Below are 55800 nucleotides of genomic sequence, written 5' to 3'. Positions count from 1 at the left end.
GGTCCAGCCTGACTGCGCTTTCGGAAATTACTCCGGCAGCCCAGACACGTTGCTTATGGCCGGGAGCGTCGGAGTACCTCAAAACCCGAGCAGGCAGGCTATCGACTGGCTGATCGCTATCGCCTCTCAAACGCGGCGCTACGGCTCCGTCTGCACAGGAGCATTCGTGCTCGGCAGTGCTGGTCTACTCAAAGGCCGCCGCGTTACTACGCATTGGCAGTTCGCGTCACTGCTTTCCGAGCGATTCCCCGACGCGCATGTGGAAGGCGACCGGGTTTTTCTCCGTGACGGTGCGATGATCACGTCGGCGGGATCTAGCGCGGCGATTGACCTCGGTCTTTCCCTCGTCGAGGAAGACCTCGGCCGGGAAGTGGCACTTTACGTCGCTCGCCGGCTCGTCGTGTTCCTTAAGCGACCCGGTGACCAATCACAGTTCAGCGTTCATCTGGCAGCGCAGGCGATCGACCGCAACCGTCTCCACGACGTCCAGCAATATGTCCTGAACCACCCAGCGGAGGACCTATCCGTTGCGGCCTTGGCCAAACTCGCGGCGATGAGCAGACGGAACTTTACCCGTGTTTTTTCTCTGGAGGTGGGGATATCTCCATCGGACTATGTCGACCTGACGCGTATCGACGTTGCGCGCTTCCTTTTGGAGGGGAGCCGGCTGCCGATCGCGTCGATCGCAGAAAGAAGTGGCTTTGGATCGGCGCGCGCGATGCGGCGCGCTTTCGTTTCGCATGTGGGCGTGACGCCGTCCGACTACCGGGACCGCTTCCGTACCTCCGGTGATGGAGCCAGACGCAGTTTGTCCGAAAACGGCTGACCGTTGTCCCGAAACCGCCTCGGCTGCGGGTTGCTCCGTCTGAGGTCGGCGTCCATGGTTCCTGCCATGCAAGACTTCGAAAATCCAAATCAACCAGGCCTCATGACGCGTATATCCGGCGAGGCTGACGAGCGGCATTCTAGCTCTGACGCAGTCCGGAAAATCCTACCGACGCTTGTTGAGGGATTGACGGAGGGTGTTGCAATCGGAAAACGTTCAGGGGCCAGTACGCCCTTATTTTACGTAAACAGGGCTTTCGAGGAATTGACGGGGTATACATGCGATGAACTGGTCGGAAAGGATTGCCGCTACCTGCAGGGTAACGAACGGGATCAGCTAGAGATCGTCCGTATCCGTGCAGCGATAGAGGCGGCGGAGCCAGTGGACGCCACGCTGCGCAACTATCGAAAGGACGGATCGCCGTTCTGGAATAGTCTCAGTCTACGTCCTGTCTGGGTGGACGAGGAGCTTTTCTACGTCGGCATACTTCGCGACGTCTCAGCGCTCGAACAGGCCAACAGTGCCCTGGATCGTATCGCCAACCTCGACGGCACGACGGGTTGCCTGAACCGTCAATCGTTTCTTCATGCAGCCGAGGCGCGTTTCTCGGCGCAATTTAGCGCGACGCTCCTGGTTGTGAAGCTTGACGTGATTGATTTCCACGACCTCAATACAGGATACGGTTTCGAAGTTGGGGATGCCCTCCTTTGTGAGACCGGACGCCGCCTGAGGGAATTGGGTGCTGCCCTTGTGGCCCGGATGGGTGCAAATGAATTCGCTTTAGTATTCGATCTTCCGGATGAAACGGGCGCGGACTCGACCGTGGCGTTGGTATCCGCCTCGCTTGCTGCAGACTTCGTGCTGACGGGAGCCAATGTCTCCCTGCGGTTCGCAATCGGCTATGCAATTGGCAAGACTGAGGGCAGCGCCATTTCGCTGATCCGGAACGCCGGGACCGCGCTGTGGGCAGCCAAGTCCGACCCTCTGGCTGGTCCTCGCCGGTTCGAGGACGCGGACGATGAGCGGGCGCGCCGCCGGTTGCGGATGACGCGCGAATTGAAAGTCGCGGTGGCAAACGATGAGTTCGTGTTTCACTTCCAGCCCCAGGTTGATCTCCTCACCGGTGAGTGGCTTGGCGCGGAAGCGCTGATCCGTTGGAACCATCCCCTGTTCGGCACTCAGCTTCCCGGCAGTTTCATCGAAACCGCGGAGCGGTCGGGCCTGCTGCTCGAACTGACCGAGCGAAGCCTTACGACTGTCTCTGCATTCGCCCATCAGATAAACGCGAACCGCCGCAAGGCACTGCGTTTTGCGGTGAACGTGTCGGCCGCCGAATTTCTGCGTCATGACATGGCGGAAATGCTGGAACGTGTCTTGCGTAACACCGGTGCCAACCCGGGGTGGCTGACCCTTGAGATCACCGAAAGCATGTTCCTCGGCGACACGCCCGGCGTGATGGACGCATTCCAACGTTTGCGACAGAGCGGCGTTGGGCTGTCAGTCGATGACTTCGGCACTGGCTATTCCAACCTGCGCTCTCTCGAAACCTTCCCGGTAACCGAGATCAAGATAGATCGCACCTTCGTCAGCGAACTCGCCACAAGACCTTCCAGAAGAGTAGTCGTCCAAGCCATCATAGACTTGGGACGAGCCCTCGGCTTGACGGTCGTCGCGGAAGGCGTAGAAACCGAGGCCCAACGCGCAATGCTTGCCGAGATGGGCTGTCCGGTTGGACAAGGCTATCTGTTCGGGCGCTCCGTCGATGCATCAACCTTTGCAGCCACCCTGGCATAATTGCGACTGGTGGTAATGCAGCTTCAGGGCGAGGAATGTGTAAGACTATGTCTTGCCAAAAAAGCTTGCGGGCGGAGCGACATTCCCCTCATCCCCTACGATCGCCGCGATGTAGGCAAGAGCGTTCTTCGTGCCGTTCGCCATATACGGCATTTCGATTGCGCCGAGGGCACCCGCGAAGTCCACAGGAATCTTCTTGATGTTCCTACTGACGAATACATAGGGAATGCCTTGCGATAGCAGATCTCGACCGACGTCAATACCCCTCGGACCGTCCTCAAGATGAATATCGACAAACGCAAAATCCGTGCGGTGTGCTTCTGTTAGACTGCGGGCTTGCTCGCGGCTCTGATCTAGCGGTTCAAGGCGGCCTAAACGCATCGCGTTCTCAGCCGATCAGTGCATTGACGGTAGGGCAACTTGGGGTCGGTAGAAAAATTTGCGGCCGATCTTGAATCGGAAAATCGTCAAAACCAAATCGTTTGCCGCCAGCCGCTGAGACAGGGTGGCTTCGGCGGGAGTGCTGCTTTTGGCATTCCCCTACCCATGTTGCTTCAAGGAGGATATGGCTATGGCAACATCTTACGACTATGCACCTCTCTACCGCTCGAGCGTTGGGTTCGACCGGATCTTCAATCTCCTGGAAAATGCGCAGCGCGCCCGTTCGACGAATGACTGGCCGCCCTATGATATCGTCAAGACAGGCGACGACTCATACCGCGTCTCTATCGCGGTGGCGGGCTTTGCCCAGGACGATCTCGACATCAGTTTCCAGTCCAATTTGCTGACCGTCACCGGCAAGAAGCAGGAAGCGCCAACAGATGGCTACCTGCATCGCGGCATCGCTAGTCGCCCGTTCGAGCACCGCTTCGAACTTGCCGACCATGTCCGGGTGAACGGAGCGGATCTCAGCAACGGTCTCCTGTCGATCGAGCTCGTCCGTGAGATCCCCGAGGCACTGAAGCCTCGAAAAATTTCGATCCAGAGCACGCCTGCGTTGACGTCGGCCGCTCCGGCGCAGATCGAAGCGCAGAAGGCGGCTTGATCTCTAAGTTCGTCCATCATCAGTCCAAGGGCGCCATCGCGATGGCGCCCGTCAACATTCCGGGTTGGGAAGGAGAGAGCGATGAAACCCGATATGTTCAGAAAACCTGTCACTATTCTTGTTGGCCTGGGCTTCCGCGCAGAAGTTTGTAACGTGATGGATGCCTACCGGCATCTTGTCGAGTGGCCGGTGTCGTTCAGGGACGCAACACATTCGGTTGCCCTGAAAGCATGCCAGGCGGCGATGCGCGGCGAGATTGAAGCGGAGACGGCGCGCGGCTTGTTTGCGGCCTTTGCCGACAAGCATAATCTGCTCGCCCCAGATGCCGATTCTATCTTCGCGTCTCACCGTCGCCAGGACAGAGGCCCACACATCCGGTGAGGCTGCGATGATACCCGACATGTTGCGCGAGATCGCCGGCAACGCGACGGCGATCGGACCATTGGCGCTGCTTCCGGGCCTTCGACTAGAGCGTCCAGGAGACGTATTGCGAGCGCGGGCATTGTCTATTGATGACAAGCGAACGATCCTGGCGGCATGGGCTTCGGATTTCCATGGAGCTGATTCGAACCCGTCATTCCTTCACATTCCAGGCACGCCGGAGCCGTTGACGACTGATGAGATCAGTGCCGCTCTCCGAGACCTAGATTGCACAAGCTGACCGGGCTGTTGCCTGACGCGAAAATGCCTCCGTTGCGGGTCCATGAGGTTTCGAATAGATGGACTAGTAAGATTATCGCCGTCGTCGAAGGTGCATTATGTCAGATATGGATTCGGCCCATTTGGAATGGACTGCGGAGGAGCTGAGACGCGCGGTCCGATCTGCGGGTGTCGCCTTGTGGACGTGGACATTCGACAAAGATACTTTTTTAATGGACGCGATGGCGTACCAGATGTGGGATGTCCCTCGCACAGACGTTTTGACCTTTGAAGACCTCTCCGCGAAGATTCATCCGGCGGACCGTGATCGGGTTCGGACCGCCTTTGCCGCCATGCGCGCCACCGACGGACCGTTCGAGATCGATTTTCGTATTTTGACGGAGGCCGAACATGTCCGTTGGGTTTCTGCTCGAGGGCAGGGGAACGGCGGCGACACTGAGGCCACCAAGATGACCGGGATCTTCCTCGATGTCACCGGTCGCAAGCAGGCCGAGGAAGGTCATGAACTTCTGGCCGGCGAAATGAGCCATCGCGTCAAGAACCTCCTGGCCCTCGCGTCAGGCCTGACGGCAATGACGTCGCGATCGACCGAAACGAAAGAGGAGATGGCTCGCCAACTGACCGAGCGACTGACCGCGCTTGGCCGTGCTCATGACCTTGTGCGACCTCTACCCAATGGCGAGGGGCGGGCAGCGCTCCTTGGAGACATATTTTCAGTCCTGTTGGCGCCGTATGATGATGCTGGCGCTTTTGCCGGAAGGATCCGTGTTGCTGTTCCCCGCATGGGCCTTGGAGAGAAATCAGCCACCGGTCTCGCGTTGGTCATTCATGAACTGGCGACGAATTCCCTGAAGTACGGTGCGCTCTCGACCGATGCGGGCCTTCTGGATGTCTCCGGTACCGCAGGTGATGGTGTAATTGACATTGTCTGGGCCGAACACGGCGGACCAGTCGATGATCCGGGTCAGCGTTCGGACGGTTTCGGGAGCAAACTTGTTCAGCGCACGATCGCTGGTCAACTGGGTGGTAACATCGCCTATGATTGGACCGACGGCGGCGTTGTTATCAAAATCCGGATGAGCGAAGAGGCACTGGCATCCTAAATCGGGGTCGTCTCAAGTCTGCGATGTCCACGGAAACGAACCGACTGACGGGACAAGCTTGCCCAATGTCGAGAAATCAGACCGCGGACGCTCGTCGTCGGCGACTAGCTTATCTCCGCCAGAGCAATCCTCGTTCAAACTCGCAGTCGCTCAAAGAGACATCAGGCTGCGGATCGTTCCCACCACAGTCGCATGGTCGTATGGCTTCGCGAGAAATGGTATGTCGTCGGCCAAACCCCCTTGAGGATTTACTCGCCCCGAAGTGACGATGATCTTGATCGGCGGCCAGCGATCGCGCACGAAAGCCGCAAGCTTCATGCCATCCATGGTTCCCGGCATCTCGATGTCGGTGAAAACGACCGCGATTTCGGGATGATGTTCGATCAACTTGATGGCTTCGTCGGCATCGCTGGCAGAGAACACGACGAAACCCTGATCCTCGAGTTCGTCAGCAATCGCTAAGCGTATGAGCGCCTCGTCTTCGACAACCAATACAGGCACAGGGAATGATCGCACGATGCCAAATCTCCAAAAGAGGATAGCAGCTCTGCTTCAAGCCCTCGAACTGAGCGTCCGATCTTGTACAATTGGTGTCGTTCCGAACATGTTCCACTACGGCTCTGAAATTGTCCCTGACAGGTGGGTCTTTCGCCATTGAAAGCAGCTCCTGTTGGAAAACATCGTTCGAAAGGGCCTTTGCGGACGATCTTCAGCTCGGTGTGGGGCTGAGGATGGTCGTGGGCCGGCCGAGATAAGCTAGAGAAGTCTGTCTTTGAACTTGGACGATATTCGGTATTGGCCTGTTCATTCAACGAGTTCCACCTCTCACCCCCATCGTATTATTCTCGGGGCGGATCTCGGTTTCGGTTGATATAGACGCCGTTTGACGCTTGAGCGCAGAGCGTTGCGGAGATCCTTGTCCACCATCGACAGGTCGAACCACTCGGGATCAAAATAGCCGCCGCACCAGCGGATGGTTTCGGCATATTCGGGGTCTTCCTTGTCGGCGATGATCTCCAGGAACTGCTCATAACCGGAGACGCCACCAACATCTTCAGGCGGTCGCGACCTTGCGGCGGCGAAGCAGCTTCCCTGTTTGGGCGTCGCAGCGAGCGTCTGGAACTCCTCGACTACGATGGTATGCCGCCAGCCGTCTCTGAAATTATATTGGTAGCTGAAGATGGAGCCCTGTTCGAAGTCCAGCAAACGAACCTCTTCCTGATTGGAGACACGAGGATCGTGGTCGGTTGCTTCCTCTGTCAGGATCTCGACATCGCCATAGCGCAGACCACCAATTCGGAATTCATAGAGATGATAGTTCCACCAGTTGAAAGCGGCCTGAATTCCGAGATGCAGGTGCTGAAGGTTCCAACGGATGGGCAGGACTAACCGACGCCAGACTTCCGGCTGGATCTCGTCGATAGAAACTCTGATCTGCACGGCGTTTGCGGGCTTGAACATGGCAGGAATGAACACGGTTGGAAAAAGACGGGATTCCCCATTCGCGAAAACCTTTGTCTGTTCCCGAAATGAAAAAGGGTCAAAACCTGCTGAAACTCAATACGCCGGTCCCTTCGTCTTTCAAGTATGAGCAGCGCCCGACCTACACCGTCAGAAAATCGGACAGCATGCTATAGGAGGGCAATGTCTTGTTGGTGAGAATCCCCTTGCGGAGAATGATGCGATCGGCGTGTGGGCGGGCGATGACCTGATCGAGACTCCAGGCCTCTAGGATCATCAGGTCCGCCGGGCGCCCCACGCTGATCGTGCCGGCGTCAATGCCCATGATGCGGGCCGGTGCGGGGCCGGCAAGCGCGGCTGCATCCGCGTAAGGGTGGTCGAGATGAAGGATACGTAGCGCCTGCCGCCAGGTATCCAGCATGTCATGGTCGCCATAGGCAAAGAAGGGATCACGACAATTATCTCCGGCCGCAGCCACCGGAATGCTCGCCGCCCGCAGTTCCTGTACCGGCGTGACCCCGCGCCAGCGCGGGGTGCGACCGTCTTTGCGGTCCTGAAGATACATGTTGACGGTTGGCAGCGTGATGATCGAAATGCCGGCATCCGCGATCAGCGCGATCGTATCGCGTAGTTCCTGCTCGCCCAGAAGCGCAAGCGAGCAGCAGTGGCCGCAGGTTACGCGCCCCTCGTAGTCATGGCGGATGGCGGCTCGCGCCACATGCGGCAAAGCATCGGCTTGCGCGGCCTCATCGACATGCAGGTCGACATTCAGTTCCCGCTCCTTCGCCAGCAAGAACAGCCGATCAAGCAGCAGGTCGATATCGTCGAGGCCTGCCCCGTGCGTTCCGCCGGAGGCACGGGTGACGCCACCCAGCAGTCCGCCGTGGTCGGCAACGATATCGGCAAGACGCGCGCCATAATCGTCGCTGTAGGCATCAAGTGGCACGAGGCCGGCGGCTTGCAGGGTGATGCGGCCTTTCCAGCGCTCGCGCACCTCTGCAAAAGCGTTCCAGGTGATTTCCGCCTGTCCCTCGTGGCTGTCGAGATGGGTGCGGATGGCTGCAACGCCGTGGGCGTCAGCCGTGGCAAGGCCGAATTCCATCCGCCGCAGAAGGTCATCGGTGTCCCAGTGGGCGAGACGGTCCGCCGTGGTTGCCGCGCGCGCGCCAGGATGCGTTCCTCCGGAATCGGGCGCTCGGCCCAAGGTGTGGCCCTTGTCGAGATGGGCATGCGCGTCAATCAGCAGCGGCCAGACGTGGCGGCCGTCGAGTGCGACTGTATCTTCATCACTGTCGACAAAGGTGGGCATTATGGCCGCAATCCTGCCGTTCTCGATCAGCATGTCGACGAGTGCCGAGCCGTCCCGGTCCACCTCGGCAAAATCAGGCACGTCATCGGCAAGCAGGGCGACCGGCACGCGCGCTTTTGCCAGACGAAGGCGCTCGGGTCTCGCCAAACGGGCGGCAAGGCTGGGAAACAGGGAAATATCGTTCATGGCGGGTCTCTATCGGGTGGGTGCTGGGCAGTCAGCTCTCGTCGAACGAGGCAAGCAGACGCTCCTGCGCAAATTGCATGAAATGGCTGCCGGCAGGCGAGAGCGAGCCGCGGGCGCGGTGGAGGATATTGAGCCGTTGCAACGAGCCGGTTCCGGTCAGCGGGATGAAAACCAGTTCGCCGGTCGCAGTCTCGCGATCCACATCGAGTCTGTTGAGGAACGTGATGTGAGGCGCTGTCCGGGCAAGGCGTTTCATCAGTTCCATCGAATTGGTCTCTACAACGGGAACGAGGGTGGCCCGCGCCGGGGCTGTCGCCTCGACGACCTCGCGTAGCGACAATGATCGATCCGCCAGAACCAGCGGATAGAGCAGGCAATCGGACATGCGCACGGTGCTGCGGATTGCGAGCGGATGGGTGGGAGCGACGACCGCGCCCAGCGCGTGACGGAATTCCGCGGCGCGTTGCAGCCGGGTATCGTCGGGCAGGTTGTAGGCGATGGCGAGATCGGCCTGGCCGAGCGCCACCATCTCTGCGACAGTCGTCCGGTCGCCCACCATGATCCGCAGGCTGACCTGCGGATGTTTTTCACGATAGGCCGCAACGATCTCGGCGATCCGGCCGGCAGCAAGTGTCGCCATCGTCGCAATCACCACCTCGCCGCGATTCAATCCCTTGAGCGACTGGATTTGCGCACGCATTCGCTGATGAGCCTGCAGGGTTTCGCGAATATGCTGGATGAGGATTTCACCGGAGCTGGTCAGTTTCAATCCGCGTGGCAGACGCTCGAAAATCGGCGCTTGCAGCTCTTCTTCAAGTTCCAGGATATAGCGGTTCACCGCAGAGGCGGCGACATGTAATGTCTTCGCCGCCTTGCGGATGGAGCCCTGTCGGGCAACCTCGTCGATATAGCGCAGCGCGCGTCCATGAAGCATGATGGGTCCGTTGCCTGACGGGAATCGGATTGACTGTTCCACGAAGTCACCGCAACGGACCATCTTCAACGTCACTTCTTGGCGAAATTGGCGTTGATGCGGCGGGTCAGGTACTCGCCGGCGGTGATCGGCTCGTATTTACCGAGCGGACCCTGCATGACCGCATCGCGGTTTGCCTGGCAGAAGAAAGGCAGCGACAGGCGCCGCCCCATGTATTCGCCCTCGCGCGGCATGCGTACCCGATGCAACGTCGATTGCAGCTGATCGTCCGACCAGCGCATCAGCATGTCGCCGATGTTGCAGGTGATGTAACCCTTGCGCGGCGGAACGTCGGTCCATTGCTTCAGTTCCGCATCCTTGCCCGGGCATACCTGCAGCCCGCCTTCGCCTTCCTTCTGGTGAAGGATCGTCAGGCAATCGAAGTCCGAATGCGCACCGGCTCGCCAGGACTGGAAATCTTCCGGTTTGGCGTCTTCCATCGACATGTAGTGGATCAGCCGCAATGTCGACTGGTATTCTTCCGATGACGGATCATGTGCCTTGGTGAAGAAATCCTCGGCAAAGTCCATCTTCAGCGCAAAGCAGGAGAGGATGCGCATACCCAGCTCCCAGTTCTGTCTCTCGAAACGGAGCATCTTTTCTCGAAAGCCTGGAAGATCTTCTTCGCTCGGCCAGAGATTGAGGCGGATCATATCTGGACGGGTGAGCTGGAAGCTCTCCTTGTTGTCCGGTGTGCCGGTTGAGGGACGAACCTGCGCCTTGAATTCCCAGCCGGCATTGATGCCCTTCGGCATCGGGGTTTTTGCCTTCACCTCCGCCGGCAGTTCAAAGAACGTCCATGCCGTGTCGAAGGCCGCGTCGATGTCTTCCTGAGCGATGCCGTGGTTGTATACCTGGAAGAAGCCGATATCGATCGAGGCCTGCCAGAGTGCATCGGCGATCTCATGCTTGCGGTTATCGAAGTCGGAAAGGTCGATGACGGGGATTTCCCGATCAACGGTCGTGCCCATGCCGCCGATGGTTGCTTCCTTGGCGAGTTCTGCAAGTGTGTCGGTCTGGATATTCATACCATTCTCCTTAGGTGAATGCCGGCGAGCCGGCGGTTGAGGAGCAATGTCCGGGCAGGGCCCGACTGCTTCTACTCCGGATGGGTTCAGCTGCTCTTCGGCAGGCTCCAGGGAAAGAAAAGCTTCTGCGTCAGCACTACGGCCTGAAACAGCAGCAGCGACATGGTGGCCAGCACCAACAGACCGGCCCAGGCCTGCGGCAGCTTGAACAGCGAGGTCGAAAGCTGGATGAAGTAACCGACGCCCACTTCCGAGGCGCAGAATTCCGCGACGACGGCACCTATGACGGCGAGCGTGATCGAGATTTTCAAGGCCGAGAAGATGTAAGGCACCGCAAAGGGCAGGCGAATCTGGGTGATTTCGCGAAAGCCCGAGGCGCGCAGGCTTCGCGATAGTTCAATCAGCTCCGGCGGCGTCGCCGCAAGGCCCGTTGCGGTTGAGACGACAAGCGGAAAGAAGGTGATGAGACAGGTGATGACGATGCGTGGTGCATCGCCGGCCCCGAGCACCACGATGATGATCGGCGCGATCGCCACCACTGGCGTCGATTGCACGACGACGAGCAGCGGATAGAGCGTTCGCGACAGGAACGGCGAGCGCATCATGACGACCGCGAGCGGAATGGCGATGACGATGGACATCGCGTAGCCGATCAGCGCCACCCGCAGCGTTGCGACGATGTGGCCCATCCAGCGTTCGAGGCCAATAGAAGAGAACGAGCCGAGGATCGCACTCGGTGGTGGAAGTAGATAGGTGGGGATCGACAGGAGCCGCGCCGCCGCTTCCCACAGAAGCACGGCGCCGATCAGAGTCGCAGCGGTCATGATGCCCGGCCACGCGAGCACCTGCTTGAGTAAAGCAAATGGTGATGTGCGGGTCTGCATGACCTCAAGCCGCGTGGCGGGTGAGGAGGAGATCGCGGAGGTGGTTGGAGAGGTCATGGATCGCCTTGTCCTTTGTAGTTTCAGGGCCACGCGGCCGGCCCACGGGAACGGTAACTTCGGTCAGGATCGAACCCGGTCTGCCGGTCATCACCAATACCCGGTCGGACAGTAGGGCAGCCTCGCTGACCGAATGCGTGATGAAGACCACGGTCTTCGGGCGCTCGGAAAAGATACGCAGAAGGTCGAAGCCCATCACCTCGCGCGTCAGCGCATCCAGGGCTGAGAAGGGTTCGTCCATGAGCAGGATATCTGGATCCATCAGCAGTGCGCGGGCGATACCGACGCGCTGCTGCATGCCGCCAGACAACTCGTCCGGCAGGCGTTTCTCGAAGCCGGAGAGCCCGACCATCTTCAGGAGTTCACCCGCGCGCTCGCGCTCCTGTGCGGTGACCCGGCCGGTCTTGTGGCGGGCGGGAAACACGACATTGTCTTCGACGGTGGCCCAGGGAAGCAGCGTCGGTTTCTGAAAAACGATGCCGATATCGTCACGCGGAGCCTCTACCGGCAGCCCGAAAACCTCCACCGAGCCAGATGTCGGCTTCAGCAGGCCGGCGATCATGCGCAGCAAGGTCGATTTCCCACACCCTGAAGGACCGAGGATCGAGACGAACTCATGCCGTGCCACATCGAAACTGACGTCGCGCAGAGCTTCAGTGCGTCCGGATCGGGTCTCGAAAACCTGTCCCAGCCTCTCGAAGCGAATAGCGGGCATCGCCATGAAGGTTACTCCGATACCATGAAGGTGCGGTTGATCATGGTTTCCGGATCGAGCTTGGCCGGGTCAATGTTCTGCGCTTGGGAAACACGGCGCCAGGTTTCGGCGAGGCGAGCGGTTTCGAAGACACCAAGGCCGTCCTTGTTCGTCACTTCGTTGAAGATCAGCGGCAGCATATCCTTGAGAGAACCCTGGACATCTTCCGAACCGAGTTCCGGCACGAGGGCGGTAACGGCCGCCGCAGCCTTCTCCGGGTTGCTTCTGGCAAACTCGACGGATTTCCTGTAGGCCGCGACGAAGCGCGCGGCGACCTGCGGGCGCTTGGCCAGGAAATCGTCGCTGGCGATCAGCGAGGCGGAATAGAGCTCAAGTCCGGCTGCGGACCAAGGCAGGGCGACGATCTCCTTGCCGGCTTCCTTGCCCTGATTGTTGTAGCGTGTCAGGTCCGTCATCCAGGCGATGATGCCGTCGGCATTGCCCGCCATCAACATCGGGCCGAGTGCGCCGGGATCGGCCTGGATGAGCTTGATGTCCGCCATGTCGATACCGGCATCCTTGAGGACCAGCGGCAGATAGACGTTAGACGAAGTAAAGGGTGAAGTCGCGATCGTCTTGCCCTTGACGTCGGCGACGCTTGCGATCGAACCATCCTTGGCGACGTAGAAGGCATGCGGACCCTTGTTGAATAACGACATGACGGCGGTCACCTTCACGCCCTCATTGGCGCGGGCGGCCATCAGGGCGCCGATATCCGAAACGCCGATGTCGGAGGACGCTGCGGCAAGGCGCGAGATGGCGTCGGTCGAGCCGCGACCGGAAGCGATCTCGACTTCAAGGCCGGCATCCGAGCAGAAGCCTTCTTGGAGACAGACATAGATCGGCGCCTTGTCGCCGCCCGGCAACCAGTCAAGCTGAAAGATCACCTTGTCAGCGGCGGATGCCGCGCCGGCGGCAAGGGTGGCGGCAAGTGCATATGAGGCAAGCTTGGTGCGGCACATAGGTCGACCTTTCACAACTAGTGTTCGGTTTTTAAGGACGGATAGGGAGCGGTGATGCGGTCCGGATGGAATCCATCCGCAAGGAGTCTGGCAATGGCGCAATTGCGTTTGTCAGAACGCTCGCTGCTCAGGCATGCAAAACACCGATGCGCATGAAGATGATAAGCTCCATCGTCGATCTCTGCAGAATTTGGGATAAGGTTACTGACTTTACACGGCATTTAGACATCTCCCCGACAGATTTACCCGTCGAGCAATGTCCAGAACCGAGGCTCAGACCGCTTCTACTCGCAGGTCATTTGTCTCACGAGGAAGCCGACTTTAGCAAGAGCTTCGATGAAATCTTATGCTTGCAAAAAATTTAGGCAAAGCATGTTTTTGCCTGACGGAACATTGATCGACGATTTCGTAAGATTTTGAATTCAAGAAGAAATTCTTATTGAGAGGAGTTCCGCAGTTGCCCAAGAAATTCGCGTCCTAATAATTAGAACGAATAGAGCGGAAATCTCTTCTTGGCGGTTGTCGAAATTGGCCGCTCCTTGCGGTGACATAATGCCGGGTTGGTCAGTTGGCCCAAGAGCATGGATTTAGGGTTATAAATTGGTGTTTGAAGGTCCGGGTTGGTTCGAGAGCTGGCCCCGTACATGCCTCTTTCGAATCCATAGCTCGCAGTGCAATCAGTGGCAAAGCAGTTCTCGCTGGATCAGTGGATCTAATCACTGAAACTCTGGCGATGTTTGCAGCATCGCCAGCCTAATTGTCTTCAAGCTGCTTCCCACACCTGGTTCAGTATTTTTGCCGCAAGTGCTGCCTTGTCTTGTGGAAGGAAACGCCCGTAATGCTGCTGAACCATCTCCGGCGTATCCTGAATGGCGTAGCTCGCCTGCTCATATGAGCCGGTGAGTTTCAGAATATGCGTCGCCAACACGTCCCGAACATTGTGCGGGCCGTGTGGCAGCAAGCCACTGATTGCTCCGCGACCGGTGTACTGGTTATAGATGCCGTAGCGTTGGATGATGAGACGCCAAGCTTCATAGAATGTTGTCTGATTATAGGCCGCGTCAGCGCTCGATAACTTGACTGTCTTGACGAAGAACGTGCCCGGATCAGCTGCATGGCCGAGCAGAACCTTTCGATGACGTTCGATGTAGGCATTGATGTAGTAATAGAGGTCCAGCAGGTCAGGCAGGATCAGCCTGAATGGCTTCGATCCGAAGAACGACGAGTTAGCATTTTTAAATGCGACCGATGGGATCAGCACCTCCCAGCCATTCTCTCTGTCGCTCCACCGAATTTCTCCTCGCCGCATTTCTTCCAGACGCCTTTCAGAAGTTGGGAAGTGGCCGTGTGGGCAAAACAGCAGTTGCCGCAGGTTCTTTTGCCGCAGGCCGAGATGAAGCCCTAGCCGTAGCATGAGAAACGAGCGTACAGATTCTGCAGCAGCTCTTGGGTAGCGGTCTTTATCGGGCATACGGAGAAGGATTTCATCTGTGATCTTGCGATATTCGGCAAGAGGGCTCGGTGCCTCCAGCACGCACATGATCGGCTCGAACGGGTCTCTGTGAACCCGCATTACTCGCTGGATTTCCCTGATGCGGTTTCGTGCGTGGGAATGAAATGCATCGCAGCAAGCGTGCCAATCACGCCGGGCGAAGGTAATCTCCTCTTTCGTAACCAGGCCATTCACCGGTACTACGCGCTCAATTAGTTCGGGATGCTGCCTGATCCAACCTGTTTCCTCCCGGGTAAGCGATAGTGAGATGCTGAGCATGTCCGCTTCCCAAGCTGTGTAGAAGCCGCGTCGCCGCTCACGCCATTGTAGATACCAATCCCATACGCCTGGAAAAACCAGAAGGCCGAAGGTCAATGCGCTGAGCGGCACACCTCTGCCCGCGACTTCGCCTTCCGGTGATGCAGCGAGAGCGCCAAACATCAACCCAAGATGTTCGAGCTTCTGAGATGCCGTCTCTTCACCCCATACTCCATTGCGTTTGAAGCCGACGGCAGTCAGGGTCGCGGTCTTGAACGACATCAGATTGGCCATTTCGAGCGCGAGTTGGGCAGGTGCGTCGATTACCCCTGAAAGCATATCGGGATCTTCGATCTCATCTTTACACTCTTCGACCACCTTACGGGGCGAAGTCATTGGCCTGGGAGAACCTCCATACGTCACGCCAGGAAAGCGGATCGCATAACGTTGCTTGGTCGCCAGCGCCTGATAACGACGATAGTCCGTCGCCCCGGTTAAGATAACCCGCCTTACCCATTCAAGAATTTCGGCACGCTTTTCCTCCGGCAATGAATTGAAATCATCCGGCAGATGCCACGCCAGACGTCGACGCTCTGCAGGAGATACATCGTCACCGACATCATATCCGACCCCCGCACGGGACTGATGCGGAAGCTTTTCCTTGAAATAACCGAGTGGCAAACGGTATCGACGCTCTATTCGATTGAGAATGTCCAGGTTTGCCACGCTGCGTGGCACCTTCGTTCCCCTCAGCCAGCTCAACAACGTCGTGGCTTCGAGAGCGTCATCATCTCGAAATATGGCGCGATGCAAATGGTAATAGCTCTCGCCGAAACGGTCCATATGGAATTGGAGAGCCGCCTGAAAAGACACCGGTTCGTCGTAGGTCTCGAAAAGCGGTTCTGGGAACTCTTCGATTGGTTTAGGTTTGGGACCAGGTTTCAGGTGTTGGCTGGTTTTCGCCTTCATAGGGGCGCGTTTGCTTGAGAGACTTTCTGCGCGGCTGCGTGTCTTTGTTGATTTGCCTGTGGCCGAGGTGGTTCTATGTCTGGAACCCGGTTCGGTCAGCCAACGTGAGATCGCATCGAAACCGTATTGGGCAACTCTCCTGAGTTCCGCTGATGTTTGCTCAAGACCGCATGCGCACGCGATTTCTTCCCAGTTGACGTGTCTGCCCAGCATTGGAGGAGGCATCCGGTCGTCAATGAGACCGGTCATGTATTCTGAAAGTGCGCGAAATTGTATTGCGTCTGTGAGCGGTGCCAACTTCATGTCGCAGAAGCTGGAAATCTTGCGCCGAAAGACGATTGCCGATTGATCTATGCTCATTCAGGTTTCCCTTGCAGATTACAGCCCAGCCCGGGGGCGGCTTGCTAAGGGAATGAGGTTAACGAGGCATTAATACGCTGATTGAGTTGATGCGACTATGCCCGAAGAGGTGTGTTTTGCTTTCCGGACGAAGCGAAACCGCGAATTCTAACGCCTCCTGATTAAGCTCCTCTGGACAATTGGTTCACCGGAAAATCCACAATCAGCTCATAGGCTGTGCTGCGGCCTCCAGCGTCTCCTTTTCTTAGGATGCCTTTCTCCAACAGGTCTGCAATGTCGCGGGACGCCGTATCTTGAGATGCGTTCGTCAGCTTCGCCCACTTCGTCGATGTGAGCTTGCCTTCGAAGTTGCCCTCTAGTAACCTGTTGAGGACCTTGGCTTGTCGCGGGTTAAGATCATGCGCAGCATGCTTTTGCCAAAAGTCATTTTTTAGCATGACGTTGTCAAGAGTTGCCAGCGCGCCTTCAACAGCGTTGCCCAAACGATCCAAGAACCACTCAACCCAGCTAGTTATGTCGAGAGATTCATGGCTGGTGATAAATTGCAGGGCTTCGTAATAGCCAGTGCGCGACTTCTCGATAGCAGCCGACATAGAGTAAAGTCTCTGTGCCCCACCACCACTCCGTGCAAGTGTCATGTCGGCGATTGCACGGGTGATGCGACCGTTGCCATCCCCGAAAGGATGGATGGCTACGAACCAAAGGTGGGCGACAGCCGCTTTTACGAGAGGATCGAGATCATGCGTTTCGTTGAACCATTCGAGGAAGGTCGACATCTCACGCTCTAAGCGATCTGCCGGCGGCGCGACATAGTGAACTTTCTCGTATCCGAACGCGCCTGACACGATTTCCATACGACCGCCTGAGTCGTCACGCCACTCTCCGACACGCAGCTTGTGACCCCATTCGTTTCGTCCGGTCGGAAACAGTGCTGCATGCCATTGAAATAGTCGCTCTGCTGTTAGGGGGTGTGAGCAATTGATTGTGGCGTCGAGAGTGATATGGACAATACCCTCAACAGAGCGGCTTGGGGTCACGAAGCCATCGATGTCGATACCAAGCCGTCGGGCTAACGATGACCGGACCTGCTGTTCATCCAAACGCTCCCCTTCGATCGCCGACGATTTGACGACGTCGTCTGTCAGCGCCTGTAGAAACGCTGCCTCGCGTGTGCGAAACCCAAGGCTCTCGACGCGGCCGATGAGGCGCCCCTGATCGAGGCGTACGGCTGAAATCCTCGATGCCAAGCGCTCGAGCTTCCATTGGAACTTCGGCCATTGAGAGGATTGCCAGATATACACCATAGTTCAGAGTACGCTCCGGATGCGTAGAATAGCAAGCTTAATCTCCGCAATTATGCGGATTTTATCGCGCTTAATCTCCGCACGGCGCTTCGATCAGTGATGCTTGCTGGCGCGATGAGATGAAGAGACTGGTCGATCTTATTCAAGTCGTGCCAAGAAACTGCTTTGGTGAGACAATTTCTCAGCCGGGAAAAATGATTAGCAGGGTCGCTGGTTCATATCCTTTCAAGGCGAGGACTTCAGACACATGCTGATCACCACGCTCGTCACGCCGCAATATCCGCGACGTTGCTCCCATTTGTTCTTAGCATCGCTTCACGGATCTGCTGCCGCAACCAGGCGCAACCGAGATCGCTGTCCATCTGAAGCGGCCACACCATGGATACGGGTGGAAAAGACAGCGCGAGTGGCACCGGGCTTACATCAAGTCCCAGCAGCGGTCCGTAACGAAGTGCAATGCGCGACGATACGGTTGCAATTACGGCAGATGAACGCGCCGTCGCCAATATCGACATGAAATCCGGAGCCGCCGCCACTACGTCCAGTTCTGCCCCCGCATGCTCCAGCGCATCCTTGACGCAGCCATGCAGACTGTCAGTCTGCGAAATCACGGCGTGCTGTGCCGCCATATAGGCATCGAGGCTTACGGGACTGGAGAGCTTTAGCAGTTGCGGATTGAAACAGCACAATACGCTGGACTGATAAAGCGGCTCGCAATGGTGTCGTGAATCCGGGAGATAGCTGCATCCCACAGACAGGTCGACGACGCCTGAATCCAGCATCGCCTCGATCTCCAGTGCATCGCCGCCGCGAGCCAGAATACGAATGCCCGGCGCGATATCGCGCAACCGAGCGGTCAGGTCAGGCAGCAACAATAGTTCCACCTCGCTGGACAGCCCCAGCCTGAATGTACGTCGCTCGGTGGCCGGATCGAATGCGTCTGCCATCAACACGGCGGCCTGTGCCTGTCGCAGAGCCTGCCGCACCGGGCCGGATAAATTCAGCGCCCGTGCCGTGGGCTTCATCACCTGTCCTACGCGGATGAACAGCTCGTCCTGAAACAGCGTGCGCAAGGTCGAGATGTTGTGGCTCATGGCAGGCTGCTGGATCTTCAAGCGCTGCGCTGCCCGGGTCACACTCATCTCCTCCATCATCGCATCGAAGGCAACGAGAAGATTGAGGTCGAAGGAACGAAGATTGAAATGATCGATGACTTGCATGAGCTATATCGATTTGATTGCTGACGGGAGCATCCTTAGCTGATGGGCAGGAACTTGCAAGCCGTTCCGCACCATCACGTAAGGAGCAAATCCATGCCATCTCGTCGTTCCATTCTCAAAAGCGCTCTGACTGGCTTCGTCGCAGCGCCCTTTGTCGCGCCATCAATCGTCTTCGCCAAGGCACCTTTTGCCGCTGTTCAAGCACCGGGTTTCTACCGGCTGAAGATCGGCTCCGTAGAGGTCACAGCCCTGTCGGACGGCACCGTTGCCCTGCCGCTCGCCAAGCTCTACACCAACACTAGCGAAGAACACGCGCAGGGCGCTTTGAATGATGCCTTTCTGCCGGAAATCGTACCAACTTCCGTCAACGCATTCCTGGTCAACACCGGCGAAAGACTGGTGCTCGTCGACGCAGGCACCGGTACCTATTTGGGCCCGTCGCTCGGCAAACTCGTGTCCAACATTGAGGCTTCCGGCTACAAGGTAGGTGATATTGACGATGTCATCCTCACTCATATCCATACCGATCATTCCGGTGGGCTGATGAGCAATGGCAAACGCGCGTTTCCGAACGCCACATTACGGGTCAATGAGCGGGAGGCGAAATTCTGGCTGAGCCCGGAAAACGCTAAAGCGGCGACGGACATCGTCAAACAGCATTTTGGCGAGGCAGACCAGTGCGTGACGCCTTACGTACAAGCTGGAAAATTTGAAACCTTCGGAGATAACCGCGCACCCGTTCCTGGTCTGGGCTCGATTCTCTATGCGGGACATACGCCGGGTCACAGCGCCATTACGCTGGAAAGCGAAGGCCAGAAGATCGTCTTCTGGGGCGACATCACCCATGGCGATATCCTGCAATTCGATGAGCCCGGCATCGCCATAGAATTCGATATCGATCAGAAGGCCGCCGTTGCTGCCCGCGACGTCGCCTTCAGGCAGGCTGTGGAAGGCAAATATCTTGTGGCAGGCGCGCATATTGCGTTCCCCGGAATCGGCCACGTGCGTACAGACAGCACCAATTATGACTGGCTCCCGGTCAACTACTCCTAGGATAAGCACTTACCGTTGGATAAAGCGATGGCTCGACGAGGCTCGAAATAGCCTCGTCTTCCGCAGCGACAAAGGTCGGAAGCGGGGTCGAGTAACCTTTCCAAGAGCACGGACGGGCTGACGGTGGTGAACATCGAGGCGATCTCCGATGCCGGTGACGTCAAGATCTTCTTTTCCGATCCGCTTTTTTTGGAGAGTTCCACAAGCTCGACACCGTCTCATCCAGCGAGTTTCACACCCTTACCGTGGGCGAACTGGTGCTGCCGAAGGCTTCCTGCCAAGCGGTCTCGTCTCGCAGCTCGGAGTCTCGCTCGACGTGAGCGAGGCAATGGCCGGCCAACGGATCAGCATCTATGCTTGGGATCGCTGCTCGCGGCGATCCCAATTACGTCGCGGCACGAAGCTGGCGCAGGCGACCGCCGATGTAGCGACGTTGATTGCGTCAGCGAGCGGGATTAGGGGCTGATATCGCGCCAGCGGATTACCATTGGTCGATATCGCTTTGCTTGCCTGCGCGACCGGGTCGGCGATGTGCATAGAGCGCCAACCCATCGGATGGAGCTTTCACCCCATCAGAGCAGCCTGTTGTGGCGGCAGCATCACGTGTCCGCCGGGGGACATTTCGATCCGGCTGAACCTGCCGATGCCAACGAGTAAGCCACGATCGTAGCCGTAAGCTCAGGCGAGCAACAACCGGACGCGTGCACCGTAAAATCAACAACCGCATTCGCTTCGGTGCCTTCCAAGAGCGTCGGACAAGCGCGTGGTGATTGTTTTTATCACCGCCAAAGCCACCAGGCACGGCGCTGCCTAGCGTCGGTCCTTTAAATTTACGATGCTCGAGAACGAGTGAGCGCCAAATAGCTGCCTCTGCTACGGTCGTGCCAGATACCCTCGACAGCCTTGTACTCGCAGGGCACGAAGAGAATCTCTCCGATCGTGAAAACAACCATTAATGCTGCCAGTCCCCAGAAGCCGACGGAACTGAGAAAGCCGAGTTCGCGAGAAGCAAGCAGTAGCCGACTATGAGGCCGCGGATTGCGGCTGTGCGCTCGATGAACTGGCGCGCCAACGGGTTCCCGATCAAGACAATCGCGCCATTGATCAAAACGAGGCATAAATTTTCATGTCTCCAGCGACATGGCTGCTAAGGTACGGAGCGAGCGTCGTTGACCGCTGGTCGGCATGGAGATGGAACCGTGCCAGTTGACCAGCCTCTCGTCGTCATTTGCAAATCGTGCTCGGAACGCTGAGTCTCGGCTGCCGACACCGTCGTGCGCAAACTTGGCCCCAGACGTTTTGGATCTGTCGGCTTTCCGCAATATCGGTACCGTTGAGCACGGAATATCTTGAGAACGCGGCGGCGTCGCTTGCGCTCACCAATACGACCGGAACGCCCAGTGCTTTCAGTCTCAGGTCGTCGACAGTCACCTTTCCCCGACCGAGATTAAAGTCGAGAACGGCGACCTCACCCGGACAGTGCGTCCCGCCTTCCAGAAATGATACTTGCTCACCCCCGGAGCTACTGCATGGTCGGGCTGGCGAGACAGCTCAGCGCATCGACAACGACAACTCTGGTGAAGTTGACGGGCGCGTGATCGATCAAGCCCTGAATGGCGCCAGTTTGATTGCGGCTGCCAGGGCGGCATACGCCGCCCGGCCCGATGCGGTGATTTCGGTGGAAAGAAGCCCGTTTTCGCACAGTCGGCCGTCGTCCCATCCTGGGTGATTGACGATCGGATAAAGGCACACACCCTCAAGTGGAACGCCGTACTGCATGGCAATCTGCACTTCGGCGCAGACATATTCAAACCAAGATGCCCTTCGTCCTCCCTCCGTACCGGTTTCAGCGATTAGCATGGGCTTGCCATAACGCGAATAGGTCTCGATGAGAATTTTACTTAGCGGCTTGTATAGGGGATGGCCGATATCGACCGGCGGCCCGCCGTGGATCCACTGGTTATTGAAGTAGTAGTTGACGCCGACGATATCGAGATAACGCTCATCGCCGCCGATCTGCGGCCACATCCGGCCGGAGATCAAGTCCCAGCCCTGAAATTGGGACTGGCGGTGCCCTTCCGCTATGCCGGCCTCCCAGGGGCGCGATGGATCGGTGATGACGTTGATGACAGGATCACAATGGACAAATCGGGCGCTGGTATCGACGGAAAGGATTGCTTCCATGGCGCTAATCGCGGCTCGTGCCAGCTGCACTTTCAGTTCGAAGCCACGACCGCGGCTAAACGGGTTTAGATATCCCGCATCGCCTCCGCCCCAGGCAAAAAACGAAATTTCGTTGACAGGACAATAGAATGGAACGTCGTCGCTTTCCTCACTAACCACACGGGCGCAAGCTGCCGCATAGCGTGCAAATCGATCAACGAACCGCGGCGACCAGATGTCCAGATCGTCGGGCCAGCCATAATGCAGCAGATCCCAGATAACCTGCGTTCCCGTCTCCTTTGCCGCCCGCAGCATCGGCCGAATGCTGGACCAGTCGTATTCGCCGGCACCGTCGATCAAATGCCAGCGAAAGCCATCACGCACCGTGTGGATACCGAATTCGGCAAGCTGGCGATAATCCCGTGCGGCATTTATGTCGTGATTGATCGTAGAAATCATATCAAGCCGCCGGCCGTTGAGCTCTCCGTCCCTTAGCGGAAGCCGATGGGTTGAGCACTCGAAACCACCTTGCAGGAAAGATTGGAACAATCCCGTCGGTCCGGCGGCTTTGCGCTCCTTATCCACCTCCGTGAACAATTGCTGCCAAAGCGGTATCACCGCTTCGACGGAATAGGTCGCCTCCACTTTTCGCCGCAATGCGGAGCCGAGGGAGCGCCGGAGCGTGCCAGAGGCAATGAGAAAACTGATCCTTTCGGCAACAGCAACGGGATCGTCATAGGGTACGAACAGGCCCGAAACACCGTCCTCAATCTGCTGCATCGCGCCGTTGTCCGGCGTTGAGATGACGGGAAGGGCTGCGGCGCCTGCTTCCGCGATCACATGTGGCATGCCTTCGCCGCGGGAAAGCCATGTAAAAATATCGAAGGCTGCGAGAAGATCGGCGACGTCTTTTCGGTCGCCCAGAAATTGAAGGACGTCGGAAAGCCCATGTTTTCCGGCCAATTCCTTTAATGTGGTCGCGTATTGCGGCAGGAAGGCATCAGGCCCACCGACGATGACGAAGCGCGCGCGGGCGTGGGCACGGCTGACGATTGCTGCCGCGTCGATGAAATCCTCGACGTTCTTTTTCGGATCGAGGCGGCCGACCCAGCCGATGAGGATCTGATCGTCGGTGATGTTGAGACTGCGGCGCATCCGGCCTCTTTGTGTCGGGTCAAAGGCCGACAGATCGACCATCGAGGGAATTTCGATGGCGCACGCTTCGCGGCCTGGCATGTGGGAGGCAGCGGCATCGCGGATCGTGCGGCAGACGCCGACATAACGGCTGGTGAAATGTTTCGGCCCTGCAAGCGCCTCCGAGACAAGGCCACCATGTTCGATAAGCAATGGGCGCAGGTGCAGGCGCTCCAGCGCCGGATAGATGTCGGCAACGTTTTGGCAGGAAACCACGATGTCGTAGCCGGAAATCTTGCTGGCGAGATAGGCAACCGTATCGTCGAACGAGAGGCTGTAAGGCGTGGTGTCAACGTCAACCCCGAGCGCGCGCAGCTGTGCCTGCGTCTGTTCCGGCATGCCCGGTTTGCGAAAGCAGGCAACGACGTCAATGCGATATCGCTTCCTGTCTAGGTGCTTGGCGAGTAGCTGGACTTCCGTTTCCTCTCCGCCGACGACCAGCCAGGCGAAAACGAACAGTATCCTTAAAGGCGCTTGTTCGGCAATCATTCGCTCACCTGGAACACGATTTGCAGAAAGTCCGGTCTGTTTTCGACCAGATCGGCAAGAAAGGCCGGGGCCTCGTCCATGGCGATGACATGCGTGATCATGTGTTCGCGGATCAAGGCTCCCTCAACGGCAAGGAGATCCACGGTTGCGCGTGCCAGTCGTTCCCTGTTCCAGAGCGGCGCAAGCCCACGCGGCACGCGGTTTATCTGCGCGCACCGGATATTGAGGCCATTGTGATGAAATTCCTCGCCTAGCCGCAGATGATCGGAGCCGCCCTGATAAAAGGCAAGGTCGATCACGGTTCCCTGTGGTCGCAGGGCTTTCAGCGCCGTGTGCAGGCTTCCGGGATGTGCTCTGGTCTGAAATACGATATCTGCGCCACGCCCCATCGTGCCGTCGTGCCAGCGAGCCTTGGCGTGCTGCCATGCCTGCTCTTCGCTCATTGCGGTCAGGCCGATGGCTTCGGCTTTTCCGCGACGGAAATCGGACGGGTCGGTGATGATAACGTCGGAGGCGCCAAGCTCTCGGGCAAACAGTGCTGTCATCAACCCTACGGTGCCTGCCCCGATGACGATTACGGGGCGTCCTTTGACCCCCGCACCCAGCGCCGGCACATTCACGCCAAAAGCTTCCGCATCGGCATGAAGGATGCCGTTTGCCGCAATCGGGCCCATCTGCGCAACAAAGATGCCCAGCAGCGGATCGAGAGTCGGCGGCAGGGCGACTAGCACATCGTGGAAAGGGTCTGCCGTATGGCCGGTTTTGTGACCGTAGGCCGAGGCGATGATATCCCCTGATGCAATTCCTGCTGCGTGAGACTGCGATACGCGGGCGACCTCCATGTATCCGAGGAACGGCACAGGGTAGTGCAGGTCCGGCTCGTTTTCGATGAACACACCGCGACCATGGTCAAAACGGGAGCGGAAATAGGGATTGGTGTTCTTCAGAAACGTCAGCTCGGTTCCTGCGGAAAGACCGGTATAAAGAGTATCGAGCCGAAACTGACCATCGGCTGGCGGACCTTCGTCATAACCAAAGAAGTAGGCCCGACCCGGCGCTTCGACCCCGAGCGACCGCACGTGGCGGTGGCCGTGCGGCAGCCCCTGTGGTGCTTCCGGGCGCGGCTGGAACTGCAAGGGGGCTGGTTGCACGCGCACGAAATCCGGCTTTTCAAGACGGACAGGTTCCCCGCTTTTTGCCGATGACATGACCGCAAGAGCGAGACGGTGCGTGGCTAGGGCTTCTGCATAGGGGCAGCGAATGCAGTTTTCACCGCCACGCACGGCGTCGATAAAATCTCTGTCTTCGCGCCAAACCGGGTCGCCATCTGCGCCGCGCACGGGGCGTCCCTGTCCCACATCCACCATGATATCCCTGTCGGTCAGCTCTATGGCCAGCCGGTCAGCAAAAATGTGGAGGCCGACACGGTGATTCCAGCCGAGCAGGCAGGTGGAGGCGATATTGGCCACCACGCCCGTCTCGAAAGTCAGGTTTGCAGTGGTAACGGTGGGCACGTCGAGGCCGGGGAACTCCGGTCGGTCCTTGTGTCCGGCGCGGCCATAAACCTCGGTCACCTCACCGACAAGAAAGCGGACGAGGTCGAGAAGATGTGTCGCCTGCTCCACCATTTGCCCGCCGGATTGGTCCTGCTTCCACCACCACTGAGGCGGCGGCGTTGAATCAAGCCAGTAACCGGACAGGAGCTGAGCAGGATTTTCGGCCAGAAGACCACGGGCCTCGTCTATAATGTCGAGATAACGCCAGTGATACCCGACCGCCGTGATCAGATTCTTGCGCGCGACGCCTGCAGCAATTTCCTGCGCTGTTTCAATGTTGAGTGAAACGGGCTTTTCGACGAAAAAAGGGATGCCCCGCTCGATCAGATCATGCTCTGGCTCCCCGTGAGCAAAGGGTGGGATGCAAACGTATACGGCGTCCGGCAGAACAGCATCCAGCATGTCGCGGTGATGCTGGAAGGACTTCGCGCCGAAACGCATCGCCGCCTGATCCGCCCGTGCGATATCGGGGTCGGCGAAACCGACAAGCTCGACGTCATCAAAATCGGCCAGAATGTCGAGGTGCCGCTGGGCGATGCCACCGACGCCGATGAAGGCGAGGCGTGTCTTCTGCATGGAACTGTCCTTTTGATTTTGCGTTTCTCGCCTTCCGAGCACCCGCTCGTAGACTGCGCCGGTCTCCGCTGCCATCCGGTCAGCGGAGAAGTGTTTCTGGAAACGCTCGCGGCCCATATCGCCAGCGGCGGCCAGACGACGAGGATCGCTCAGTGCCTCTATGATGGTGCACGCCAGCGAGGCGGGCAGATCGGGTTCCGCAAAAAAGGCATGGTCTTTCCCCAGCGCTTCAACCGTTCCTCCAACACGCGTTGCAACTACGGGCAGGCCAAGCGACATGGCCTCCAGCACGGCAATCGGCAGCCCTTCGAAGCGCGACGGAAGCACAAAGAGGTCGGCGACGCCCATGATCGCAGCGATATCCGATCTCTGACCGAGGAAACGTACGTGGTCATCGATGCCCAGTTCCGCCGCCAGCCTTTCCGCATTTTGCTGTTCCTCGCCCGATCCCACCAGCAGCAGCACGAGCGACGGATATGATTGCAGGACTTCCGGCAATGCATGCAGCAGCTTCGCGTGGTCCTTCTGCGCCGTGAAGCGGGCGACGGTCAGAAGGACCGTCTTACCCAAGAGGCCGAGGTCCTGCTTCAGCTGGAACGATGAACCGGCCGGGCTGAGTGGAAAAATGCCGTTGCGCACGACGGTCAATTGTGTGGGCGCGATGTGGGGGCGGAAACTTTCCATCGACGAAGAGGACACGACGATATGATGGGCAATGTGTCGGGTCTCGCGCCGGTAAAGCTCCTGCTGATTCGGGTCGGTCAGAAGATAAGGAAGATGCTCCGTCCTGATGATGGGAATTCTATTGACGGTTTCTGCCGTGGCAAGGTCATGCCCTTCCCATCCGATGCCTGCGTGGACATGGAGAAGGCTGATATCTGTCTTTGCGAGCCATGCGTGAAACTCGCTATGATTTGCGGCCAGTTTCACACCTAGCCCGTACCGCGCCGCACGGGGCAACAGACCGGCCTTGTCCTCGAAGATCAGGGACAGCGTTACGTCCCAACGGCTTGACAGCGCCCGACCGAGCGCAAGCATGTGCTCTCCCATTCCGGATGGGTCGAGGCTGTCGGTTGCAAGAACGATGCGGGGCCTGTCAGTCACCCTGGGCATCGACCATATCCCCGCTGCCAACCCGCTGTGACCGCAGACGTCTGTAGGTCGCGAGAGCCTGACCTACAACCTGATCCATATTGTAGTATTTGTAGGTGCCAAGCCGTCCGACGAATGTCACGTCATCCTGTTTGCGGGCCAAAGCCTCGTATTGTTTGTAGAGGGCCTGATTTTCCGGTCGAGGAATAGGATAATAGGGGTCGCCCTCGGCACAGGCATATTCGTAGCTGATGCTCGTTCTCGGATGGACCTGGCCGGTTAGATGCTTGTATTCCGTCACCCGCGTATAGGGCACGTCCTGCGAGGGATAGTTGATGACAGCCACCGGAAACATCCGTCTGACATCATGGGTCTCATGGTGAAATTCCAGACTGCGGTAGGGAAGATGGCCGAAGCGGTGGTTGAAATATTCATCGATCGGGCCGGTAAAGATCGTATGTCTTGCAAGGCCCGCATGCCTGATGTCGGCGAAATCTGTGCCGAGCATGACGGTGATGTTCTCGTGGTCGAGCATGCGCTCGAACATGCGGGTATAACCGTCGCGCGGCATGGCCTGAAACCGGTCCAGGAAATAACGGTCGTCCACGGTCGTGCGGGTCGGCACGCGTGCGGTGACGGAACGGTCGAGTTCCGATGGGTCGAGGCCCCATTGTTTTCGCGTGTATCCCTCGAAGAACGTCTGGTAGAGTTCTCGTCCGACCTGCGATATGACGACATCCCTCGATGTCAGGATAGGATCACATGGCTGCGCTCGATCCGCGAGGAAAAGGGCAGCCGCAGCTTCATTTGCGAGATCAAGATCATAAAGCGCGTTCAGCGTCGTGCGGTTGATCGGTATGGGAAGGCGTAGATCGCCGACCTGCGCAAGAACTCGGTGCTCGTAGGGCCTCCATGCCGTAAACCGGGAGAGATAGGCAAAGATGTCTTCGCTGTTGGTATGGAAGATGTGCGGCCCATATTTATGAACCAAAATACCTGCCTCGTCGTAATGATCATAGGCGTTGCCGGCGATATGAGGCCGCTTGTCGCATAGGAGGATTTTCTTGTCCCCGTCTGCGGCCAGACGTTCGGCCAGGACTGATCCAGCAAATCCCGCGCCGACGATGAGATAGTCGTAAGTCTGCGGTTTATCGCGGCGAGCCTGTCTGAGAAACGATCTGTCCGGGGTAACAATCGGCATGCCGATGTTCGTGACCGCCCTGTTGACCAGAAGTGACATGGCGTCGAATGTTGCGTCCCAGGATGAACGCGCAAGGACCTCGTCCACCGCCTGAAGCCAAGGGTCGCCACCTCTTGATATGGCAAGTGCTGCGTCACAGGCGGACGCGAAATCACCGGTGCCGTTGGCGATAAAAACGCCGCGGACATCGCCGTAACCGCGTGCAACATCTGTAATATGCGTGCTGACGACGGGGCATCCCGCCGCAAGATATTCCGGGGTTTTGGTCGGACTGATGAAACGCGTCGCATCATTTATGGCAAAAGGCATCAGCGCCACATCCCAGCCGCTGAGATAGGCGGGGAGGTCCTCATAAGCCTTCTGACCAAGATAGTGGATATTCGGGGCCTTTGGCAGGTCGGCGGGTGAAATCTTCAAAACGGGGCCGACAAAAACGAATGAGAAGTCCGGGCGGGCCGCCGCCGCCCTGCCGATAAGGTCAAGATCGAGCCGTTCGTCGATTACGCCGTAATAGCCGAGGCGGGGATGGGGAATGGCCGACAGATCGGCTGGCTCGTCGATGTACCCACGCGCCGCGCAGAAGTGACCGGTATCGACGCCGGATGGGAAGGGGTGGATGTTATCGTGTAGGTTCTTCTTTGCCTCATAAAGGCTGATGCCACCTGTGAAAACCACATCCGCCCGTCTAATTAGCGCCTGCTCGGCGTCCTTGATTTCCGGTGGAGCGTGTTTGAAGTTGGCAAGCTCATCCATGCAATCATAGATTACTGCTGCGGCATCGATGTGTTTTGCAAAACCGAACATCATGGGCGTGTAGAACCAAAGGATCGGTTTCCTGCCGCCATGCAATTCCAGCAGTTCGTCCAGAAGCCGACCTAGTGCCGCGTCGCGCTCCTCGGCGCTCCACCAGTGAGGAATGCGAGGACGGATCGCTTTGACGCTGGTTCCTTCAAACGAATGGATTTCAAGATAAGCAAGGTGATGGTCGGTCGGAATGAATTCCTCGAAAAAGAATACCTGCCGTTCGCGTGAGAAGCGCTGCATCAGGTGCTGCGGTCTTTGCAGAACAAAATCCCATCTAAGATGGGAAAAACAGATGATGGGAGAATTGGTCGGCACGCCGACATTGGCCGATTGCGGGTGGGAGTTTAGCAGGTTCATCAAACACCTCGCAATAAAGCGCACGTCACATTGACGGTCTTCGAACCACCGGTCAGCCCAACAGTTCCTGAGATGTCGTAAAAAACAATCCGGCTAATAGTTACTCAGGATGCGTTCAAGCTTTTGAATGCTGTGCGGCCACGTCCAATTCGCGAGGACGACGTCACGGGGCCGATAGGAATCAAGTCGTCCAAGCATGCTGCTTATCCCCTCGTGAAATTCCTCAGGGGCTGCTGTGCTGCCGGTATCCGGCGTGATGTATTGCAGCCCGCAGCTCAATCGACTATTGGCGAGAACCGGAATGCCAGCCAGCATATATTCGGTGAGGATCGCAGGCGCGCCGTCGTCAACCCCGCAGACGACGCCCATCCGCGCCATGTTCATCAGTCGATTGACTTCGGCGAAGGCGACTCCCGGGGGATCAACGAAATCGACATTTATTCCCAGATCCCGGGCCTTGCGGTGCAAGTCACCGATCATTTCTCCATAACCACAAACGCAGAGCGTGCGTAGCGAGCGAGGCATCCTGTCGAGAGCCGCAAACAGGATGTCGTGCCGTTTGTATGGTTGGGCTGCGGCAACATAGATCACGTCGTATATTTTGCGCAGGCCCAAGGGTCGGAAAGTCAGTTCGGACGCAAATTCCGGACCGATTGGCATGATCGCGGTCGCTATGTCGGGATGGCGTGCGCGTACCTCCTCCGACTGCCACTCAGCGCCCGTCAGGACAAGATCGAAATGACGGCTGACCTCAAACGGCACTCGCAGCGCCGGCGCATCGATCGAATTGTAGATTTTGTAGCTGCCCCGGCACGCCTCGAGAATATTCTCATCGACGCCAAGGCCCCAGACGCAGAGAATTGACGGCACCCCGAAGGCCTCAATGTGACCGATCATATCGTTTGACGAAAAAGGTGCGTTCCCACCGTTCATCCTGAACATTCGGCGCCTCAGATGGGAACCGGGAAGGATCGTGTCCCTTGGAGGCGTTTCTCCACGCCAGTGCGTCCATATCTCGGCGCAATTCACCAGTCCTGTTTTAAGGGCGGCAAGGGGTAAGCGCTCAATATAGCCGCCATTAACCTCCACCGGTTTTGATGATTGTGATGGATGTGGATGATTTCCCCGGGAGCCCGCAAGCCATTGATTGCGAAACCACTCAACGCTCTGGACACCGGAGTGATCGGGCTTACCATCCTGAAAATCGCTGATGATGACTATTCTATGTATCGCAGCGGGCGAACAGTTCGTCATGGTTTGCCTCCTGGTATCGGTCAAGTCTGCGCATCCCCGCTAGACTTAATGAGATCGGCCGAGCCGCGATGCCTTATGGAAAAACAGTGATGGTTCAAGATCAGAGCGACCGCGTCGCAATCGTCAGAATCCAGTCCATGGCCTATTCCTCGTTGAGCACAGCGTGAATGAGACGAGAGGTCCCGTTCAATTCTACGTCCCAGCTCCTACCGCAAATCGCAACGCCCGTGAAAACGGTGCGGTTCAAAGCAGGTGTAGCGGACAGGTTGACCTCAACGATGCTGCAGTGCGGTGATTGAGCGGTATCGATAACTTCCTTGGATGATTAACGGATCGGGCGTGACCAAACTGTCGCGAGCACAGTAAGTTCCGCAATCTTCAAGCCACGAAGTTTCCGAGCACGACCGCCAAGGCCGCTGTGCCGGAGATACTGGTAGAGCTGGTCAGAATGATCAGGGCGCCGTCCTTTAACGGCGACAGCGTCTTCTGCACCGTGAACAGCAACAGCAAGCGCAATGTCCGCAATTGTGCGGATATTGTTGCGTTCAATCTCCGCATTCTACGTCAATCGCTGGCACTAGTTGCCCCCAGCGTTTCCTCACGTAACCAGCAGGGGCGGGGCAAAGTGACCGGCCAGTTCGGAACTACTGACTTCCTGCCTTGTTAGAGCCGTGAAACGCAACGTGCCCTCCAAGCCACTGTTTGCAGGCAATGTTGGGCCGGTTTGCGTCACCATCAGTGTCGGCCAAAGGCATAGTAAAGCGGAGAAATCTCGCGAACAAAGGAGCGATCATGCTACTCACAGCACTTGCTTTGAACGCAACACTCAAGCCGTCGGCATCAGCCGACAAGTCATCCACGGAAAGCCTTTTGGGACTGATAATCGAGGAACTGGACATTCTTGGCATTAAAACCGAAATGATCAGGCTGGCCGATCATGACATCAAACCCGGCGTCACTTCCGACGAAGGGCAGGGCGATGCATGGCCGGCTGTCCGGGAAGAAATACTCGGTGCCGATATGTTGTTTTTCGGGACGCCCATATGGCTTGGTCAGCCTTCCAGCGTCTGCAAGAGGGCGTTGGAGCGCATGGATGCATTTCTGGACGAAACCGATGAGCAGGGACGAATGCTGTCTTACGGCAAGGTTGCAGCCGTTGCAGAACGTCTTCAAGAGGGATCGAGGCAGGACCCGCCGGGCCTCTGCTGCAGCTGACAGCCAACAGCACCCCGAGAAAGTTGGATTGAGCGCAACAGGGTATGTCTTTGCCCGTGCCCCCTGGATCAGGAGCCAAGATCCTCCATTGGTGGATCAACTTGCCTCGGCACAACCCCAAGGCAGGAATGCGGCACAGCCAAAAGCCGGTCACCGAATGACGATGATACCGCGTCTTATCCGCGTAGCGAGACCTGAGGGCTTATTTACCGGACCTTCCGCGAACTTATCTCGTCTGGAACCGCTAACACTCAATGCTGTCACGACCTTTGAGCGAAGACGCGCCATATTAGCGCTGTTTGGCAAGACGCGATCTTGAAGTCGCTGCTGTAGCGACCACCGTGCGAGACGGCATTTTCCGCCATCGACAATTTTTTCGGAACTCTCTGCGTGTCTGTTTGTTCGAAAGGCGTCCATGCCGAACCGGAGCCGGATTTCCCGTTTTCTCGCGGAAATCTTCCGAAACGGGGCGCGCTTCAAATGATTCAAGCGGAGGGAAAATCCAGATGAGGAAAATTGTTTTCGTTGCGTTGCTCTTGGGAGGCGGTGCGATGTCTGCATTGGCCCAGCAGGCGCCAACCGCCAATCCTGGTGGCGATACGCCTGCTGTCGCCACGCCGGGCGCCAATAATCCCACGGCCCCGGTGGAGGGCGCCAATAGCTTCACCGAGGCGCAGGCCAGGCAGAGGATGGAAGATGCCGGTTACACGCAGGTCAAGAACCTGACGAAGGATGACAAGGGCGTGTGGATGGCATCGGGCTTGAAGGGCGGCAAGACCGTCGCCATCGCGCTCGATTATCAGGGCAACGTCGTCGCCAAGTGAGGCGCGCAGGATTTGGGAGAAGTGACATGAAAACCGTAACCGGACTTTTCGATGACTATGATGATGCGAGCGCTGCCGTTTCCGAACTGGAGAGAGCGGGCGTGCCGTCAAGCGATATCAGCGTTGTGGCCAGCAACGCCGACAGGCGACATGGAGAGGATTCCGATTCCAATGCTGCCGAAGGCGCCGGCGCCGGTGCTGGCATCGGCGCGCTTGTCGGTGGCGCCGGCGGTCTGCTGACTGGGCTTGGATTGATGGCAATCCCGGGAGTGGGGCCGGTGGTTGCAGCCGGTTGGCTTGCCGCAACCGCCCTCGGGGCAGCGGGCGGCGCCGTTGCCGGCGGTGCGGCCGGGGGGCTGATCGGAGCCATGACCCGCTCGGGTGTTTCCGAGGAGGACGCCAATCTTTACGTCGAAGGGGTGCGCAGGGGCGGCACACTGGTAACCGCCCGCGTGGAAGAGGACCTCGTGCCGGAGGCCGAGGCCGTCCTCAAGCGGCAGGGTTGGGTCGATCCTGCGGAACGCCGCTCGTCCTACCGCGAACAGGGCTGGACAGGCTTCGACGAGACGTCGAGACCCTACGCGGCGGAAGACATAGAACAGGAGCGTAACCGCTATCGCCGCTCGGCAATTTAACGAGAACGTCCGTCCTCCAGGGGCCTGGTTCCGCCATGGTCCCTGGGCAACGCCTTGCAGGAGCTGACATGGCCAGAAAATCAGATTCCACCTCATCATCCGCTGCCATCCACGACCAGAGGCTTGTTCGGGGAGAAGGAGGCGAGCTGCACCAGATTGCCTCTGGCGACGAACCCGTGCTGACGACCGCGCAGGGCGGGCCGGTTGCCGACGACCAGAATTCCCTTCGGGTCGGTCCTCGCGGGCCGCTTCTCGTGGATGATTTTCATTTCCGCGAGAAGATTTTCCATTTCGATCACGAGCGAATTCCAGAACGCGTGGTCCATGCCCGCGGTTACGGCGCGCATGGCTATTTCGAGACCTATGACTCCCTTGCCGCCCACACCAAGGCTGATTTGTTTCAGCGGGCCGGTGAAAAGACTCCTGCCTTCGTGCGGTTCTCGACGGTGGCCGGCAACAAGGGCTCGGCCGATCTCGCGCGGGATGTGCGCGGCTTTGCCGTGAAGCTCTACACCAAGGAAGGAAATTGGGACCTAGTCGGCAACAACATTCCCGTCTTCTTCATTCAGGATGCCATCAAGTTTCCGGACCTCATTCATGCCGCCAAGCAGGAGCCCGACCGCGCGTTTCCGCAGGCGCAAACGGCGCATGACACCTTCTGGGATTTCATCAGCCTGACGCCCGAAAGCATGAACATGGTCATGTGGATCATGTCGGACAGGACTATTCCGCGTTCCTTTCGGTTTATGGAGGGGTTCGGCGTACACACCTTCCGCCTCATCAATGCGAAGGGAGAATCGAGCTTCGTGAAGTTTCACTGGAAGCCGAAGCTCGGATTGCAATCGGTGGCGTGGAATGAAGCGGTCAAGATCAACGGCGCCGATCCCGATTTCCATCGGCGTGATCTCTGGACTGCAATCCAGTCCGGCAATTTCCCGGAGTGGGAGTTGCAGGTGCAGCTTTTCGACCAGGACTTCGCCGACAGTTTCGATTTTGACGTCCTTGACCCCACCAAGATCATCCCCGAGGAGATATTGGCGCCCAAACCGGTCGGCCGGCTCGTCCTCGATCGTATGCCGGACAACTTCTTTGCCGAGACCGAACAGGTGGCGTTCATGACGCAGAACGTTCCGCCGGGCATCGATTTCAGCAATGATCCGCTGCTGCAGGGCAGGAATTTTTCCTATCTCGATACGCAGTTGAAGCGTCTTGGCGGGCCAAACTTCACACATCTGCCCATCAATGCGCCCAAGTGTCCCTTCGCACATTTCCAGCAGGACGGCCATATGGCGGTGCGCAACCCGACCGGACGGGCCAATTATCAGCCGAATTCTTTCGGAGAGGGTCCAAGGGAATCGCCGATGCGTGGTTTCCAGCATTTCCCCGCTGAAGAGCAGGGGTCCAAGGCAAGGCTGCGGCCGGAAAGTTTTGCCGATCACTACAGCCAGGCGCGCCAGTTCTACATTAGCCAAACGCCGCCTGAACAACGCCATATCGCATCGGCGCTCACCTTCGAACTCAGCAAGGTGGAAACACCGGTCATCCGTGAGAGGATGGTCGCACATCTTCTCAATATCGATGAAACGCTCGCTGCAACGGTAGCGCAGAAGCTCGGCCTGCAAGCCATGCCGAAGCCCGCGGATGCGGCCATGCCGACCCGTCAGGATCTGGAGCCTTCGCCGGCGCTCAGTATCGTTCAGCGTGGGCCCAAACGGTTCGAGGGTCGCAAGCTCGGTATTCTTATCACCGACGGTGTGGATGCAAAACTGCTGAAGGGGTTGACCAAGGCGGTAACGGCCGAAAAAGCCGCCTTCGAGTTGATCGCGCCGAAGGTTGGCGGAGTGACGGCGTCGGACGGCGCCTTCATCGAGGCACATCATATGATCGACGGCGGTCCTTCGGTGCTTTTCGATGCGGTGGCGCTGCTGACATCGGCGGCGGCCGTCGATGAACTGATCAAGGAAGCAACCGCGCGGGATTTCGTCGCCGACGCGTTCCAGCACTGCAAATTCATCGGCTACGACCAGACGGCGCTGCCGCTTCTGGAAAAAGCGGGAATTGCGGACGCCATGGATGAGGGGGTGCTGCCTTTGCCAGGGGAGGAGGGACTGGCGGCCTTCGTGTTCGAACTCGGCAAATTGCGGGTGTGGGCGCGCGAGCCGTCGGTGAAACTCGGCAAGGCCTCCGTTCCCGTTAATGAGCAATGATGAACATCTGATTTCCCACTCACCAACCAAAGCAACAGGAGACTAAAAATGGCTGAGAAGACATTGGAAGACCATTTCCTCGATACGGTGAAGGACATTTATTTTGCCGAGCGCCAGATTCTCAAGGCGCTTCCGAAGATGGCGCGCGCTGCGCAATCGCCGGACTTGAAGGCGGCATTCGAAAAACACAGGGACGAGACAGAGGTCCATGTGGAGCGTTTGCAGAATGTCTTTGAACTGCTCGGCAAGCCGGCGCGCGGCAAGACCTGTGAGGCGATCCAGGGCATCATCGCGGAAGGCGAGGAAATCATGGAGGAATTCAAAGGCTCGTCTGCGCTTGATGCCGGGCTCATTTCTTCGGCGCAGGCCGTGGAGCATTACGAGATCACCCGCTACGGCACATTGAAGACGTGGGCGGTTGAACTCGGCATGAAGGAAGCGGCCAAACTGTTCGAACAGACGTTGGGCGAGGAAAGCGCAACCGATGTGGCCCTGTCGTCGCTCGCCCAGGGCAGCACAAACGTTAAGGCCAAAACGAAAGCGGCGTGATCGCCATGGGAAGTGTCGCTGAAATCAGCGGCACTTCTTCTTTGCCAAATGTCTGTTTTGAGTGAGGCTGAACCATGAGGTTGTTTCGTGACAATGGATTGACAATTGTCCTTGTCTTGGCTTCCCTATTGACGATCGGTGGCATGCTCGCGACTGGTTGGGCAGTTCACAATGAAGAACTGGCGCAGCATCATGCAGTGCCGCTCACGCTTTTTTCTTATGTAAAGAGCGGCCATTTCCTTTCTGCCTTGTTCGAAAACTGGGAGAGCGAGTTTCTCCAGATGTCGGCTTACGTCATGCTAACCGCGTTTCTTTTTCAGCGAGGCTCATCGGAATCGAAAGATCCCGATGAAGCTGCATCGCAGGACGAAGACCCGGCGCAAAAACAGGATGATCCCAAGGTGCCTTGGCCGGTGAAAGCAGGGGGCGTTGTCCGAGCCATTTATTCCTATTCTCTGGGCCTGGTCCTGTTCTTCCTTTTCATTTTCAGTTTCGTACTGCATCTGAAGTACAGCGCCGACGCCGCCACATCGGAAGCCACCATGCATGGCGGGCATGCGCCAACGCTGTTTGCGCATTTGGGAAGCGCGGAGTTTTGGTTCGAATCCTTTCAGAACTGGCAATCGGAGTTTCTTTCGACAGCAGTTCTTGTCGTGCTCTCCATCTTTCTGCGCTTTAGGGGGTCGCCAGAATCAAAACCCGTTGCTGCTCGTCATAGCGAGACGGGCGGATAGGGAAGGAAAGAATGATCGAGTTTCCGGCCGAGGGAGACTGGCGGCATCTTTGTGTGGACATGCAACGTGTCTTCGCCGAGGATACGCCATGGCATGTCGAATGGATGGACCGCATTCGCGAGCAAGTGGAAGCTGTGGTTCAGCGTGATCCTGCCCGATGCGTCTTCACTTGTTTCGTGCCGCCAAATTCCGTCGAGGAGGCCCTCGGCGCATGGCGAGCCTATTATAGAAAATGGCCGATGATGACGCAGGAGGCGCTGCCTCCCGAACTTATCGAGGTCATTCCCTCGCTATCGCGCTATATCCCGCCTGCCCGTGTCTTCCGCAAAAGCGTTTATTCGCCATGGCAGCATGGAGGCCTCCACGAAATCCTGCGCAAGGAGCATGTTTCGACTGTGGTGATTACGGGTGGAGAAACCGATGTCTGTGTTATCGCCACTGTGTTGGGAGCGATCGATCACGGTTTCCACGTCATTCTGATTGAAGATGCGCTTTGCAGTGGAAGAGACGCTACACACGATGCAGCGTTAGAGCTGCTGTCTGGTCGTTTTTCGACGCAGTTGCAGGTCTGCGATACGGCAACCCTTCTTGGGGCGCTTCCCTCGCACTCCGCCCTCCAATTGGCGAGACCTCAGGATCAGGACGCCGGATGAGCAGGCGAGCGGGCAATATGCGTCATTTCCCTTCGGGGGCGGCCATTTTGCGGTGCTGTTTTGCCAATGTTTTAGAGGGCGTGACGTTCGCAGCCGCTGATATCAGCTTGTTCTTCCAGCCGGACACGACATCGCCTTCACCGTTCATCATCGCGTCGTAACCGATTTGTGCGACAAAGCCTGGGTCGTCCTTCTTCTGTTTTCCTACCGGCGTATCAAGCATGTCCGCGCGCTCGAAGAATGCAGTTTCGGTTGCTCCGGGCATCAGGCAGGTGACGGTGACACCCGTGCCATCCAGCTCTTCACGAAGCGCGAAAGAAAAGGAATTGATGAAGGCTTTAGTGGCGTTGTAGACCGCCTGAAACGTGCCCGGCATGAAACCCGCAATCGAACCGGTGAACAGAATCCGGCCGCTACCACGCTGGCGCATGCCGTTGCCAATAGCATGCACCAACGCAACGGTGCCGCTGATGTTGGTGGCGATCACCTGTTGGATCGCATCCATTTTCTGGTCGAGAAAACCCTTGCCCAGGCCCTGTCCGGCATTGGCGAACAACAGATCGACCGCCTGCTCTTTCATCGCGATGCAGGAAAGAAGTTTTTCAACGCCTGCCTGCGTCGAAAGATCGGCTTGCACCGCTTCAACCTGTGTGCCAGCCGCCCATAACTGCGTTGGCCGCAGTCTCGATTTCAGCCTCGTCGGCCACGATGATGAGGTCGTAACCATCCTGCGCCGCGCATCTGGCCAGCTCGTAACCAATGCCAGTCGAGGCACCGGTAACCACCGCGAGGCCTTCGATGGATTTCACTTGGCTCATGATCGCCTCCTATGGCTTCAGCACGACTTTGATGCAGCCGTCGTCCCGATGACTAAATGTCTTATAGAGATCAGGACCTTCATCGAGGTTGGCGCGGTGAGTGATGACGAAGGATGGGTCAATTTCTCCCTTTTCGATCCGCTCCATCAGGGCGGGCAGGTAGGCCTGCACCGGCGTCTGGGCCATTCGAAACGTCAGGCCGCGATTGATCGCCGAGCCCATGGGGATTTTGTCCAGAAATCCGCCATAGACGCCGACGATCGAAACGGTCCCGAAGTTGCGGCAGCAATAGATCGCCTGTCGCAGCACATGCGGCCGGTCGGTGCCCATGAAGGTTGCGACCTTGATGCGGTCGAGCCGGGAGTCCCATCCTGCAGCCGGATCGGCCTCAGTCCCCACAGCGTCGATGCAGGCGTCAGCCCCCCGGCCGTGGGTCAGTTCCATGATCCGCTCGTAAATATCCTCGTCCAGATAATTCAGCGTCAGTGCACCGGCAGCGGCGGCAACCTCGATACGCTCGGAGACCGCATCGATGGCGATAACCCTTTCGGCTCCGAGCAGAAAAGCCGAGCGGATCGCCATCTGGCCGACCGGGCCGCAGCCCCAGATGGCGATGGTATCGCCGGGCTGGATATTGCAGAATTCTGCCGCCATATAACCGGTCGGAAAAATATCGGACAGGAACAGCACCTGCTCGTCCGTCAGCCCATCCGAAACTTTAACAGGTCCGACATCGGCAAAGGGGACCCGCATATATTCAGCCTGCCCTCCGCTGTATCCGCCGAGAAGATGGGTATAGCCGAACAGCCCGGCCGGGGAATTGCCCCACATTTTCCGAACTTTATGTGGGTCGGGATTGCTGCGTTCGCAGCCGGAATAATAGCCCCTTTTGCAAAAGAAACATTCGCCGCAGGCAATCGTGAAGGGAACGACGACACGATCGCCGACCTTCAGCGCCTTGTTGTCGCTGCCGACTTCAACGACTTCGCCCATGGTCTCGTGGCCCATAATGTCGCCGCTGTGCATATCGGGCATGATGCCATTGTATAGATGAAGGTCGGAACCGCAGATTGCGCAGGCCGTCACCTTGATGATGGCGTCGCGACCGTGCTCTATCCGTGGATCGGGAACACTTTCGCAGCGAATGTCGTGTTTGCCGTGCCAGGTCAACGCCTTCATTGTCGGTATTCCTCCCATGTTGTGGTCGGGGCAACGGGCCAAGGTCATCGCCTAACTGGGGGGCGTCCGCAAAGTTCCGCGCCAAGTTCCGGCAGCACGGTTGGCTTCACCTTATGATCTTCAAGGAACAGCCTCGCCCAAGCGAAGTTGGGTTTCCTGTCTTCACAAAAAAATGGAGTAATGCCGTGACCCAGACGATCGATCACGAAACCAGCAACAGCCTGAATATCAAGGCCGCGACCCCGAAGGTGATCAAAATAACCGTAGGCGAGCGAACCGTGCTTGAAGGCGTGCTGGACACCGGCAGTGTCTTGACGGTGCAGACAAAAGATGGTGCTGAACCGCAATCCATCGAACTCATTGTCGAGGATCTGGCACGGTGAGGACTATAGTTCGGGGCCGTATTAACCCCGGAAATCACCCTCGTTGGTTTCCCGCTCGTCGTAATTGATATCCCAGTCCTTCTCGGGTTCCTTGGTGCCGGGCGGCAGCTTGTTGGCGGTCGCATCGTCGGAACCAGTAATGACCCTCGGCTTCGCGCTCGCCACGCCGTTGTTTGTCGAGGTTTTTTTCCCGCGTGCAAATTGCGGCTCGGCGTCCTTGTGTATTTGCTTGAGCTTGTCATCCTTGTTCATGGCATCCTCCTTGATCTCGCCCTAACGTTTTTCCTTCACGGCTGTTCCCTAAAAGCCTCCTGCTCGACCCATTGTGTATTCGCAGGTGCGGGTGCCCGACCGTAACCATCTGACACGCACACAAGGTTTAACCATCTGCCGGCCCGTGGCGTTACGCGAACCTGTGTCCGGTGAACGCCATTTGGATACATGGGTGTCGTCATTGTACGGTGGCGTACAGCAACCAAGCGTCCCCCGGTACATTTCCCAATAGTGAAAGGATGGGAAAATGGCCAAGCACGTTGTGAGTGAAGTGCCCGGAAATAAACTGAGCGAAGCTCAATTGGAGGAGCTGCGCATTGGTATTGCAGAACTGGCGCCGGCATTGGCGGCTTTTGCCCGTCGCTTCGTCAGAAATGATGAGGATGTTGACGACCTGGTCCAGGAGACGATGCTAAGGGGACTTCGGTCTCTGCATGGTTTTACCCCTGGGACGGCGTTAAAATCATGGCTTTTCACCATTTTGCGCAACACGTTCTGCACCCGCTATAAAGTCTCAAGACGTGAATGTGTCGGCTTGCCGGTTGGTATCGAGCAATCCATGTCTGTTCCTGCGAGCCAGGAATGGCGTGTGCAGCATCAGGAAGTCATGCGCGCTATCCACGATCTCGACAAGGATCAGAAAATAGCGCTGCTACTCGTGGCTGGAGGCACGAGCTATTCCGACGCCGCCGCCATTTGTGGCTGCCGCGTTGGCACCATCAAAAGCCGCGTCAACCGGGCGAGGGAAGTGCTAAGGCAAAATGTGGACTGAGTCATACACGTCGATCGAACACTGAGCTGAGCCGCCTTTCTATAGGCGGCGAATGTCCGCCGTGCCTACGAAGATTTGTCTGTCGCCCGCTAGCAGTCCGAATCTGTGTGTTTCTGTAGCTGCCCAGTCCTGAATTCGGCCGATCGCCAAGCTTCAGGGTGCATCAAAGGGCATTCCCGGTCAAACCATCAACGAGGAGCGATCGAGTTCGTACGTTTTGGTCGGCAGCGAGTCCTCCGTCGCACTCAGCCGTGGTTTTCCGTCTTGCCGAATCCTGACCGGGTCTCCGGATGACCACGCTACGCGCCCCATTTGTGATAATTGTTGCGTTCATCGTCAAAATCTACGGTCGTCGGCGGCCTAGCCAGGTGACGATCGTGATGATCCAGTACGTCTCCTGCGGGCTCTCGTCTCCGCAAAGGCTTGCGATCTGATACGGGCAGCAAAATCCGTGTCGGAAGTGTTGTTGGCCGGCTCGAACTGAAAGCCCGTCGCCACTCCCGCTTCGATTGCAGCATCGTTCGCATCGATGATGGTTTAAGCCAATCCGCCGGTGCGGCTGACAATTGGTAGCGCGCCGTACGCAACACGTAGAGCTGCGTAAGCCCGCGGGGTTCAAATCTGGAAGGCTGGATGATGAAATCCGAGCCCGCCTGAATCATGTGGGCCAGCCTTTCATCGTAACCGATATGGGCGCAGATAAGTTCTGGATAGCGTTTCGCGAGCGCACGCAAGGTGGCTTCCAGCGCACTGTCGCCCTCGCCGTGAACAATCAGCCTGCCTTTGTTCTCAATGATTAGAGAGACGACGTCAAACAGGAGGTCGATGCCCTTTTGCCAGGTCAGACTGCTGATAACGCCGAAAACCGGGCCCTGGGTATGTGCGAGGCCGAGAGACTGTAGCAGAGCATGTTTGTTCAGGTTCCGCCTCGTCGCCGTGGCTGAAGTGAAATTCGCGTGAATTTAGGGATCTGTCGCGGGATCCCAGACGTCCTGACCCACGCCGTGGACAATGCCGAGCAGATTATCACGCCGTCCGGCGAGCACACCGTGCATCCCCATGCCCGATTCCGGCATCAGGATCTCCCGTGCGTACGTAGGGCTGACTGTCGTGATTGCGGTCGTCAGGCCGCCCTTTAAAAGCGATATGTCGCCATAATATTCTAGACAATCGACAGTGCAGAGGCGGGAGGCAAGCCCGAGCATGCTGGCCCGCTCAATCGGATATTGTCCCTGGAAAGCCAGGTTGTGAAGGATAAGAACGGTGGGCACCTTCGACGTCTCCTCTGAGAGATAGAAGCAGGCCAGCGCCGCATGCCAATCGTGAGCATGAACGATATCCGGTTGCCAACCGTCCAGCGCACCAAGGGCGATTTCCGATGCCACCTTCGACAGGACGGCAAAACGCACATCGTTGTCGCTAAAGGCTGTTATTTTCACCGTAGGGGTGCCCGTCTCTGTCGAACAGGTCTGCGGCTTCCAGAAGTAGCAGGTTGCGGCGTCTGCCGCGACGGAAAAAACTGAAACCTGTCGTCCCAGAACATGTGCTGTCAGACACGCCTCGTGCCCGCTGACAAGCGGCTTAAGCCGCCGGTAGAGAGGCCGTAAGTACGAACCTCTCCTCCCAGCTTTGCCAGCGCTTCCGGAAGCGCGCCCGCTGCATCGGCCAATCCGCCGGTCTTGATGAAGGGAAACATTTCGGCGGTAACGGCAAGAATCCGCATATGGCACCTTCGGAAACTCGGGAACTGCGGGGGGTCCGGAAAAATGCCCGGAACAGACTGCGCGCTATTTGTCTCGCTGGTAATCCTAACGCGTGATGCTCATTTTTGTGTTTTCTCGCCGGCAAGTGTGGGGATCTCTTCCGTCCCTGATCGAAGAGGTGTGTTCGATATTCAGCTACTCATTGTCGAAATGATCTTCGCGGCCTTGATCGTCGCCGGTAATGGGAAGCGTTTTGCAAGTCATGCGACACCTTGTTCGGTACGAATTCGATGGAGCAGCCCCATCCGCGTTCGGGCAAGTTGGCTCCCGGTTTGCGGCCCGATATTCTCCATTGCCGCCGATCCACCGGGTCACAAGGTCCGTGCAGCTTGTCTAGTCCCAATTTCTTGCAATGGTGCATCGGGAAGATGCGCGCGGGCCAGAGGGACCCATGGTCGAATTTCAGCCGACCCGCAACTTGGTGCGAAAATAAAGGGCCGCCAGCCGCTCAAGTTTCAATGGGTCAACGATACCACGCTCATACATTTTCAGAACATAGCGGGCAACATCCATCCGGCATAAGACGAGATCCCGTTCAGTGGACAGAACCTTTTCGTAAGCTGCCTTAACGATATTAATGTCTTCGTTCAGAAAAATGCCTGAACTCTGGTATTTGTGACTGGCTTGCATTTCACCTCCTTGAAACGCCGCTACTTCAACGTGTATGGGTGTTTCACAGCGTGAGGGAAGAGCCTCTCATACTATACGGAAATTGCTAAAGGTAAATGTGCGCAAACGTACCCACGATTCGTGGAGGCAGGAATGGTGCCGGACACCTAGAGGGATGGTGTTGTCAGCTGCATTTTAGGGGGCTGCGCTCGCAAAAAACGGGCGAATACACGATCGTTTTCCTCTTCGGGCATTCCATAAAGTTCTCGTGCGTAGGTCTCCAGCATTTCGCGGTTCCTGACGGTAACCTTTCCTCTCTCCGAGCGGATGAAACCATGGCTCTCGAGAACATGGAGGGCGTCCGTTACGCTCGCGCGCCTGACGGCCAGCATGGTCGACAAAAAATCATGGGTGAGGTGCAACTGATTTCCGTGCACCCGATCGTGGCACAGAAGGAGCCACCGGGCGAGACGCTCAGTGACGGGCTGGATGGCGTTAGATGCGGCCGTGCACTCCATCTGCGTTCTCGAGACATGTAGGGCACAGGTCAGAATATCGGAAAATGATCTATACTTTGAGAGTATGGCATCGAAAGACTGGATGTCGATAGACAGAGCCTCGCCCGGGGCTTGCACAACAATTTCGGTCAGACTTGTTTTTGCGCCGACCAGGGCGCCACTCGGCACAAATCCTTCATTGCCGATAACACCCGCCTCTGTTTTTCGTCCCGATCTGGAAACAACAACGACAGAAGCGATGCCGGATGACAGAAAAAAAACGCTCTCAATAGGAGCTCCGGCCGACACAAGAATGTCTCCGAGCACGAGTTTGACAATAGTGCCGGCATTGGTGATTTCCCGCCTAATGTCGTATTCGAGAAGAGAAAGCAGATAATTTGCCTCTCCATTTCCGTCCGTTCGCTGCAGCATGACATGCACCTCGCTTGAGCGTCTGCTTCCTCCTCCTTGCACCATCAAAGCGGAAACAATCTTATCTATGTCTTCAGAACGTCTGGAGAGCACAAAAGGTCCATCTTTGCCGCCATGCAACCGGCCGGGCTACAAAAATAAGAGCAGGGAGTTGAACCACGCCATCCGAATTCCGGTGGACCGCATCTGCAATGCCGATGCCCACTCTCACGAGGCGTCCAGCTGCATGCTCCGTTCTTCGCCGTGCTGAAAGCAGGCGCTGCACGATCTTTGCGTGTATTCGTCGTAGATCGATTTGCTCGCTGAGCAGGCAATCGTCCCAAGGGCCCACCAGAGCGCAGGCGACATACCAATGATCTGTTTCAGTGCATGATGCTGCCAATGTGCCAGAACTGAATACCCCAGCCATTTCGTGGCGCAGACATCGCCGCCTCCACAGGTTCGTACGGAACCGTGCCCACTGTTTTCTTTACATTTTCTGCTGCTAGTGTGCCGGCCGCGTGTTGCGTTTTTCCAGCAGAGGAGCGAACCGGGCGAACCGCTATGCTTGGATCAGATTTTTTTGTCTATAATCAACTATTGAAGGCCCTCCAAAGGATTTTCGCGGCTTGCATCCCAAATGGAATCGATCGACCTGCCGGCGGGACATCAACGTGTCAGGGCGGGCGAACCTATTTCGCATCTTTGTTTTATCGAGACCGGCATTCCCTCGACCGTAGTTCACAATGATGGTGGTAAAAGCATCGAGACACTGCTTGTCGGTCGGGAGGGAATCACCGGCTGGCCCGTCCTGTTGGGTGCATCGGTGACGCCAGATGAGACCGTCATGCGTGTGGGCGGTCGCGGTCTCATGATTTTGGCTGTGAATATCCGGCGAGAAATGGGAAACGACGTGCGGCTGCGGGAGCTTTTGCTGGGCTATATCAATATCTGCCTACTTCAGGTCGGCCAACTCGTGCTCGCAAACGGGCAATACAGCTTGCGGGAAAGGCTCGCCCGCTGGCTGCTGATGTGCCATGATCGACTTAATACCGACGACTTGCCGATTACCCATGAATTTCTTTCCATAGTCCGTGCAGTTCGGCGGCCGAGTATTACCAACGAATTACACGTCCTGGAAGGTATCCATGCGATCCGCGCGAGCCGCGGGAATGTTCGGATCATTAACCGACGCGTGCTGCAGGAGGTTACTGATGTGACCTACGGCGCTCCCGAAAGGGAATATGAAAGACTGATCACCCGAGTGCGGGCTGATGTTGCCGAGCCGTCAGTTTTTTTTGTCTAGCGCGTCGGCAAAACGCACAACTTTCAGTAATTCTTGCTCGCTATCACGAATGATGATGCATCCTTCGGATATGTCGCGTCCCTGCAGGACAGCTTCGCTCATCAGGGCGCGTGCGTCTTTGCGGGCTTCTTCGATCGCTTGGTCCAGGGAAGGGAGTTCGGTTCCCTCCTGGTCGTCAATGGTCCTATGGCCGCTGATAACGTTAAAGAAAAATCTTGGCATGGCAAATTTCCCGTGAATGATGCGGTCGCCACCGGCTACCGATATCCGAACTTCCGCTGAGATCGCGTCTGTTTTTGGAGCCGCGCTGCTAGTTCGGAAATACTGGCGGCACCAAAGCAAGGGCGCGATTCGATATCGCAGGGGCGACCGAAGTCCTGCTGCTGTTGGTGGGCGATCTTGGGGTAACTGGCCGGATTGACCGGATCACCGCCAACGCTACCACGATGTGTCTTCTGTCGCCGTCTAACTTTGACGTTGCACAATTGTTTCGAAAAAATTCTCGAAGGTTTGTTGTTTTGCGGAACATTGACCCGGAAGAGCGGTTGGAGAGCCATGAAACAGAACTGGAGGCAGCAATGACCAATAATTCTCCACGCGACGGGGCGCCCGGAACAACCGAACAATCGCCTCGCTGGGAAGGGCCAGGAGAGAGCCGTCCCAGGGGTTATTTAAAGCCCAAGGACGATCCTGAACAGGACCGCGACGCTGTTGGTGAAAACCTCAAAGACCCACGCAAGAAGCGCGTTTCCGATGCGATGAAAACCGGCGACGACCAATAGGGCGCGCCGGCTGATCTGTTGCCGTCACGCCAGCCGGGCCCTCTCATGAACGCAGAGGCACCTTTGGAAATCGAGAAGCCCGCAGGCGACAACGACCGGCGTTTGAAGAGTAGGGGGGCTCCGGAGGTTTCCCGAAAAATGCCCGGAGTGCTGGAAGACGCCTAGAGAGAGCTCCGGAAGAGGCAACGTTACTGTACTTATGCACCACTATTGGCAGAGCACTGTGGCTGACACCTGGCATATTAAAATAGCTTCTCACGAAATATTAATCTCGGAACCTCTGTGGCGCGGCATGGTTCGTTAAAGGCGGCCAACAAGGCTCGCAAATGACAAATCACCAATATGAGGAGTGATATATCATGCCAAATCAAGGTGGTACGCACGACCAGCACGGGAAGGCTGGCCAAAAGGGCCAGAAGGGCAGCGACAAGCGTTCGCATTCCGCATCGACGTCCAATAACGACGACAGTGGCAAGACCCGCGGTGGTACACATGAGCAACATGTGAAGGCGGGTCAACAGAGCCACAAAAATTCCTGAGGTTAAAATGATCACGAGATCCCCGCGCGTGCTCGTGGGGATCTTCTGCTTTCAAACATCGGATGGAAACGTTCATGACCGATTATCCACGCCCCCCATTTCCAGAGCAGCAACAGAAAATCCCCGGTCGCACGAACGAAATGTCGCCTGTTCCCGATCACGGTGAAAAGACCTATGTTGGTTCTGGTCGGCTGGAAGGGAAAAAGGCGATTATCACGGGCGGTGACAGTGGTATCGGGCGGGCGGTTGCCATTGCCTTTGCGCGCGAGGGCGCCGATATATTGATCGCTTATCTGGATGAACACGAAGATGCCGAGGAAACCCGACGTCTCGTTGAAGACGCTGGCCGCAAGGCGGTTCTGTCAGCGGGGGACATTCAGTCATCGTCCTACTGCCGCCAGATCGTCGAGAAAGCCCGGTCCGAACTCGGTGGCATTGATATACTCGTGAATAATGCCGCTCACCAAAACACCTTCAGCCAGATAGAAGATATTAGCGATGAAGAGTGGGAGATGACTTTTGCGGTGAATATCCACGCGATGTTTTATCTGACCAAAGCAGCGGTCGCCCATATGAAGCCGGGGTCGGCCATCATCAATACGGCGTCGATAAATTCGGATAGCCCGAACCCTACTCTGCTAGCCTATGCGACGACCAAGGGCGCGATCCAGAACTTCACGGCGGGCCTGGCGCAGTTGCTGGCCGAAAAAGGTATTCGCGCCAACGCTGTCGCTCCCGGCCCGATCTGGACCCCCTTGATACCCTCCACCATGCCCGCAGAAAAGGTATCGGCGTTTGGCACGCAGGTGCCGATGAAGCGACCGGGTCAACCCGCCGAGTTGGCAACCGCCTACGTCATGTTGGCCGATCCCATGTCAAGTTACGTTTCTGGCGCGACAGTAGCAGTGACAGGCGGCAAGCCGATTATCTAACGTGGATGGGAGGCTGGACCGATGGTATGAAAGCCAACGGCCGGGCGCCACGCCTTTCGAGACACCATGGCAGACTACGGGGGGCAGCCACCGTTTCCGGCAAGTGACTCTGTCATTGAATCCGCTTATCTTATGTTCATATCCGGCCCGGATGCGTATGGAGCAGGAAAGATAGCGCAATGACGAAAGCGAGCGTGAGGATCGCCAGCACATAGACGATCATTCTCTTCCACGTCCGGTTTCGACCGCGAAACGCGCTGTCATCGATACCGACGGGAGAGTACTTTGAGTCAAGCTTCTCGCTGACAGGGCGGTTAAGATCGTCTTCGGGTCGAATATGTTCGCGTCGCTCAGCCATAGTGTCCTCCTGCGTTCTGTCTTCTACATATGCTCATCTGCAAGCGCTCGCCATCAACAGATCATCGGCGTCACTGCTTGCTTCGGCGAAGAGCGGCAACTGGTCATTTCCGGGAATGGAATGAACGTGGTGTGGAATACTGCTTCCAGGCATGCGGCAATGAGGTGCTCGCGCCCCACCTCGGAAGGTGCACTTCGGAGCAACGCTATGCGGCAGCTCTTCAACGCCTGTTTATAATGCGCGCCTGTCTTGTTCGGCCAGTGCTCCTCCAACAGTTGAACCGCCTCATCCACGCCGTAGACGCCGAAGCAGCGGCCGCCTAAGGAGAGTCCGAGCGGATAAGTGCCTAGAAGAGGGATAGTTGTCATTGTTTCCTCCTTTGTCGGAGCCACACGGGTCGTCTGGCCCTGAGTTTCGCATGGGAGAAGCTTCTGTCCAACGCCCGGCTTGCAATTCGCGAGAAAACGGTCAAGCGCCGCCTACCTGTTTTTGGGCAGAGCTTTGAGTAACGGTTTCCTGCTTAGTAGGTGTCCTTAAGGCCATCAAGAAAGTGATCGTTGAAGGGTCCTTCGGGTGCGCATTGGAGCCTCCTGTTTGAACGAGCCCCGAACCGCCCTCGGCGCAATTTGTTCCGGCACCCTGAATGCGTCGAAAAAGTGCCATGGATGAAACTTGATATTTGGCTCTACCGTATATTCAGAAAATCTACTGCCAAGGGTCGCAGATATTTGATGATACTGGATTAACCCTCTACGGTCCGCCGAGCTTATAATAGTAATTAACACACGCGCTGCCGGCGGCATGCGGGGAGTATTGCATGCAGACTACCGAACGGCTCACCATTCTGTCATCAGCGCCGCCGGCGCTATCACGCCCGAAATCAAAGCAGCATGCTCCGTGGCCAAAGTCGATTTGGTCGGGCCCTACCCAGCCGATACGATAAACAGCGCGGATGTGCTTCGATACACAGCAGCTATAATCGACGCCCGTTACGAAGCGGAAATCATGTTGCGCTTGACAGAACAGCTGGACGAAAAAGCGATACCCCATCTTTTTTTCGTGCCACAGGCTGTTTCAAGCCATGAACCTGGACCTTTCGTGCTTTCGGGACGCTCATACGATATTCAGAAAATTGTTTCTGGATTAATGGCGCAAAGGAGCAGTATTCGGCACTAGGGCCGAAGAAATTCTCTCTTCGCCTGTGACGCGCCAGGAATCACTTCCGGTGTTAGAGCGCGTCGGCGCTCATCTCTTGAGAAAATGGTCCAGCTACCGGCGTTCGTTGCGCGCGAGCGATAATCTGGAGGCGATTTTCGATTGCGGTCGCTGCTAGATCCCATGGGCGGTAACCCACTCCAGTTCTTTCCCCTCGATCTTAACTTCGAGCTCCCGCATTCTGAAATATTTTATCCTCAGTTTCGACGCGACAGAATTCGGCAAGCGATGGTTTCCATCGCCTACGGTCAGCGAAGGACGACGAAACGGGTGTTGGTTTCTGCCACTGGACCGGCGGCGCGCTTTTCCTCGGCAGCCTGAAAACGTTCTCACCCCCTCCAGAATGAAAGACTGATGCAATGAAACTGACTGGCACCACCATCTTCATCACCGGCGGCACGAGCTGTATCGGGCGGGGCCTTGCGGAAGCCTTCCATCGTCTCAGCAGCAAGGTGATCATTGCCGGACGACGCACCGCCTTTCTCGGCGAGTGACCGCGACAATCCCGGCATGGCGGCCATCAAGCTCGACGTGTCGAGCCTCGACAGCATCCAGTCCGCCGCGCGCGAATTGATTGAGAACCATCCCGATCTCAACGTGGTGTTCAACAACGCCGGCTTCATGCCATTCGACGATGTCTCCGGCTCGATTGACGATGCCGTCGCGCAGGATGCTCCCGTTCCGAAGCGGAACATCGTAGGCCTACGACCGCGACGAGGCAGTTTTGTGCGGTACCGTACGAAAGCCGTTTCGACCTCCCTTAACTATATTGGTTCCAGCCGTTTTAAGGTTCATCCTCGTAGGGTTGATGAAACACACGCGGACATGAGCGAATGCTGACCCTTTTGCAGTCGAAATGGTTTTGGAGATTTAGCCTGCCCATCATGGTGTCGATCGCAATATGTGGGCTACTTCTCTTGTCACTTTACTGGGCGGCGGTCGCAAGCGACGCGATCGCGGTTGCAAGACAGCGCGATGTCGTCGCTCTGACGGTTTCAAAGTTGAGGTCATCGATTGCTCATGATCAGGAAAGCGTTACTGTCTGGGATGATGCGGTCAGGAATTCGGTTGCGCGAAATCGCGACTGGATGGACACCAATCTTGGCGTATGGATGAACACCTATTTCGGACACGACGCAACAGTCGTGCTGACAGAGGATCTCAATCCAATCTACCAATTTGTTGTCGTTCCAATGACGCGACCGTTAGCGATGGTTTGCGGGTCGCCCATCTTCCATTGGCAAAGAGGCTGAAGGAGCGCCTCATTGCAGGCGATAAGGACGGAACGAACAGCAAGGTTCTCTCCATAGGCGAAGCGGACATCGTCTACGTTGGCTCGCGCCCGGCGATCGTCGGTATTAAACCGATCGTTTCGGACACAGGGGATACCGAGCAGCAACCGGGGCAGCAACATCTGCATGTTTCGGTTCGCTTTCTAGACGGAGATCTCGCAGCGACCGTGGGTCAGGAATACCAGTTCCACAATCTGCGCTTTGCCCTCCATCAGCCGACGGACCCGCGTTTTTCATATATTACGCTGCGTTCAAGATCCGGACCGGTTGTCGGCTACTTCGAGTGGCAACCCTTCACGCCCGGCCACAAGGTCCTCGAGGCCACCGTTCCTGCCATAGCAATTGCGTTCCTTGCTATATTCAGCGCAGCGAGCGTTGGTGGTAATGCACTCTGGAGACGCTCGAGCCGGTTACGGTCGAGCCGGGAGCAACTGCAATATCAGGCGACACATGATGGTCTCACTGGGCTCGCCAATCGTTCGGAATTCAACGTGGAGGTTGCGGCGGCCGCGCAAAATGCGAAAGAAGACGAGGTACATGCTGTCCTGTTTACCGACCTCGACAGGTTCAAGGAGGTGAACGACTCGCTTGGCCATCCCGCAGGTGATAAATTGATATCGCTTGTTGCAGCGCGGCTCATGAGCCTTTTTCCCGACGGCCTTGTTGCGCGGATCGGCGGTGATGAATTTACCGTTCTTCTCACGCTGAATGAATTCGTGCAGGCAGAGCATGCCGCAAAAGCCATCGTTGACGACCTTCGAGCGCCTTTCGAAATCTATGGGGCACATGTCGCAATTGGCGCGAGTGTCGGAGTGGCCCTCAAGCAGGGCTCCTTTGACGCAAACGAGGCAATCCGTCAGGCTGACATTGCACGTTATCACGCCAAAGCCGTCGACAGGAATACTTACGCGATATTTGGTAACCACATGGACGAGTTGCTTCGCCAGAGGAGGGCCCTGGAGGCTGACTTGCGTAAAGCGGTCAATGGCCGTGCGCAGATAGAAACATTTTATCAGCCTGTCTTTTCTGCGGGAGAGGGGAGGCTCTGTTCTCTCGAGGCCCTGGCGCGCTGGAAACACCCCGAACTCGGATACAATACATCAGCCCCGAACGGTTTATTCCGCTCGCGGAAGCGTGCGGCCTGATCCACGAAATCGGTGCCATTGTGCTGGAAGACGCCTGTTCCATGCTGGCAGAGTTTCCCGACATCGACATCGCGCTCAACGCCTCCTTAGTGGAACTGTGTTCGCCCTCCTATCCGCTGAACATAATTGCTGCGCTCGAAAAATGGCAGATACCGGCTAATCGCCTGGAGATCGAGATAACGGAAAGTGCTGCCACCGGCGAGGATGGCCGATCGGAGCGGAATATTGCAGCCCTGCGCGCAGCCCGCGTCAGGTTTGCCATCGACGATTTTGGAACTGGATACTCGTCATTCTCGCGGGTTCAGAAGATCGATGTTGATCGCATCAAGATTGACAGATCCTTTATCGAGGAAATCCACAGAAGCGACAACAGGGCTCTTGTCGTTGCGATGATCAATATCGCGCGGGCCAAGGGATTGAAGATTACCGCCGAGGGTGTTGAGACAAGGGAGCAACGGGATCGGTCATGTTGGATGAGAACGATTCAAACCTAAGAACACTGCAAGAACTGCGGGCGCTGGGTGTGAAAATCGCCATGGATGATTTTGGAACTGGCTACTCGTCCCTCGGCTATCTTCGAAGCTTCCCCTTCGATAAGATCAAAGTGGATCGTAGCTTTATCAGTGATTTGCCAAATGGAAAAGAATCTCTTGCCATTGTCCGCGCAGTCGCCGGTATTGGTCGAAGCCTCGGCATTACAACGACCGTTGAGGGCGTCGAGACACAGGAGCAGCTCGACGCGGTCAATGCGGAGGGGTTTGATGAGGCTCAAGGATATCTTTTTTCCAAACCGGTTCCCGCACACGAGATCGCCGCGGCTCTTCAGTCGCTTGGCGTCGAATGACGCTTTCTGTGAAGGTGCTCACAGCAACACGATTCAATCGTCGCCGTATTTGTCATCTCACTGACGCATTTCTCGAGATTTGGTAAAAAGATGAGCTGTAGGCTGCAGGGAAGTGTTCCCGTTCCGCCAGCTTGGACCCCATCCCTTGACTGCTCGAGGCGCATACGGTGAGCCTTTGGTCTGCGCGAGAGGATTACCCGGCTGCTAAGTCGTTTTTACGCATCAACGCGATGAACGCTTCTTTCAGGTTCAGGCAACGATACAGCAGATCGGCCTTTTCATCTTTTAGCCGTCGCAAGAGGATCAACTCTCTTTCGTTGACGTTGTTCGCCATTGCCCGAAGGCGAAGATCGACTTCGATCTCTCTAACTGCCATTTCGCAAGCGGCGATTTCCTCAAGCAGCCGTTCCCAATGTTTTTCCAGCACAAAGCTCACTTTGTGGCCCCACCCAATCGCCCTGTTTACCAACAATTAACATAACCAGTGCGGATTTGGACCAGCGTTTCCAGATATGGTTAACGCCTCGGCTGAGTTACGATCCGTTGACGTTTGGTCTCGCACGCCAGTGCGTTCGACACCTTTTCGATGCGGCACCATCCAGTTGTGATGTCCAGGATTTTTGATAATCTCGATCGCTCTGAGGCGTTTGCCGCGCCTTTTCGACAGGATTGGTGACCCCCGAAGGTGTTGCATTGCGACGATCGGGAAAGCGAGCGCGATGCTCCATCACCACAGCTATTGCGCAGTGGCTAAAATAGAATATCTTCAAGAAAATTGGGCTTTTATGAGCCTGCCAGCAAATATTTCAGCATTCGACGAGTACCCGTGAGATGGAAGATTATCCACACGCCGGTTATGGCGCAACGAACGAAGATCGTCTGCAGCGGCTGCTGGCGCAATTGAAGGTAGCGCAGCCGGGATATGAAGCTGCGGCTTTCCTTGCGGCAATCGTCGAATCTTCCGATGACGCCATCATCAGCAAATCGTTGCAAGGGACCATTACCACCTGGAACCTGAGCGCGGAGCGGCTGTTCGGCTATTCAGCTGACGAAGTAGTGGGACGACCAATTACCATGCTGATCCCGGAGGATCGTCTCGACGAAGAGCCTGCGATCCTGGCAAGGATCAATGCGGGAGAGCGTGTCGATCATTTCGAGACAGTCCGCCGTCGCAAGGACGGCACCCTCATTGACATTTCCCTCACGATCTCACCCATCCGGGCCGGTGACGGCACGATCATCGGCGCGTCCAAGATCGCCCGTGACATCTCTGAGCGGAAACGTGCAGCAGAACATCAAGATATGCTGCTCCGGGAGATGCATCATCGGGTGAAAAACCTTTTTGCAATCACTGGCAGCATTATAACTTTGGCCGCACGAACAGCGCAGACGCCTGCTGAACTCGCCGACGGCATGAAGAACCGTTTGATTGCTTTATCGCATGCTCACCAGTTGACCTTGCCAAGCTTCAGCGGCGGCGAATCCCCTTCGGAACGATCCACGACCTTCTTTAATCTCCTCTCGAACCTGCTTTCTCCGTTTGAAGACAAAGACGCCGGACGATGGCATCTGCATGGCGAGGACCCACACATCAGTGCGGAGCGCGTGACAAGTCTTGCGCTGCTGTTTCACGAGTATGCTACCAACGCAGTGAAATACGGTGCTCTTTCTGTGGCGGACGGGCGGCTCGATGTTACCCTGACGTCTGCGTCGGACTGTTTCGAGATCGCCTGGCTCGAATCAAATGCGAGAACCACGACCGCAGGGAAGGCCAAGGAAGCAGGCTTCGGAACCACTCTTGAAAACATGCTGGTCAGGACCCTGAACGCACAGGTATCGAGAGACTGGCAACCGCAAGGGCTTCTGATCCGGCTCACCCTTCCACGCAACGCTTTTTCGCTTCCGTCATAAGCGTTTGGAAATAGCTACCCTCTATAATGTGCGTGGATTGGAACTGATTTAGTGCTCGCTAATTCTTACTGTCACCCAACAGACTTCGGTGGGCGTTGGCAGCTGAGAGCTGTGTTGCTCTTGCCTGCCGAAGGGAGTGCGCGCGTCATGGCTTGTTTTGACAGTACAGATGCCTCTTATCGACTGATGCGGAGCGCTGTCAAAGTGCTGGCTGATCGTTTTACACATTCTGAAACTGCGAGCGCAGCAATTGTTGAGCATTCTTTGCAGATCATTATTGCTGATCCGGAACTGCTTTCAGACGGTAGCCGGGGAGCATTTTTTTCGGTTGTGCGACGCGTTGCCCTTGAACACTTCAGCATTTTCAACAACCTGCCGGCTGCGCCAGCAGCCGATCATCCGGGTGGCCTGGATAAGGCTGCTGCTGCAGAGTCGTCACAGGAGAAAGACGGGAAATAATGCACCGCGGTAAAGGGAGTAATATAGACACCGGCGTGTCGGTATCTCGCCACACCTACTGCATTTTCAGATGGAACCAGCAGCCCTGTTGAGCGTTCTGACTGGTTAAACTGTAGGCTTCGGCCGAGGAGGCCGAGGGGCCAGATGAATGACAATATTATTTTAAGCGGCGGTCGCACCGCCGTTCCGACGAAACAGCATATGGAAGATTACGAGGACTTTTTTGAGAACGGTGCGGTCGCCCTTCATCTTGTCGGTGAGGATGGTACGATCCTGCGCGCAAATCGAGCGGAGCTCGACCTTCTCGGCTTCACCGCCGAAGAATACGTCGGTCGGCCGATCTCCCAATTCCATGCAGATTCCGATACAATCCGCGAGATACTGGCCCGCTTATCAGGTGGAGAAAAGCTGAACCGTTTTCCCGCCCGGTTGCGCGCAAAAGACGGCTCCATCAGACACGTAGAAATCACCTCGAGTGTCCAGTTTCGCGATGGCAAATTTCTCAATACCAGGTGTTTCACAATCGATGTCACTGACACGGTACAACTGAGACGACAACTCGCTCGAAAAGAACAGGAAATGCGCCAGATCCTGGAGGCGCTTCCTGCGGCCGTCTACACCACGGACGCGCAGGGGAAGATCACTTACTACAACAGGGCCGCCATCGAACTCTCTGGGAGGGAGCCGGTCGTGGGCCAGGACGAATGGTGCGTGACCTATCGCTTGTTCACACCTGATGGGCAGCCGCTTCCCCACGATCAGTGCCCGATGGCAATCGCGCTCCGTGAGAAACGGGTCGTGCGCGGAGTTGAAGCGATTGCGCAACGGCCGGACGGCACAATGGTACCTTTCCTGCCGTTTCCGACACCGATGTTTGACGAGGACGGTGAACTGATCGGGGCGATTAACATGCTTGTCGACATCAGTGACCGAAAGACTGCCGAGACGAACCAGAAGGTCTTCCTCGATGAACTCAATCACCGCGTTAAAAACAACATGGCGATGCTGTACGGGCTCGTCAATTCTGCCGCGAGGGAATCGAGGAGCGATGAGGCCCGGCGCGTATTGGGAGACGCCGCACAGCGCGTCGGAGCCATGGCGGCCGCCCAAC

General features: G+C 57.0%; 57 protein-coding genes and 3 pseudogenes (2 of these 60 only partly in view). 30 read left to right on the top strand and 30 right to left on the bottom strand.

Going from position 1 to position 55800, the window contains the following annotated elements; all coding sequences use genetic code 11:
• Both CRP02_RS02515 and CRP02_RS02510 read left to right on the top strand, forming a co-directional pair.
• Nucleotides 1-826, top strand: the 3' portion of a protein-coding gene (locus CRP02_RS02515; RefSeq protein ID WP_097170128.1) for a GlxA family transcriptional regulator. Its footprint begins 161 nt before the window's first position; 826 of the gene's 987 nt are visible here — the last part of the coding sequence; its start codon lies beyond the left edge, outside the window; the stop codon is at nucleotides 824-826.
• A gap of 66 nt (nucleotides 827-892) precedes the next feature.
• The gene (locus CRP02_RS02510; protein ID WP_323455311.1) at nucleotides 893-2620 is read left to right on the top strand and encodes a putative bifunctional diguanylate cyclase/phosphodiesterase; all 1728 of its coding nucleotides are present in this window, start codon (nucleotides 893-895) and stop codon (nucleotides 2618-2620) included.
• A gap of 45 nt (nucleotides 2621-2665) precedes the next feature.
• Here the strand turns inward: CRP02_RS02510 and CRP02_RS02505 are convergent, their stop codons facing one another.
• A complete protein-coding gene (locus tag CRP02_RS02505; RefSeq protein WP_179783918.1) occupies nucleotides 2666-3001 on the bottom strand; it encodes a response regulator in 336 nt (111 codons plus the stop codon).
• Nucleotides 3002-3191: 190 nt separating this feature from the next.
• Here CRP02_RS02505 and CRP02_RS02500 point away from each other — a divergent pair, with 190 nt between their 5' ends.
• From CRP02_RS02500 to CRP02_RS02485, 3 genes are all read left to right on the top strand, one after another.
• Nucleotides 3192-3665 (top strand): Hsp20 family protein, encoded by a 474-nt coding sequence (locus CRP02_RS02500; protein WP_097170126.1) that lies wholly within the window; start codon nucleotides 3192-3194, stop codon nucleotides 3663-3665.
• An 81-nt stretch (nucleotides 3666-3746) separates the two neighbouring features.
• Nucleotides 3747-4046, top strand: coding sequence for a DUF982 domain-containing protein (locus CRP02_RS02495; RefSeq protein WP_097170125.1), 300 nt, complete (start codon nucleotides 3747-3749; stop codon nucleotides 4044-4046).
• A gap of 377 nt (nucleotides 4047-4423) precedes the next feature.
• A complete protein-coding gene (locus tag CRP02_RS02485) occupies nucleotides 4424-5428 on the top strand; it encodes a sensor histidine kinase (protein ID WP_097170123.1) in 1005 nt (334 codons plus the stop codon).
• Between the two features lie 150 nt (nucleotides 5429-5578).
• On the opposite strand, the gene CRP02_RS02480 is transcribed toward CRP02_RS02485, so the two are convergent.
• The 11 genes from CRP02_RS02480 to CRP02_RS02425 all read right to left on the bottom strand — a co-directional run bounded on the left by CRP02_RS02480 (nucleotide 5579) and on the right by CRP02_RS02425 (nucleotide 18645).
• Complete coding sequence (locus tag CRP02_RS02480) at nucleotides 5579-5944, bottom strand: response regulator (RefSeq protein ID WP_097170122.1); 366 nt, start codon at nucleotides 5942-5944, stop codon at nucleotides 5579-5581.
• Nucleotides 5945-6253: 309 nt separating this feature from the next.
• A complete protein-coding gene (locus CRP02_RS02475; protein WP_414896229.1) occupies nucleotides 6254-6868 on the bottom strand; it encodes a plasmid pRiA4b ORF-3 family protein in 615 nt (204 codons plus the stop codon).
• A 163-nt stretch (nucleotides 6869-7031) separates the two neighbouring features.
• Nucleotides 7032-8384: a cytosine deaminase gene (locus CRP02_RS02470; RefSeq protein WP_097170120.1), complete on the bottom strand. Its 1353-nt coding sequence runs from the start codon at nucleotides 8382-8384 to the stop codon at nucleotides 7032-7034.
• A gap of 31 nt (nucleotides 8385-8415) precedes the next feature.
• The gene (locus CRP02_RS02465; protein ID WP_097170119.1) at nucleotides 8416-9387 is read right to left on the bottom strand and encodes a LysR family transcriptional regulator; all 972 of its coding nucleotides are present in this window, start codon (nucleotides 9385-9387) and stop codon (nucleotides 8416-8418) included.
• A gap of 2 nt (nucleotides 9388-9389) precedes the next feature.
• Nucleotides 9390-10385, bottom strand: a complete 996-nt coding sequence (locus CRP02_RS02460; protein ID WP_003517482.1) for an isopenicillin N synthase family dioxygenase — start codon at nucleotides 10383-10385, stop codon at nucleotides 9390-9392.
• 86 nt (nucleotides 10386-10471) lie between these two features.
• Nucleotides 10472-11269: an ABC transporter permease gene (locus tag CRP02_RS02455; RefSeq protein ID WP_097170118.1), complete on the bottom strand. Its 798-nt coding sequence runs from the start codon at nucleotides 11267-11269 to the stop codon at nucleotides 10472-10474.
• Between the two features lie 4 nt (nucleotides 11270-11273).
• The gene (locus CRP02_RS02450) at nucleotides 11274-12047 is read right to left on the bottom strand and encodes an ABC transporter ATP-binding protein (RefSeq protein WP_003517478.1); all 774 of its coding nucleotides are present in this window, start codon (nucleotides 12045-12047) and stop codon (nucleotides 11274-11276) included.
• 5 nt (nucleotides 12048-12052) lie between these two features.
• Nucleotides 12053-13042 (bottom strand): ABC transporter substrate-binding protein, encoded by a 990-nt coding sequence (locus CRP02_RS02445; protein WP_097170117.1) that lies wholly within the window; start codon nucleotides 13040-13042, stop codon nucleotides 12053-12055.
• Between the two features lie 763 nt (nucleotides 13043-13805).
• Complete coding sequence (locus tag CRP02_RS02435; RefSeq protein ID WP_097170115.1) at nucleotides 13806-16121, bottom strand: hypothetical protein; 2316 nt, start codon at nucleotides 16119-16121, stop codon at nucleotides 13806-13808.
• A 161-nt stretch (nucleotides 16122-16282) separates the two neighbouring features.
• Nucleotides 16283-17425: a Fic family protein gene (locus tag CRP02_RS02430; protein ID WP_097170114.1), complete on the bottom strand. Its 1143-nt coding sequence runs from the start codon at nucleotides 17423-17425 to the stop codon at nucleotides 16283-16285.
• Nucleotides 17426-17691: 266 nt separating this feature from the next.
• Complete coding sequence (locus tag CRP02_RS02425; protein WP_097170113.1) at nucleotides 17692-18645, bottom strand: LysR family transcriptional regulator; 954 nt, start codon at nucleotides 18643-18645, stop codon at nucleotides 17692-17694.
• 93 nt (nucleotides 18646-18738) lie between these two features.
• Here CRP02_RS02425 and CRP02_RS02420 point away from each other — a divergent pair, with 93 nt between their 5' ends.
• Nucleotides 18739-19698, top strand: coding sequence for an MBL fold metallo-hydrolase (locus CRP02_RS02420; RefSeq protein WP_097170112.1), 960 nt, complete (start codon nucleotides 18739-18741; stop codon nucleotides 19696-19698).
• A 90-nt stretch (nucleotides 19699-19788) separates the two neighbouring features.
• A pseudogene (locus CRP02_RS27810) lies at nucleotides 19789-20018 on the top strand (hypothetical protein); the annotation flags it as partial.
• 1282 nt (nucleotides 20019-21300) lie between these two features.
• On the opposite strand, the gene CRP02_RS02410 reads toward CRP02_RS27810, so the two are convergent.
• The 5 genes from CRP02_RS02410 to CRP02_RS27805 form a co-directional block, all read right to left on the bottom strand.
• On the bottom strand, nucleotides 21301-23544 hold the full coding sequence (locus tag CRP02_RS02410; protein ID WP_097170111.1) for a glycosyltransferase family 4 protein: 2244 nt from the start codon (nucleotides 23542-23544) through the stop codon (nucleotides 21301-21303).
• On the bottom strand, nucleotides 23541-26780 hold the full coding sequence (locus CRP02_RS02405) for a glycosyltransferase (RefSeq protein ID WP_323455328.1): 3240 nt from the start codon (nucleotides 26778-26780) through the stop codon (nucleotides 23541-23543). Before CRP02_RS02405 ends, CRP02_RS02410 begins: the two co-directional genes overlap by 4 nt.
• Nucleotides 26773-29130 (bottom strand): UDP-galactopyranose mutase, encoded by a 2358-nt coding sequence (gene glf, locus CRP02_RS02400; protein ID WP_097170109.1) that lies wholly within the window; start codon nucleotides 29128-29130, stop codon nucleotides 26773-26775. The genes CRP02_RS02405 and glf overlap by 8 nt, the downstream gene beginning before the upstream one ends.
• A gap of 93 nt (nucleotides 29131-29223) precedes the next feature.
• The gene (locus CRP02_RS02395) at nucleotides 29224-30384 is read right to left on the bottom strand and encodes a glycosyltransferase (RefSeq protein WP_097170108.1); all 1161 of its coding nucleotides are present in this window, start codon (nucleotides 30382-30384) and stop codon (nucleotides 29224-29226) included.
• 378 nt (nucleotides 30385-30762) lie between these two features.
• Nucleotides 30763-30933 (bottom strand): hypothetical protein, encoded by a 171-nt coding sequence (locus tag CRP02_RS27805; protein WP_323455310.1) that lies wholly within the window; start codon nucleotides 30931-30933, stop codon nucleotides 30763-30765.
• 243 nt (nucleotides 30934-31176) lie between these two features.
• On the opposite strand from CRP02_RS27805, the pseudogene CRP02_RS02390 reads away from it, so the two are divergent.
• The 7 genes and pseudogenes from CRP02_RS02390 to CRP02_RS02360 all read left to right on the top strand — a co-directional run.
• Nucleotides 31177-31545 (top strand): annotated as a pseudogene (locus CRP02_RS02390) (flavodoxin family protein); the annotation flags it as partial.
• A gap of 560 nt (nucleotides 31546-32105) precedes the next feature.
• The gene (locus CRP02_RS02385) at nucleotides 32106-32423 is read left to right on the top strand and encodes a hypothetical protein (protein ID WP_097170106.1); all 318 of its coding nucleotides are present in this window, start codon (nucleotides 32106-32108) and stop codon (nucleotides 32421-32423) included.
• A gap of 26 nt (nucleotides 32424-32449) precedes the next feature.
• Complete coding sequence (locus CRP02_RS02380) at nucleotides 32450-33058, top strand: general stress protein (protein ID WP_097170105.1); 609 nt, start codon at nucleotides 32450-32452, stop codon at nucleotides 33056-33058.
• Nucleotides 33059-33126: 68 nt separating this feature from the next.
• On the top strand, nucleotides 33127-35265 hold the full coding sequence (gene catE, locus CRP02_RS02375; RefSeq protein ID WP_097170104.1) for a catalase C: 2139 nt from the start codon (nucleotides 33127-33129) through the stop codon (nucleotides 35263-35265).
• A gap of 48 nt (nucleotides 35266-35313) precedes the next feature.
• On the top strand, nucleotides 35314-35814 hold the full coding sequence (locus tag CRP02_RS02370; RefSeq protein WP_097170103.1) for a ferritin-like domain-containing protein: 501 nt from the start codon (nucleotides 35314-35316) through the stop codon (nucleotides 35812-35814).
• Between the two features lie 74 nt (nucleotides 35815-35888).
• Nucleotides 35889-36548, top strand: a complete 660-nt coding sequence (locus CRP02_RS02365; RefSeq protein ID WP_179783917.1) for a DUF6766 family protein — start codon at nucleotides 35889-35891, stop codon at nucleotides 36546-36548.
• Between the two features lie 11 nt (nucleotides 36549-36559).
• Nucleotides 36560-37201, top strand: a complete 642-nt coding sequence (locus CRP02_RS02360) for a cysteine hydrolase family protein (protein WP_179783916.1) — start codon at nucleotides 36560-36562, stop codon at nucleotides 37199-37201.
• Between the two features lie 22 nt (nucleotides 37202-37223).
• On the opposite strand, the gene CRP02_RS02355 is transcribed toward CRP02_RS02360, so the two are convergent.
• The 3 genes from CRP02_RS02355 to CRP02_RS02350 are packed head-to-tail and all read right to left on the bottom strand — an operon-like array spanning nucleotide 37224 to nucleotide 39198.
• Complete coding sequence (locus tag CRP02_RS02355) at nucleotides 37224-37928, bottom strand: SDR family NAD(P)-dependent oxidoreductase (protein WP_323455309.1); 705 nt, start codon at nucleotides 37926-37928, stop codon at nucleotides 37224-37226.
• Nucleotides 37843-38019, bottom strand: a complete 177-nt coding sequence (locus CRP02_RS27800; protein WP_323455308.1) for a hypothetical protein — start codon at nucleotides 38017-38019, stop codon at nucleotides 37843-37845. Before CRP02_RS27800 ends, CRP02_RS02355 begins: the two co-directional genes overlap by 86 nt.
• Before the next feature lie 9 nt (nucleotides 38020-38028).
• A complete protein-coding gene (locus CRP02_RS02350; RefSeq protein ID WP_097170102.1) occupies nucleotides 38029-39198 on the bottom strand; it encodes a zinc-dependent alcohol dehydrogenase in 1170 nt (389 codons plus the stop codon).
• 185 nt (nucleotides 39199-39383) lie between these two features.
• Here CRP02_RS02350 and CRP02_RS02345 point away from each other — a divergent pair, with 185 nt between their 5' ends.
• Entirely contained in the window at nucleotides 39384-39581 is a 198-nt protein-coding gene (locus CRP02_RS02345; RefSeq protein ID WP_097170269.1) for a hypothetical protein, read from the top strand.
• Between the two features lie 21 nt (nucleotides 39582-39602).
• Here CRP02_RS02345 and CRP02_RS02340 read toward each other — a convergent pair whose 3' ends face one another.
• Nucleotides 39603-39833, bottom strand: a complete 231-nt coding sequence (locus CRP02_RS02340; protein WP_097170101.1) for a hypothetical protein — start codon at nucleotides 39831-39833, stop codon at nucleotides 39603-39605.
• A gap of 268 nt (nucleotides 39834-40101) precedes the next feature.
• Here CRP02_RS02340 and CRP02_RS02335 point away from each other — a divergent pair, with 268 nt between their 5' ends.
• A complete protein-coding gene (locus CRP02_RS02335; protein ID WP_097170100.1) occupies nucleotides 40102-40626 on the top strand; it encodes a sigma-70 family RNA polymerase sigma factor in 525 nt (174 codons plus the stop codon).
• A gap of 299 nt (nucleotides 40627-40925) precedes the next feature.
• Here the strand turns inward: CRP02_RS02335 and CRP02_RS27285 are convergent, their stop codons facing one another.
• The 5 genes from CRP02_RS27285 to CRP02_RS02320 all read right to left on the bottom strand — a co-directional run bounded on the left by CRP02_RS27285 (nucleotide 40926) and on the right by CRP02_RS02320 (nucleotide 43927).
• A complete protein-coding gene (locus CRP02_RS27285) occupies nucleotides 40926-41360 on the bottom strand; it encodes a hypothetical protein (protein ID WP_143539303.1) in 435 nt (144 codons plus the stop codon).
• A gap of 228 nt (nucleotides 41361-41588) precedes the next feature.
• A complete protein-coding gene (locus CRP02_RS27445) occupies nucleotides 41589-42164 on the bottom strand; it encodes a glycogen/starch synthase (RefSeq protein WP_323455327.1) in 576 nt (191 codons plus the stop codon).
• 11 nt (nucleotides 42165-42175) lie between these two features.
• Complete coding sequence (locus CRP02_RS28055; RefSeq protein WP_179783926.1) at nucleotides 42176-42349, bottom strand: glycogen/starch synthase; 174 nt, start codon at nucleotides 42347-42349, stop codon at nucleotides 42176-42178.
• Nucleotides 42350-42791: 442 nt separating this feature from the next.
• Nucleotides 42792-43019, bottom strand: a complete 228-nt coding sequence (locus tag CRP02_RS02325; RefSeq protein WP_097170099.1) for a hypothetical protein — start codon at nucleotides 43017-43019, stop codon at nucleotides 42792-42794.
• Between the two features lie 146 nt (nucleotides 43020-43165).
• Nucleotides 43166-43927, bottom strand: coding sequence for a Crp/Fnr family transcriptional regulator (locus tag CRP02_RS02320; RefSeq protein ID WP_097170098.1), 762 nt, complete (start codon nucleotides 43925-43927; stop codon nucleotides 43166-43168).
• Between the two features lie 619 nt (nucleotides 43928-44546).
• Between CRP02_RS02320 and CRP02_RS02315 the strand changes: the two genes are divergently transcribed.
• Entirely contained in the window at nucleotides 44547-45212 is a 666-nt protein-coding gene (locus CRP02_RS02315; protein WP_323455307.1) for a Crp/Fnr family transcriptional regulator, read from the top strand.
• Here CRP02_RS02315 and CRP02_RS02310 read toward each other — a convergent pair.
• The gene (locus CRP02_RS02310) at nucleotides 45195-45434 is read right to left on the bottom strand and encodes a DUF6894 family protein (protein WP_097170097.1); all 240 of its coding nucleotides are present in this window, start codon (nucleotides 45432-45434) and stop codon (nucleotides 45195-45197) included. The two genes, CRP02_RS02315 and CRP02_RS02310, sit on opposite strands and share 18 nt — an antisense overlap.
• Nucleotides 45435-45790: 356 nt before the next feature.
• Between CRP02_RS02310 and CRP02_RS02305 the strand changes: the two genes are divergently transcribed.
• From CRP02_RS02305 to CRP02_RS02295, 3 genes are all read left to right on the top strand, one after another.
• Nucleotides 45791-45994, top strand: coding sequence for a hypothetical protein (locus CRP02_RS02305; protein WP_097170268.1), 204 nt, complete (start codon nucleotides 45791-45793; stop codon nucleotides 45992-45994).
• Nucleotides 45995-46353: 359 nt separating this feature from the next.
• On the top strand, nucleotides 46354-46533 hold the full coding sequence (locus CRP02_RS02300) for a hypothetical protein (RefSeq protein WP_097170096.1): 180 nt from the start codon (nucleotides 46354-46356) through the stop codon (nucleotides 46531-46533).
• Between the two features lie 74 nt (nucleotides 46534-46607).
• Complete coding sequence (locus CRP02_RS02295; RefSeq protein ID WP_097170267.1) at nucleotides 46608-47465, top strand: SDR family oxidoreductase; 858 nt, start codon at nucleotides 46608-46610, stop codon at nucleotides 47463-47465.
• Nucleotides 47466-47601: 136 nt separating this feature from the next.
• Here the strand turns inward: CRP02_RS02295 and CRP02_RS02290 are convergent, their stop codons facing one another.
• Nucleotides 47602-47823 (bottom strand): hypothetical protein, encoded by a 222-nt coding sequence (locus tag CRP02_RS02290; protein ID WP_097170095.1) that lies wholly within the window; start codon nucleotides 47821-47823, stop codon nucleotides 47602-47604.
• A gap of 53 nt (nucleotides 47824-47876) precedes the next feature.
• On the bottom strand, nucleotides 47877-48191 hold the full coding sequence (locus CRP02_RS02285) for a DUF982 domain-containing protein (RefSeq protein ID WP_097170094.1): 315 nt from the start codon (nucleotides 48189-48191) through the stop codon (nucleotides 47877-47879).
• A gap of 529 nt (nucleotides 48192-48720) precedes the next feature.
• Between CRP02_RS02285 and CRP02_RS02280 the strand changes: the two genes are divergently transcribed.
• The 7 genes and pseudogenes from CRP02_RS02280 to CRP02_RS02255 form a co-directional block, all read left to right on the top strand.
• Nucleotides 48721-48999: a hypothetical protein gene (locus CRP02_RS02280; protein ID WP_323455306.1), complete on the top strand. Its 279-nt coding sequence runs from the start codon at nucleotides 48721-48723 to the stop codon at nucleotides 48997-48999.
• Between the two features lie 398 nt (nucleotides 49000-49397).
• Nucleotides 49398-49532 carry a hypothetical protein gene (locus tag CRP02_RS27790; RefSeq protein ID WP_323455305.1) on the top strand — a complete coding sequence of 45 codons (135 nt, stop codon included), beginning with the start codon at nucleotides 49398-49400 and terminating at the stop codon, nucleotides 49530-49532.
• Nucleotides 49533-49548: 16 nt separating this feature from the next.
• On the top strand, nucleotides 49549-49878 hold the full coding sequence (locus CRP02_RS02275) for a hypothetical protein (RefSeq protein WP_097170093.1): 330 nt from the start codon (nucleotides 49549-49551) through the stop codon (nucleotides 49876-49878).
• Entirely contained in the window at nucleotides 49872-50291 is a 420-nt protein-coding gene (locus CRP02_RS02270) for a CHASE4 domain-containing protein (RefSeq protein ID WP_097170092.1), read from the top strand. Before CRP02_RS02275 ends, CRP02_RS02270 begins: the two co-directional genes overlap by 7 nt.
• Complete coding sequence (locus tag CRP02_RS02265; protein ID WP_179783915.1) at nucleotides 50276-51475, top strand: diguanylate cyclase domain-containing protein; 1200 nt, start codon at nucleotides 50276-50278, stop codon at nucleotides 51473-51475. Before CRP02_RS02270 ends, CRP02_RS02265 begins: the two co-directional genes overlap by 16 nt.
• On the top strand, nucleotides 51376-51969 hold the full coding sequence (locus CRP02_RS02260; RefSeq protein ID WP_097170090.1) for an EAL domain-containing protein: 594 nt from the start codon (nucleotides 51376-51378) through the stop codon (nucleotides 51967-51969). Before CRP02_RS02265 ends, CRP02_RS02260 begins: the two co-directional genes overlap by 100 nt.
• Nucleotides 51930-52319, top strand: a pseudogene (locus CRP02_RS02255) (EAL domain-containing protein); the annotation flags it as partial. The gene CRP02_RS02260 and the pseudogene CRP02_RS02255, both read left to right, overlap by 40 nt.
• 193 nt (nucleotides 52320-52512) lie before the next feature.
• Here CRP02_RS02255 and CRP02_RS02250 read toward each other — a convergent pair.
• Nucleotides 52513-52755: a hypothetical protein gene (locus CRP02_RS02250; protein WP_097170266.1), complete on the bottom strand. Its 243-nt coding sequence runs from the start codon at nucleotides 52753-52755 to the stop codon at nucleotides 52513-52515.
• A 395-nt stretch (nucleotides 52756-53150) separates the two neighbouring features.
• On the opposite strand from CRP02_RS02250, the gene CRP02_RS02245 reads away from it, so the two are divergent.
• The 3 genes from CRP02_RS02245 to CRP02_RS02235 form a co-directional block, all read left to right on the top strand.
• On the top strand, nucleotides 53151-54230 hold the full coding sequence (locus tag CRP02_RS02245) for a PAS domain S-box protein (RefSeq protein WP_179783914.1): 1080 nt from the start codon (nucleotides 53151-53153) through the stop codon (nucleotides 54228-54230).
• 147 nt (nucleotides 54231-54377) lie between these two features.
• A complete protein-coding gene (locus CRP02_RS02240; RefSeq protein WP_097170265.1) occupies nucleotides 54378-54689 on the top strand; it encodes a hypothetical protein in 312 nt (103 codons plus the stop codon).
• Between the two features lie 144 nt (nucleotides 54690-54833).
• Nucleotides 54834-55800 carry the 5' portion of a sensor histidine kinase gene (locus CRP02_RS02235; RefSeq protein ID WP_097170088.1) on the top strand. The gene runs 434 nt beyond the window's last position, so only the first 967 of its 1401 coding nucleotides appear in the window; the start codon lies at nucleotides 54834-54836; its stop codon lies beyond the right edge, outside the window.

The organism is Rhizobium sp. AN5 (assembly GCF_900215255.1).
GTDB lineage: Bacteria > Pseudomonadota > Alphaproteobacteria > Rhizobiales > Rhizobiaceae > Agrobacterium > Agrobacterium tumefaciens.
Note: the sequence above shows the minus strand (reverse complement) of the source record. Positions and strands in the feature narration are given on the sequence as shown.

Bases quoted from the DNA above. Each gene is read 5' to 3' on its own strand.
- CRP02_RS02485 (WP_097170123.1), top strand. From the start codon at position 4,424: ATGTCAGATATGGATTCGGCCCATTTGGAATGGACTGCGGAGGAGCTG.
- CRP02_RS02355 (WP_323455309.1), bottom strand. From the start codon at position 37,928: ATGGTTACGACCTCATCATCGTGGCCGACGAGGCTGAAATCGAGACTG.
- CRP02_RS02315 (WP_323455307.1), top strand. From the start codon at position 44,547: ATGGAATCGATCGACCTGCCGGCGGGACATCAACGTGTCAGGGCGGGC.
- CRP02_RS02360 (WP_179783916.1), top strand. From the start codon at position 36,560: ATGATCGAGTTTCCGGCCGAGGGAGACTGGCGGCATCTTTGTGTGGAC.
- CRP02_RS27800 (WP_323455308.1), bottom strand. From the start codon at position 38,019: ATGAGCCAAGTGAAATCCATCGAAGGCCTCGCGGTGGTTACCGGTGCC.
- CRP02_RS02285 (WP_097170094.1), bottom strand. From the start codon at position 48,191: ATGACAACTATCCCTCTTCTAGGCACTTATCCGCTCGGACTCTCCTTA.
- CRP02_RS02240 (WP_097170265.1), top strand. From the start codon at position 54,378: ATGGCTTGTTTTGACAGTACAGATGCCTCTTATCGACTGATGCGGAGC.
- CRP02_RS02430 (WP_097170114.1), bottom strand. From the start codon at position 17,425: ATGGTGTATATCTGGCAATCCTCTCAATGGCCGAAGTTCCAATGGAAG.
- glf (WP_097170109.1), bottom strand. From the start codon at position 29,130: ATGAACCTGCTAAACTCCCACCCGCAATCGGCCAATGTCGGCGTGCCG.
- CRP02_RS02275 (WP_097170093.1), top strand. From the start codon at position 49,549: ATGGCGGCCATCAAGCTCGACGTGTCGAGCCTCGACAGCATCCAGTCC.
- CRP02_RS02410 (WP_097170111.1), bottom strand. From the start codon at position 23,544: ATGATTGCCGAACAAGCGCCTTTAAGGATACTGTTCGTTTTCGCCTGG.
- CRP02_RS02450 (WP_003517478.1), bottom strand. From the start codon at position 12,047: ATGGCGATGCCCGCTATTCGCTTCGAGAGGCTGGGACAGGTTTTCGAG.
- CRP02_RS02350 (WP_097170102.1), bottom strand. From the start codon at position 39,198: ATGAAGGCGTTGACCTGGCACGGCAAACACGACATTCGCTGCGAAAGT.
- CRP02_RS02395 (WP_097170108.1), bottom strand. From the start codon at position 30,384: ATGACGAACTGTTCGCCCGCTGCGATACATAGAATAGTCATCATCAGC.
- catE (WP_097170104.1), top strand. From the start codon at position 33,127: ATGGCCAGAAAATCAGATTCCACCTCATCATCCGCTGCCATCCACGAC.
- CRP02_RS02510 (WP_323455311.1), top strand. From the start codon at position 893: ATGCAAGACTTCGAAAATCCAAATCAACCAGGCCTCATGACGCGTATA.
- CRP02_RS02370 (WP_097170103.1), top strand. From the start codon at position 35,314: ATGGCTGAGAAGACATTGGAAGACCATTTCCTCGATACGGTGAAGGAC.
- CRP02_RS02320 (WP_097170098.1), bottom strand. From the start codon at position 43,927: ATGCTGCAGCGAACGGACGGAAATGGAGAGGCAAATTATCTGCTTTCT.
- CRP02_RS28055 (WP_179783926.1), bottom strand. From the start codon at position 42,349: ATGCGGATTCTTGCCGTTACCGCCGAAATGTTTCCCTTCATCAAGACC.
- CRP02_RS02365 (WP_179783917.1), top strand. From the start codon at position 35,889: ATGAGGTTGTTTCGTGACAATGGATTGACAATTGTCCTTGTCTTGGCT.
- CRP02_RS27790 (WP_323455305.1), top strand. From the start codon at position 49,398: ATGAAACTGACTGGCACCACCATCTTCATCACCGGCGGCACGAGCTGT.
- CRP02_RS02295 (WP_097170267.1), top strand. From the start codon at position 46,608: ATGACCGATTATCCACGCCCCCCATTTCCAGAGCAGCAACAGAAAATC.
- CRP02_RS02420 (WP_097170112.1), top strand. From the start codon at position 18,739: ATGCCATCTCGTCGTTCCATTCTCAAAAGCGCTCTGACTGGCTTCGTC.
- CRP02_RS02425 (WP_097170113.1), bottom strand. From the start codon at position 18,645: ATGCAAGTCATCGATCATTTCAATCTTCGTTCCTTCGACCTCAATCTT.
- CRP02_RS02505 (WP_179783918.1), bottom strand. From the start codon at position 3,001: ATGCGTTTAGGCCGCCTTGAACCGCTAGATCAGAGCCGCGAGCAAGCC.
- CRP02_RS02500 (WP_097170126.1), top strand. From the start codon at position 3,192: ATGGCAACATCTTACGACTATGCACCTCTCTACCGCTCGAGCGTTGGG.
- CRP02_RS02300 (WP_097170096.1), top strand. From the start codon at position 46,354: ATGCCAAATCAAGGTGGTACGCACGACCAGCACGGGAAGGCTGGCCAA.
- CRP02_RS02385 (WP_097170106.1), top strand. From the start codon at position 32,106: ATGAGGAAAATTGTTTTCGTTGCGTTGCTCTTGGGAGGCGGTGCGATG.
- CRP02_RS02270 (WP_097170092.1), top strand. From the start codon at position 49,872: ATGCTGACCCTTTTGCAGTCGAAATGGTTTTGGAGATTTAGCCTGCCC.
- CRP02_RS02460 (WP_003517482.1), bottom strand. From the start codon at position 10,385: ATGAATATCCAGACCGACACACTTGCAGAACTCGCCAAGGAAGCAACC.
- CRP02_RS02290 (WP_097170095.1), bottom strand. From the start codon at position 47,823: ATGGCTGAGCGACGCGAACATATTCGACCCGAAGACGATCTTAACCGC.
- CRP02_RS02455 (WP_097170118.1), bottom strand. From the start codon at position 11,269: ATGCAGACCCGCACATCACCATTTGCTTTACTCAAGCAGGTGCTCGCG.
- CRP02_RS02495 (WP_097170125.1), top strand. From the start codon at position 3,747: ATGAAACCCGATATGTTCAGAAAACCTGTCACTATTCTTGTTGGCCTG.
- CRP02_RS02305 (WP_097170268.1), top strand. From the start codon at position 45,791: ATGACCAATAATTCTCCACGCGACGGGGCGCCCGGAACAACCGAACAA.
- CRP02_RS02310 (WP_097170097.1), bottom strand. From the start codon at position 45,434: ATGCCAAGATTTTTCTTTAACGTTATCAGCGGCCATAGGACCATTGAC.
- CRP02_RS02435 (WP_097170115.1), bottom strand. From the start codon at position 16,121: ATGAGCATAGATCAATCGGCAATCGTCTTTCGGCGCAAGATTTCCAGC.
- CRP02_RS02380 (WP_097170105.1), top strand. From the start codon at position 32,450: ATGAAAACCGTAACCGGACTTTTCGATGACTATGATGATGCGAGCGCT.
- CRP02_RS02470 (WP_097170120.1), bottom strand. From the start codon at position 8,384: ATGAACGATATTTCCCTGTTTCCCAGCCTTGCCGCCCGTTTGGCGAGA.
- CRP02_RS02245 (WP_179783914.1), top strand. From the start codon at position 53,151: ATGGAAGATTATCCACACGCCGGTTATGGCGCAACGAACGAAGATCGT.
- CRP02_RS02335 (WP_097170100.1), top strand. From the start codon at position 40,102: ATGGCCAAGCACGTTGTGAGTGAAGTGCCCGGAAATAAACTGAGCGAA.
- CRP02_RS02325 (WP_097170099.1), bottom strand. From the start codon at position 43,019: ATGCAAGCCAGTCACAAATACCAGAGTTCAGGCATTTTTCTGAACGAA.
- CRP02_RS02340 (WP_097170101.1), bottom strand. From the start codon at position 39,833: ATGAACAAGGATGACAAGCTCAAGCAAATACACAAGGACGCCGAGCCG.
- CRP02_RS02445 (WP_097170117.1), bottom strand. From the start codon at position 13,042: ATGTGCCGCACCAAGCTTGCCTCATATGCACTTGCCGCCACCCTTGCC.